Source organism: Amycolatopsis sp. WAC 01376 (genome assembly GCF_003947415.1).
GTDB lineage: Bacteria > Actinomycetota > Actinomycetes > Mycobacteriales > Pseudonocardiaceae > Amycolatopsis.
The window spans coordinates 337764-393768 of the sequence record NZ_QHKL01000002.1 but is presented as its reverse complement, the minus strand read 5'-3'; the positions used below and the strand labels follow the sequence as shown (position 1 = coordinate 393768).

Sequence of the window (56005 nt, the reverse complement as noted above, 5' to 3'; positions counted from 1 at the left end):
CGCGAGGATCTCGGCTCCGACGACGAGCTTCAGGGTGACCTCGAACGCGGCCATGACCTTCGGGAACACCGGGGCCTGCGCGTTGCCCTGGGCGATGGAAACGCCCCATTCGCCGGTGACGAAGTTGCCGAGCCAAGTGAAGTACCGGGGCACGATGCTCTGGTCCAGCCCGAGCTGCGAGGCCATCTGGGCGATGGCTTCCTTGCTCATGGCCGGGTTGCTCTTCATCTCGGCGAGCGGGTCGCCGGTGCCGGCGACCATGATGAAACACAGGAAAGTCCCGACCAACAGGACGGGAATCGATATCGCCAGACGGCGAAGAATGTAGATCACCAGGTTCAACGAACTGCTCCTCATCCGGGCCTGGTCGCCGAAGTGCTGGACCGCTGCCCGGTTGTCCACCGTAGTGGCGGTAACCCTACGGTCAACAGCTACTTCCGGCGGGTACGGGGGCCCGGCTTGTGGCCGGGCCCCCGCACCACCAGGATCGCGTAAGCGAGTGGTGAAAAAGCGGGGCGCAAGCCCTACTTCTTCTGCTCCCACTCACCGGCGTTCCACAGGACACCGTTGTACGACTGCATGTAAGTGCGGTCGATGCCCTTGAACGCCCACATGGACGGGGTCTGGAACAGCGGCAGCGTCGCGTACTCGTCCGCGATCGCCTGGTCGGCCTTCTGGTAGCTCTCCAGCTGCACCTTCTCGTCGGTGGCCTTCACGGCCGCCTCGAAGGAGGAGTCGATCGTCGGGTTCGACAGGCCCTGGTAGTTCTGGCTGCTGTCGTCGACACGGGTGATGTAGATCGACTTCTGCTCGGCCTTGAACGGAGCGGCGGACCAGCCGAAGAGCGCGGCGTCGTAGTCGCTGGCCGCGAGACGGCCACCCTTCAGGAAGTTCGCGTCCTGGTCGTCCGTGATCTCGATACCGGCGGCCTTGGCCTGCGAGATGATGATCTCGACGGTCTGCTGACGGCGGGCGTTCTGGTTGTGCGAGATCTTGAACGACGCGCGCTGGCCGTCCTTGGCGAAGATACCGTCGCCACCCTTGACCCAGCCGGCGTCGGACAGCGTCTTGGCCGCGGCCTCGGCGCCGAGACCGGCCTTGCTGCTGTACAGGTCCTTGAAGCCCTGCTCGCCCGGCATGAACACGATGCTGTTCAGCGGGGTCGCGTCGGCCTGGACCTCCTTGAGGAGCTTGTCGGTGATCTCCTGGCGGTTGACGACCTCGAAGAACGCCTTGCGCAGGTTCTTGTCCTTGAACATGCGCTTGTAGTTGAGGTCGATGTGCTCGAAGGTCAGCTGCGAGGCCGAACCGTAGGTGACGCCCTGGGCCGAAAGACCCTTCAGGGTGCCGGCGGCGGTGGCGTCGGGCTGGGTCGAAGCGGCGATGTCGATCTCACCGTTCTGCAGCGCGGTCGCCATGGCCTTGGTGTCCTCCATCGCCTTCACGACGATCTTGGAGGGGCCACCCTTGCCACCGATCCAGTTCGGGTTCTTCTCGAGCGTGACGGCCTTCTGGTTGGCGTCGAACGCGGTGATCTTGTACGGACCCGAAGCCGGCATGTTCTCGGCCTTGAAGCCCTTGAAGCCGTTGGTCCAGAAGTCACCGGCCTTCGCCAGCTGGGCCGCGTCGCTGGTCGGCGTCAGCTTGGTGATGTCGGCGACGCCCGAGTTCTTCTCGACGATGTGCGCGGGCATGATCGCGGTCGAGTTGAACAGGCCCTTGTAGTCCAGGTACGGCTCGGTGTACTTGGTCTCGAAGGTCAGGTCGTCCTTGCAGACCGCCGAGTTGATCAGCTGGTAGCCGGTCGTCGAAGCGGCGAGGAAGGCCTGCTTGCCGTCCGAGGTCTTGGCGGCACCGGAGTGCGCCAGCCACGCCAGGTACATGTCGTCGCAGTCGAACGCCTCGTTGTCCGACCACTTCACGTTCGGCTTGATCTTGTAGACGACGGTCTGCGGCTCCTTGGAAGTGACCTCCCAGGAGTCGAACACGTCGTTGTTCAGCAGCACCTTGTTGTTGCCGTCGAGCACATCGGCACCGGCGAGCACGGAGGTCAGGATGTAGGTGTTGTACGACGTGTTGGTGTCAGGCGTGTCGTTGTTGTAGCCCGAGTACCCGTCGTCGATGCCCACCGTGACGGTGCCTTCGTACCCCGGGGTGTCCGCGAGCTTGAAGTTTTCGCCGTTCTGCGCCTTGCCGACCGCCATGCTCTTGATGTCGGTCGACGACCCGTTCTGGTCGGAACTGCCGCTGTCGCCACCGCTGCATGCGCTCAGCACAAGCGCGGAGGCCGCGACCAGCGACCAGGCGGAGACTGCCTTGGACTTCCTCATGAAGTGTGCCCTCCTAGCACTGGGTTCCTGAGATCGGAACAGGACCCCACACCGCTCCGGTGAGATGGCCCGGAGCCTATGACACGCCAAGCAACACTCATTTGGCGCACTGCGGGTGCACGCTAGAAAGGAAATGCACGAACAGTCACCAGTTACGGGGGGATCGTGACCAAAGGGTAACTTGCGGCTGACTTCGAGAAATACAGTGGTTACCTTGAGGAATCAGTCCGCCACTCGAACGTGCCGGGAAAGGTCACCCTCCAGGGTCGGACTCGGACTCGAAACGGCTACTTCGGACCCCTCGTCCAGTTCACCGCGGACCCGAAAGGGCCCACCATAGGAGGACCTGCGGTTACCCCGGAAATACCGGAGCCGATGGCGAGGGTATCGGCCAGCTGGAACAACGGAATGGCAACATTCCGACGCCACAATTCCGGTTCGAGGGCCGAAAGCGCGTCGGCGACCGGGGTGGCGCCGGTCAGCGCGGCGTCGATCGACGGCTGCAGGGCCGGGTCGCAGAAGCCCAGCGGGTTGCCGGGGACGACGGCCTTGGTCTTGTCGGTGAGCTGATCGGGACGGCAGCCGAAGGTGGACGCCAGCGCCGAAGCGACGTCCGCACCCCCCTTGACCTGGCCGATCACCGCGATGTCGATGCCGACGTTGCCCGCGCCTTCCGGCGTCGTCTGCTGGATCCCGTTGAGCACCGGCATGGCCAGCAGCGTCGAGAACAGCTCCCTCGGCTGCGGCGCGATCGCGTTGACCTCGATCCCCGCGGCCACCAGTTGCGCCGTCAGCTCCTTGGCGATCGTCGCGTACGGCTCTTGTTTGGCGGGCGAGGCGACGACCAGCGAAAGGTTCTTCCCGTTCTTGCGCCAGGTTCCGGCTTCCTTGGTGTATCCGGCGGATTTGAGCAGTTCCTCGCCCTTGGCCGGATCGGCCGCCGACGGCGGTCCCGGTGCCGGGATCGTCGGCTGGAAGCCGGGGGCCGAGGGGACGCGGACCTGGGCGTCGGCGCGGAGCTTGTCCGACGGGCCGCCGTCGGTCGCCTCGGTGATCAGCTTGCCGCGGTCGATCAGCGCGGTGACGCCTTCGCGCACCTTCGGATCCGACAGCGTCGAACTCACCGGCCGCAGGAGGATCTGCGCGACCGTGGGGCGGGCGACCGTGTGCAGCTGGACGGCGGAGCCGAGTTCGCCGAGGCGTTTGAGGCCGGTGCCGTCGGTCCTGGTCATCGCGAACTGGTCGTTGCCGCTGCGCAGGGCGGCCAGTGTGCCGTCCTGATCGGCCGCACGGAGCACGATCCGGTCGAGTGCGGAGGGTTTCTCCCAATAGCGCTCGTTGCGCTCCAGAGTGACCTCTCCGCGCGCGGTGTCGAGGCCCTTGATCGAGTACGGCCCGGCGACGGCGGGGAACGTCGTCGCCAGCGCGCCCTGCCACCCGTTCGGGGCGTCCTTGAGCAGATGGGCGGGCAGGAGGTTGTTGAAGAGCGTCTGCCAGCCCGGGTACGGCTTGGCGAAGCTGACCTCGACCCGCTTGCCGCCTTCACGCGACTGGATGTCCGAGATCAGCCGGTAGCCCGCGGCACCGATGACGCCCGGCTGGTCGCGCATGGCCTCGCGGAGGTACGCGAAGTCCTCGGCGGCGATCGGCGCGCTGTCGGACCAGGAGGCGTCCGGGCGGATCGTGTACGCGACCGTGAACGGCTGCTGCGACACGACCTCGGCGGACTTCATGAGGTTCTTGTCCAGCTCGAAACTGCCGTCGTCCTTGGGGCGGAACACCGACGGGAGCAGCAGTTGCGAGAGCGCCGACGTCACCTGGGACGCGTCGGCGAGGTTGTGCGGGTTGTAGCCGCCGAGGACGTCGTCCACACCCACGACGACCTGCGAAGGCGTCTTCGTGGTCGAGGTGCTCACCGGGGAGGCCGAGGAGCTGACCACCGGCGGCGGTGGGGTGTTGCTGCAGGCGGCGAGGAGCACGGCCGCGCACGCCAGCATGGGTGCCGCTGTGTTCACTACCCGCACGCCTGGATCCTCCTGGTTTGTCCCTCGCCCCGTCGCCATAGAGCTATCACGCCGGGCATGGCCTCGGCAGCGAGATTCCCATATCGGCCCGGCCGTCGCCCGACCGGCCGCCGCCTCCTCCGGTGGACGTCCGGGAGGCCCCGAAGGTTCCTGTCCGGGCCGAAGCATTTCGACGGCGCCGGATCGCGTTCCTCCGGCAATGGGTTCCGCAAACCCGGAACATTCCGGAACGCCTCGCCGGAATGTTCACCACCGGACGATTGATGACCGAAACGATCGCGAACTCGAGTCCTATCCGGACGCATTCGGGTTCTTTTGTTTCGCGCCGGTCCGGATCCGCGTTCTCGGCCGGGTTCACGGCACCGGTGCACCGGCCCGTTCCGGTGATGTGAACACCGTCCGAAAAGGAGCTCGGCTTTCCGGCGAAATTGTCGGGAAAGGACCTTTCTTTAACCGGGAACGCCCGACCGAATACGGTGCGTGACCGCGTTCGGAGCCGAAAAAGCCGGAGGGCGCCTACTCACGGTGAGTGAGCAGACGCCCTCCGGCGCAGACGTGGAACCCAAGGCGGCAGAACTCGGCAGCGGCTGTCCACAAAGGACATGCGTGGGCCGAAGGCTCCCTTGACCGCGTCCGATGCGGCTCGCCCCTGCCGGATACGAGTCCTTGGCCTCTGGTCAGCCGCGGTTCTTGTTGCGGTTGCGCTCCTTGGCGCGCTGGTTGACGTCCAGCGTGACCTTGCGGATCCGGACGACGTCGGGGGCGACCTCGACGCACTCGTCGACGGAGCAGAACTCCAGCGCCTCTTCCAGGCCCATCTTGCGCGGGCGGGCCAGCGTCTCCATCACGTCGGCGGAGGACTGACGCATGTTGGTCAGCTTCTTCTCCTTGGTGATGTTGATGTCGAGGTCCTCGGCGCGCGGGTTCTCGCCGACGACCATGCCCTCGTACACCTCGGCGCCCGGCTCCACGAAGAAGGTGCCGCGGTCGGCGAGCTGGATCATCGCGTACGCGGTGATGGGGCCCGAGCGGTCGGCGACCAGCGAACCGGAGTGACGGGTGCGGATCTCGCCCGCCCACGGGAAGTACCCCTCGAACACGTGGTTCGCGATACCGGTGCCGCGGGTCTCGGTGAGGAAGTCGGTGCGGAAGCCGATCAGGCCTCGTGCCGGGAGGACGTAGTCGAGCTTGATGCGGCCGGAGCCGTGTCCGCCCATGTGCTCCATGCGCCCCTTGCGGGCGGCCAGCAGCTGCGTGATGCCGCCGAGGTGCTCCTCCGGGGAGTCGATCGACAGGCGCTCGAACGGCTCGTGCAGCTTGCCGTCGATCATCTTGGTGACCACCTGCGGCTTGCCGACGGTCAGCTCGAAGCCCTCGCGGCGCATCTGCTCGACGAGGATCGCCAGCGCCAGCTCGCCACGGCCCTGGACCTCCCAGGTGTCGGGGCGCTCGGTCGGCAGCACCTTGATGCTGACGTTACCGATCAGCTCCTGGTCCAGCCGGGCCTTGACCAGGCGCGCGGTGACCTTGTCGCCGCCACTGCGGCCTGCCAGCGGCGAGGTGTTGACACCGATGGTCATCGAGATGGCGGGCTCGTCGACGGCGATCCGGGGCAGCGCCTCGGGGTTCTCGACGTCGGCCAGGGTGTCGCCGATGGTGATCTCGGGGATGCCGGCGATGGCGACCAGTTCGCCCGCGCTGGCCTCGGTCGCCGGGACACGGGTGAGCGCCTCGGTGACCAGCAGTTCGGAGATGCGGACGTTCTGGATGGTGCCGTCCTCGCGCATCCAGGCCACGGTCTGGCCCTTGCGCAGGTTGCCGGAGTGGATGCGGATCAGCGCGATCCGGCCGAGGAAGTTCGAAGCGTCGAGGTTGGTGACCAGTGCGCGCAGCGGGCCTTCGCGGTCGGCGAAGGGCGGCGGCACGTGGCGCATCAGGGTCTCGAACAGCGGGTCGAGGTTCTCGCTCCCGGGCACCGCGCCGTCGGCGGGCTGCTCGAGGCTCGCCTTGCCCGCACGGGCGGAGGCGAAGACGACCGGGAGGTCGAGGATCGCGTCGAGGTCGGCGTCCTCGATGTCACCGGCCAGGTCGAGCAGGAGGTCGTGGGTCTCCTCGACGACCTCGGAGATCCGGGCGTCGGGGCGGTCGGTCTTGTTGACCACCAGGATCACCGGCAGACCGGCCTCGAGGGTCTTGCGCAGCACGAACCGGGTCTGCGGCAGCGGCCCCTCGCTGGCGTCCACCAGCAGGACGACGCCGTCGACCATGGCGAGCCCGCGTTCGACCTCGCCACCGAAGTCCGCGTGGCCGGGGGTGTCGATGACGTTGATCGTCACCGGGCCGTTCTCGGTCTCGCGGTGGATGGAGGTGTTCTTCGCGAGGATCGTGATGCCCTTTTCGCGTTCGAGCTCCCCGGAGTCCATCACGCGATCGACGAGTTCGGCGCGTTCCTCGAAGGCCCCGGACTGCCGGAGCATCGCGTCGACGAGGGTCGTCTTGCCGTGGTCGACGTGTGCGACGATGGCGACGTTGCGCAGGTCGGGCCGGGTCTTGCCGGACGAGCGGCCGGCATCGACTGCGGTGGCGCTGGCTGCGGGCACGCGAAGGCTCCAAAGGTTTCAAGTTCGGGTGTGGTGCCCGCGCCGCCCCGAGTGCTCACGAGTGGCTCGATCGAGTTGCTCATTGACGCGATCGGGTAACGTCGGCCGGCTTTGGCCATACGCGGACCACACCAGGGTACCTGTAGCCGAACTGTGAGCACCCCCACGCCCCAAGATCGGTTAGCCTCACCTAACGTGGGCGTGTCGCCGACGCCGTCCGACGAGGAGTGCGAGTGGGCAAGAAGCTACCCGACGATCCGCACAAACTCGTGCGCAAGTGGATGAAGTCCGGCAAGGTCAAGAAGAAATGCTGCAGGTCGAAGTCGCGGTGCGGCAAATGCCCCGTCCTCGCCTTGAAAAAGGCGAAGACGAAGATCGCGAAAGCGGCTTAGCGGATCGTCCTCAGTGCACCACCGCCTCGTTGATCGCCCGCAGTTCCGGAGCGGTGCGGGTCGGCGAGAACTCGATCACCTCGTAGGCGGCCATGTGCTTGATCGAGAAGGGGTCGGTCGCGAGGAGCGCGTCCAGCTTTCCCCTGGCCATGGGCCTGGTGATGATGACGCCGCCGATGCGCGGGTTGCGCCTGCCGGAGGCGAGGAAATTGCCGTGCTCGTACTGTTTGGTCAGCCACTCGGCGTGATCCGGGAGCACGTAGTCGATTTCTTCGATAGGGGCGGTGTAGGTCAGCAACACGACGAACATGAGAAGACGGTAGACCCGGATCCCCAATGTGACGGGCGTACTGCGCCGGCCGATATGAAGTGTTGACGCTACGTACCCGTAATGAGTGACTCTTCCCTTCTTTTCACTCCGCATGTAGTCCTTTGGACGACCGCTTGCGCGGAGTGGGTAGGATCGTCGGCATGCGCACGCAGAACGCCCAGTGGTGGCCGCCCTCCGGCGGCCCCGAAGTCCTGCGCTGAACCAGACGAGCGCACCACCAGGCCGCCCCACCGGGCGGCCTTTTTCGTGCCCGGACCCTGGGGCGGCCCGAATCCGAGAGGAAGAAGGCAGATGATCAGGTTGTCCGGGATCACCCCGTCCGGCCACGTCCACGTCGGGAACCACCTGGGGGCCATTCGGCGCTGGGCGGACGAGGGCGGGCCGGACGACCGGGACTTCGTCTCCGACCTGCACGCGATGACTAACTCGCACAATCCGGCGAAACTACGTTCGATGGCCTCCGAGCAGCTGGCCGTGCTGATCGCGGCCGGGATCGAGCCGGACCGCGTGTTCGTCCAGTCCGACATAGCCCGCGAGCTGGGCGCCCTCAACTGGGTCCTCGAATGCACCTGCAACTACGGCGAGGCCGCCAGGATGATCCAGTTCAAGGAGAAGTCGAAGGGACAGGCCGGGGTCCGGCTGTCCCTGCTGACGTATCCGGTGCTGATGGCGGCGGACATCCTGCTGCAGGGCGCGGACGAGGTCCCGGTCGGCGAAGACCAGCGGCAGCACGTCGAGCTGGCGCGAACACTGGCGAAGCGGTTCAACTCCACCTACGGCGACGTGTTCACCATGCCGAAGGCGGTGCTGCCGCCCGCCGGGGCGCGGGTCATGGACCTCGCCGAGCCGACGCGGAAGATGTCGAAGTCGACGCGGGAGGAGGCCGGGGTGATCTTCGTGCTCGACGAGGCCGACCACGTCAGGCGGAAGGTCAAACGCGCGAAGACCGATGGCGGGTCGAAACCGGCCTACGCGCCGGAAACCCGGCCGGGGATGGCGAACCTGCTGGACATCCTCGCGGCGTGCGTCAAGGAGAAACCCGAGGTCCTCGCGGACCGGTTCGACTCCTACGGCCAAGTCAAGGAGGCCGTCGCCGAGGCGCTCATCGAGGAGCTGCGGCCGGTCCGGGAACGCGCGCTGGCGCTGCTGGCCGACCCCGGCGAACTGGAGCGGGTGCGCAAGGCGGGCGCCGTCCGGGCCGCGGAACGGGGTGAGCACCGGTTGCAGTCCGCGCTGCGGCTCATCGGCGCCGGCTGAAGGTCCGTGTCGCGGCGCTGCGATGGCCGCTCCCCAAATGTCATGAAAGGGTCGTTCAGGACATATTTCGTCCTGAACGACCCTTTCATGACACACACGGTCAGCACCCCCGAAGCAGGGCGGCCAGGGCGGGCAACAGGATCCGGTCGGCTGGCAGCCAGTCGAGACCGGAAAGCTCCGCCGAGGACACCCACCGGACGTCTTTGTGCTCCACCGCCCGCGGCTCGTCCTCCGCCGAGACCAGCGAAGCGGCGTAGATCCGCAGCAGCTTCCCGTTCGGGAGCGGAACGTCGTCGCCGACCCGGCCCGCGACCGTCACGGCGACGTCGAGCTCCTCCAGGCATTCCCGCGCCAAGGCGGCTTCGTCGCTTTCGCCGTCCTCGACCCGTCCGCCCGGCAGTTCCCATTGCCCGGCGTGGTCGGCGGGCCAAGCCCGCTGCTGCGCCAGCACCTGTCCGTTCCGCACGATGGCGGCACCCACGATCACCACACTGCACACCCTAATGAGGCCGTGCCGCCTGCCAGACGATCTGGAACCGCGCCCCGCCGTCGGGTGATTCGCCGACGCGCACCCGGCCCCCACGCCGCCGGATGGCCTCCGCGACCATCGCCAGCCCGAGCCCGGTGCCGCCGGAGGACCGCGCCCGCGAATCGGAGACGCGGTAGAACCGGTCGAAGACCCGCTCCCGATGTTCCGGCTCGATACCCGGCCCGTCGTCGTCGACCACCACCCGCACGGTGGACCGCGCCGCGAGCACCGACACCACGATCTGCCCGCGCGCGTAGCGGCAGGCGTTGCGAAGCAGGTTGCTCAGCACCAGTTCGACCTCGGCGTGCGTCGCCAGCGCCCAAGCGCTCCCGACCGTGCCGCTCACCCGGATTTCGGGCGCGTCGGCGGGCATCCGCGCGACCGCCGCGCGCACCTCGCTCACCAGCTCGACCGGTTCCGCGGGCGGGACCTCCCCCGCGTCCGACCTCGCCAGCGCCAGCAGCCCGTCGAGCAGCGCGGAAAGCCGTTCGGCCTCTTCGAGGACGTCGGAGAGTGTCTCCTGGGCGAGTTCGGGATCGGGATTGGTGACGGCGACCTCGGCCTGCACGCGGATCGACGCGACCGGCGAACGGAGCTCGTGCGCGGCGTCGCCGGTGAACCGCCGCAACCGTTCGGCGCCCTCCTCCTGCCTGGCCAGCAGGGCGTTGAACTCCTCGGCGAGCGCGCGGAGTTCGTCGTGCGAATCCGGGAGCGGCAGCCGCGCGCCCGGCGGGAGTGCCCGCACCGAGCCGCGCATCCTGGCCACCGGCCGCAGCGCGAACCGCACCAGCAGCCACGTCGCGATCCCGGCGCCCACCGCGCCGACGGACGCGACCACGAACAGCCACAGCCCGCCGGAGTGCAGCTCGGTCGCGAAGCCGACCAGACCCGCGCCCGCGACGACGAGCCGTTGCTGTCCGTCGGGCGCGGTGACCACGGTGCCCGCCCAGCGCCAGCTGTGCTCGCCGCCGGTCGTGACCGGTTCGCCCGCCTTCAGCGCGCGGACCTCCGAGGGGCCGAGGTTCGCGGGCGGCAGGCCGTCCACCGGCCCGCCCCCGGTGTCGAGGACCCGGACGGTGACCGCCGATCCCGATGGCGTCCGCCCCGCGGCGACGTCGGCCTTCGCGGTGTTCAGCTGGGTGCTCAGTTCCTCGTCGACCGAGCCGATGAGCAGCGGTTGGAGGTTGTCCCCGGCGACCGCGGCAAGCCCGAGCAGGAAGCCGAGCGTGACGGCGGCCGCGAGGAGGGTGATCCGGACCTGGAGCGAACGGCGGCGCCACCAAGACGGCGAGCCGATCACCCCTGTCCCGCCGGGGCGATCACTTCGTCGAGCTGCGCGTCCGAAGCCAGGTAGCCGTGCCCGCGCACGGTCCGGACCAGCGCGCCCGCGCCGACCGCGTCGAGTTTGCGGCGCACGTAACCGACGTAGACCTCGACGACGTTGCGGGTCGCGGCCTGTTCGTCACCCCAGACGGCGCGCAGCAGCTCGTCCTTCGTGACCACCGTCCCCGCCCGGCCCGCCAGCACCTCCAGCAGCGCGAACTCGCGCGGGCTGAACGCCACTTCGATGCCGTCGTAGCGGACCTGCCGCAGGCTCCGGTCGACTTCGAGGGCGCCGATCCGCAGCGGCCCGCGGATCGCGTCCGGCGTCGCCCGCCGCAGCACCGCGCGCACCTGCGCGACCAGGACGACGAAGGAGAACGGCTTCACGAGGTAGCCGTCGGCGCCGAGGTCGAGGCCGTCCGCCTGGTCGACCTCGCCGTCCTTCGCGGAGATCATCAGCACCGGGGTGGTGACGCCGAGCCCCCGCAGCCGTTCGAGCACGCGGTAGCCGGAAAGACCGGGGAGCATGATGTCGAGCAGGACGACGTCGAAGGAGCCCGTCTGCGCCAGGCGCAGGCCGCTGGGCCCGTCGGCCGCGGTGACCACGTCCATGTCCTCGGCGCGCAGTCCCCGCTGCAACGCCTTGCGCACGCCGGGCTCGTCGTCGACCACCAGTACTCGAGGTTTCACGTCCCTCATCATTCACGCTTTCACCAGCTCACGCGCGAGCTCTCAGCGCCATCTCAGCTCCGGCGGCGGAGTCTGAGTGGTATCTCAGCGTTTCCGGGGAAGCGTTGTCGCCAAGACCCGAGCACACTGGGGTTCGGGGAAACAGGGAGAGACAGCATGGATCCGAAGAGGAAGGCCATCACCGCGGCGGTGGTGGGCACGGCGCTCGGCGTCGGCGGGCTCGCCGTCGTCGCGATGCCGGCCACCGCGGGCGACGCGCCCGTCTTGCCGCAGATCAGTGCCGAAGAGCTGGTGCAGTCGACGCTGAACGCGAAGCCGTTGGCGTTCGACGGGAAGGTCAAGGTCAACAACGACCTCGGCCTGCCGCAGGTCGGCAGCACGCTGCCCGGCGCGTCGGCGCTCAGCATCGACTCGGCGCAGGTGTCGACGGACGGCGCGGGCAAGAGCAAGGTGTCGCTCACCGAGGGCTCGAGCCAGCAGACCATCGTCAAGAACGGTGAGGCCGTCTGGGAGTACAACTCCAAGGACAACTCCGCCACCAAGATCACCATCCCGGCCGACCTGTCCAAGGAGCACCAGAACAAGGTCGACGGCAAGGCCGTCGACCCGGCGACGGTCGCCTCGGAACTGCTCGGCAAGGTGCGCGAGAGCAGCACGATCGCCGTCGACGGGACGTCGTCCGTGGCGAACCGTTCGGCGTACGAGCTGGTGCTGACCCCGAAGCCGACCGAGCGGACGCTCCTGCGTGAGATCCGCGTCGCGATCGACGAGCAGACCCGGATGCCGCTGCGCCTGACGGTGCTGGCCAACGGCACCTCCTCGCCCGCGTTCGAGGCTTCGTTCAGCGAGATCAACTTCGCGAACCAGCCCGCGTCGAACTTCGAGTTCACCCCGCCGAAGGGTGCGAAGGTGACCGAGAAGGCGGCCGAGGTCGACCCGAAGAACCGTGAGCTCGCCGAGCAGGCGAAGTCCGAGGTCAAGGTCGTCGGCGACGGCTGGGACACCGCGATCACCGGCAAGATCCCGGCCGACGCGCTGGCGAAGGCCGGCGACGCGAAGGACGAGCAAGGCCGTCAGGTCGACCCGAAGGCGCTGCTTTCGCGGTTCGCCAAGCCGGTCAGCGGTGCCTGGGGCAGCGGCTGGCTGCTGACCACCAAGGTCGGCAGCGGCGTGCTGACCGAGGACGGCCGCTACGCCGTCGGCGCGGTGCCGGAGCAGGTCCTCTTCGAGGCCTTGGCCGCGAAGTGACCACCACGTTCGAAGCCGGGACGGACGCCTCTCAGGAGGCGTCCGCTCCGGCGGTACCCATGGCGGCCCGCACCAGGGGCCTGCGCAAGGTCTACGGCCGCACGGTGGCCGTGGACCACGTCGATCTCGACGTTCCCGAAGGCGCCGTGCTGGGGATGCTCGGCCCCAACGGATCTGGCAAGACGACGACCATCCGGATGCTGCTCGGTCTCGTGCGGCCCACCGAGGGCGAGGTCGAACTGTTCGGCAAGCGGATGCCCGACGAGGCGGCGCACGCGCTGCCCGACGTCGGCGCGCTGGTCGAAGGTCCGGGCTTCCACCCTTTTCTTTCCGGCCGGGAGAACCTGCTGCGCGTGGCCGCGGCGGAACCGAGGCTGGCTTCGGCCGGGATCCCCGGCGCGGTCGACGCGGCGCTTGAGCGCGTCGGGCTGACCGACGCCGCGACCCGGCGCTACAAGGGGTATTCGCTGGGGATGAAGCAGCGGATGGGGCTGGCGAGCGCGCTGCTCGTGCCGAGGCGGATGGTCGTCCTCGACGAGCCGACCAACGGCCTCGACCCGGCGGGCACCAGGGAGATCCGCCGGATCATCGGCGAACTGCACGCCGACGGCGTCACCGTGCTGGTGTCGTCGCATCTGCTGGCCGAGGTCGAAGCGACCTGCACGCACGTCGCGGTGCTCCAGTCGGGGAACGTGATCGCCCAGGGCGAGCTCGCGGAACTGCTGGAGTCGGGGAACGCGGCGCTGCTGGTGCGGACGCCCGACGCCGAACTCGCGGTGGAAACGTTGCGCGAGAACAGGATCGGCGCCCGGCTCACACCGGACGGCGTCCGTGTCGATCTCACCGCGACCGAAGCTCCCGACGTGCTGCGACACCTGGTGACGGCCGGGGTGGCCGTGCACGAGGCGGCGAGGGCGCGCACCGGGCTCGAGGACCTGTTCGCCAGGCTGACCCAGCCGGAGTCCACTGTAGACGGTGAGGGGGAATCGTGACCAACGCTCTTGCCGCGGCACCCGTGGCGCGGACCGGCCACGACAGCGTCGGCCTGCTCCGGCTGTACCGTGCCGAACTCCGCTGGATCTTCCGGCGCCCGCGCACGCTGGCCGTGCTGGGCCTGCTCGCGTTGATCCCGGTGATCATCGGGCTCGCGCTGACCCTCGTCGACGCTTCGGAAACGAGCGGCGGGCAGGACGGCGCGCTGCTGGCCTCCGCGGTCAACAACGGTTTCATCCTGCCGGTCGCGGCACTGACCATGACGCTGGGGCTGCTGCTCCCCCTCGCTTCGGCGATGGCCGGGGCGGACGCGATCGCCGCCGCGGCGGCCCACGGGACGCTGCGCGGCTGGCTGATCGCGCCGGTCGGCCGGGGCAGGCTGCTCGCGATCAAGGCGTTCGGCGTCGCGACGGTTTCGACGATCGCCGTACTGGCCATGACGTTCACCGGTTTCGTCACCGGACTGATCCTCAGTGGCGCCGACTCGATGTTCACCCTCACCGGCTCGACACTGAGCGTGTGGGACGCGCTGGGCCGCATCCTGCTCGTGGCCGCATGGGTGATCCTGCAACTGTGGGCTGTCGGCGCGGTCGCGCTCGCGATCTCGGCGTTCACCGAACATCCGATGCTGGTCGTCGCCTCGGTGCTGGCCGGGACGATCGTGTTCACCATCCTCGGGTTCCTGGACGCGGTCTCGTGGCTGCATCCGTTCCTGCTCAACGAGAACTGGGCACAGGCACCGGCTTCGGTGCTGATGGACCCGGTGGACACCGCGATGCTCGGCGAAGGCGCGCTGCGCGCCGCCTGCTACATCGCCATCGGGCTCTCGATCGCCTACGCGCGCCTGACCACGCGGGACGGCTGACCTCGCCCCCTCGCATTTAGTCCTCTGAATGCGGTAGTTCGGGTACCCAACTACCGCATTCAGAGGACGAAACGCGTTACTTGCGTGGGCGAAGCATCGCATTCAGAGGACTAATTGCGAAGTTGGGCGACGCCGTCCGGGTCCAGGAGGAGCCGGACACGGTCGCCGGGGCGCAGGTCGGCCGTGACCGGCGCGACGGCGTCCACAGTGGACAGATCGCCACCGGGCGCGACCACGAGCCGTACGTGCTCCCGCCGGTGCACCACGGCGGTGACCTCGCCCTCGACGCCGTCCGGGGAGACCCGCAGCCCGTGCGGCCGCAGGCCCAGCCGCACCGCGCCGTCCTCGACATCGGGCAGCGTGACGTCCCCGAGCAGCGTCCGGACCGTCCCGCCCGTCGCCTCGCCGTCGACGAACGTGGTCACGCCGAGGAACCGCGCCACATCCTCGTCCACCGGCTGCCGCCAGACGCGGCGCACCGCGCCTTCCTGCCGGATCTCGCCGTCGTCGAGCACGGCGACGCGGTCGGCGAGCGTGAACGCCTCTTCCTGGTCGTGCGTGACCAGCAGCGCGGTGATCTTGCTGCGCCGCAGCAGGGCCGCGAGGTCGATCGCCAGCTGTTCCCGCAGTCCGGCGTCCAACCCGGACAGTGGTTCGTCCAGCAGCAGCAACCGCGGCTCCGGCGCCAGCGCGCGGGCCAAGGCCACCCGTTGCGCCTGCCCGCCGGAAAGCTCGGTGACCCTCCGTCGTTCGTAACCGCGGAGCCCGACCAGATCGAGCAGCGCACAGACGCGTTCCGCGTGCTCCGCGCGCGGGACGTCGTGCATCCGCAGGCCGAACGCGATGTTCGCGGCGACGTCCTTGTGCGGGAACAGCTGCCCGTCCTGGAACACCAGCCCGAACTCGCGCCGGTGCACCGGGACACCGGCGAGGTCCTCGCCGTCCCACCGCACGGTCCCCGACGTCAGCGGTTCCAGCCCGGTGATCGCGCGCAACAGGGTCGATTTCCCCGAACCGGACGGGCCGAGCAGCGCCAGCACCTCGCCGTCGGCGATGTCCTGCCGGGCGTCCTTCACCGCGGCGAACGATCCATAGTGGACGGTCAGATCCCGTACCGACAGCGACACTAGAACTCCCCTACCGAATTCTGCCCGCGGACCGCGCCGAACCGGTCGATCAGCACCACCGCCACCACGGTCACGATCATGAGCAGCGCGCAGGCCGCGTAGGCCATCTGGTTGTTCAGCTCCCCCGGCCGCGAGATCAGCGTCGCGACGGCGACCGGCAGCGTCGGCGCGTCCGGCCTGGCAAGGAAGCTCGTCGCGCCGAACTCGCCGAGCGCGACCACGTAACCGAAACCGGCCGCCGCGACCAGCGAACGCGCGGTCAGCGGGAGATCGATCTCCCGCCACACCCGGCCGGGACTGGCGCCGAGCGTGGACGCGGCCTGTCGCAGCCGGACGTCGACCGAGCGCAGCACCGGCAGCACCATCCGCACGATCAGCGGGATGATCACCAAGGCCTGTGCGAGCGGCACCAGCAGCGGCGACGTCCGCAGATCGCCCGGCAACGCGTCGAGCGTGACGAGGTACCCGAAACCGACGGTCACCGCGGACACGCCCAGCGGCAGCATCAGCGCGGCGTCCATCGTCTCGCCCATACCCCGCGCCAGCCTGCCCGGCGTGCGCCGCAACGCCACCAGCACGACCGAGGCCAGCACGCCGACGATCATCGCGAGCGTCGTCGCGTCGAACGCCGTCCGCAGCGACATCGACGCCGCGTCCCAGCCCGAAACCTGAAGCGCACCCCGCGAGCCCTGTCCGGCGAGCGCTTCGTACCCGGCGAGGCTGAAACCGTCCGAAGTGGACACGGATTCGACGAGCAGCGCCACGATCGGCGTCATCAGGAGCGCGATCACCGCGAGGCCCGCGGAGACCGCCCACCACTCGCCGCCCCTGGGCCGCCGCGCGGTCTCGCTCCGCGAACGCAGCCGCGCCGCGTTCTCCCGGCGCCGCCTCGCCAGCGCGCCGACGACGAGCGCCGCGACGACGGCGGCGAACTGCATCGGCGACAGCGCCGCCGCGCCGGAGAGGTCGAGCAGCTCGACCGTGCGCAGGTAGATCTCGGTCTCCAGGGTGCGGTACTTCGCCCCGCCGAGAATGAGCACGACCCCGAAGCTGGTGGCACAGAACAGGAACACCACCGCCGCCGCCGACGCGATGGCAGGCGCGAGCGCGGGCAGCGTCACCGAGCGGAAGGCACGCCACGGCGACGCGCCGAGTGCCCGCGCCGCGTCCACGGTGCGCGGGTCGAGGTGACTCCACAGCCCGGAAACCGTGCGCGCGACGACGGCGACGTTGAAGAAGGCGTTGGCCAGCACCAGCGGCAGCAGCCCGCCGTCGGGCCAGAGCGCGCGGAACGCCAGGCCGACCACGACGGTCGGCAGCACGAACGGCACCAGCACGAGCGTCCGCACCAGCGACACCCCCGGCAGCCGCACCCGCGCGAGCAGGAACGCCACCGGCAGACCGGCGAGCACCGCGACGATCGTCGAAACCCCCGCGCTCGCCACGGTGAACCCCGCGAGCTTCCAGGTCAGCGGGTCGCCGATGGCCGTGCCGACCCCGCCGGAACCGAAGCCCCGGCCGACGATCGCCGCGACCGGCCAGGCGAAGAACACCACGAGGAAACCGAGCGGCAGCACGGCGAGTGCGGCCAGCCCGGCGCCACGAAACGTCAGCCCGGCACTCAGCCTTCGAGTAGCGTGCGCCACTGCGCGATCCACTGCTCGCGCCCGGCCTGGATCTTGGCCGGTTCGAGCGTCTTCGGCTGCTGCGGCAGCGGCGCGGCCTGCGCCCAGCCCTGCGGGAGCTCGACGCCCTGACGGGCCGGGTACACGTACATGTTGCCCGCCACGGTCACCTGGAACTGCTGGGACAGCAGGAAGTCCACGACCTTGCGGGCCTTCTCGACCTGTTTGCCGCCCGCCAGCACACCCGCGTACTCGACCTGGCGGTAGCAGGTGTCCAGCAGCGCCTTCGTCCGCGGCTTGCCGTCATCGCCGATCTCGGCGGCGGGCGACGAGGCGTAGGAGACGACGATCGGCCGCGGGCCCTTGCCGGAGGAACCCGAGAATTCCTTGGTGTATGCCTCTTCCCAGCCGCTGACCGTCTTGAGCCCGTTGGCCTTCAGCTGCGTCCAGTACGCCTGCCAGCCCTGCTCGCCGAACTGGGCGACGGTGCCGAGCAGGAACGCCAGCCCCGGCGACGACGTCGCGGGACTCTCGGCGACCATCAGATCCTTGTACTTGGCGTCGGCCAGATCCGCGAACGACTTCGGCTCCGGGATCCCCTTGTCCACGAAATACCGGGTGTCGATGTTGACGCAGACGTCGCCGAGGTCGACCGCGGAAAGGCGGTGCCCCGGGTCGACGGAGTAACGCTGCGGGCCGCGATCGGCCTCCGGGCTGGTGTACTGCTCGAAAACGCCCTCGGTGAGCGCGCGGGAGGCGAACGTCGAGTCGATGCCGTACGCGACGTCGCCGATCGGGTTCGCCTTGGTCAGCACCAGTTTGTTGGTCAGCGCACCCGCGTCACCCTGCTTGAGCACGGAGATCTTGATCCCGGACTGCCGCTCGAACGCGTCGAGGACCTCCTGCGGGGCGAGCCACGAGTCGTGTGTCACGAGCGTGACCGTCGCCGGCGCCTGCGGGTCGTTCCCCGTGTTCCCGGAGAGCGAGCAGCCCGCGACGAGGGCGGCCACCGTGCCAGCCGCAACGACCGTGCGGAGGGCGCGTTTCATCTAGCCTCCTGCGATTTTCAAGGGGGGACCCGTGGCAAAAGTGCAGCGTAGCCGACGGCGTACCACCATGGAGTCATGGCGGAAATCTTGAACGACCAGCAAGCAGGCGAAGCCGTGACCAAGCTCTCCGGCTGGACCCGTGACGGCGTCACGATCGAGCGGACGGCGAAGCTCCCGAGCTTCCCGAAAGCCATCGAAGCCGTGGACAAGGTGGCCGAACTGGCGGAGGCGGCCGACCACCATCCCGACATCGACATCCGCTGGCGGACGGTGACGTTCCGGCTCAGCACACACTCCGCCGGAGGACTGACGGAGAAGGACTTCACGCTTGCGTCGCAGATCGACGAGGTACTCGGCGGCATGTGACGTCCGCGACGATCGCGCCACGAACCCGCTTCTCGGACGTCCAGCAAGTACGACCGACGAGAAAAGGACGAGTGATGACACAGGCGATCGTGGTGGGGTTCTCCGCATTCGGCGCGATGGTGGCTGCCGCTGCCGGAGTGCTCTGGTACACGGCGCGCGATCGGCATCACCAGCACGACCAGTGATCTTGCTCACACCGGCGTTCCGCAGGTAACGCGGAGCCTGATCAACGCGCTGTTCACGGCGGACCTGTCGCTTCTCTCCCCCGGGGGAACCGCCGTGAACAACGCCTCGATCACCGCCGCCCAGCGCGCCTGGGTGACCGCCTTCGCCGCGGCCATCACGCTGCTGACGATCGTCGTGCTCGGCCTCCTCGGCTAACCGGCCGAGTATGCCTCGCGGGCGGCGACAAGCTCCGGAAGGTGCTTCGCCGCCCACTCCCGGCATGCCTCCATCGGCTCGAACAACGTCCGGCCGAGCGAGGTGAGCTCGTATTCCACGCGCGGTGGCGTCTCGTCGTACGCCGTGCGTGTGATCATGCCGTCGCGCTCCAGCGCCCGGAGGGTCTCCGTGAGCACCTTCGACGTGACGCCCCTCAGCGGCACCCGCAGTTCGGAGAACCGGCGCGGCCCTTCCTCCAGGCACTGCACGACCAGGCCCGCCCATTTGTCGCCGATCCGGAACGGGGTCAGGTTCGACGGGCAACCCGGGGCGAACATGTCGGGACTCAACGGCTTCACCGGTCCGAAGTTACCCTCGCGGATGCCTCACAGGCCCGTGCTCGGCCAGTAGCCTCCGGGTGACCTCGGCCAGCCGTTTCGCCGCCGCGGGTTCGAAACCGGGTCCGGTCGGCGCGATCCGCCGTCCTTCGACGAACGCGCTGAGCGGCTCCGCGGGCGGGTCGTCGATCCTGGCGATGATCGGCACGATGCCCTCCTCGACCGGTTTGCCGTACCTCTTCAAGGCTTCGACGTGGGCGGCGGTCGCCGCGTCGTAGTCACCGGAAAAGCTCGTCGCGACACCGCCGGGATTGAGCAGTACGTAAGAGATCCCGCTCCCGGCGTGCTCGGCGGCGAAGGCGACACCGAGCAGGTCGTTGGCCCGTCCTGCCTGTAGTTGCGCGCCGACCCCCTGATAACCCCGCGTCAGCGAAACGTCGTGCCAGCGGATCTCGGGTTTGGCCGTTCCCGGGCCGGACACGTTGACGATGACCGGCCGCTCGGCCCTGCCCAAGGCCGCGGCGAGACCATGGCCGAGCAGGTGACGGCTCAGGTACTCCAACGCGAAAGTGCTCTCGATACCTTCGGCCGTCTCGACTCTGGCCGAGCGGAAGTGGCGGGCGCACAACACCAGCGCGTCCACGACGGGGAAGCGCTCGGCGATCAGTCCGACGACCTCCCGGTTGCGCGCGACGAGGCCGAGATCCGCCTGGATGAACGTCGCGCGGCCGGCTTCGGCGAACACCGCGCCTTTGGCCGGATCACGGCCGAGGACGACGACGTTGTCACCGCGGCCGAGGTACTCCATCGCGAGGGCTTTGCCCATTCCGTCGGTGCCGCCGGAGATCACGATCGTCTTCACCGGTCACCCCTTCCCGGCAGCCGCGTGGCGGCGGCGAGCAGGACGAGCAGGGTGCCTGCCACGAACCAGTACACCCCGTGCAGGCCCGCGACCGGACCGGTCGCGGTGCCGAGGAGCAACGCGACCACGGCGACCCCGATCGAACCGCCGAGCTGGTTGAGCATGTAGAGCACCGAACTTCCCTGCGGTACCAGTGGCCCCGGCAGCGTCCGGTACACCGCCCCCATCGCGGGCGGGCCCACGAAACCGAGTCCGGCGCCGAGGGCGAGCCCGGCGAGAGCGATGACCACGTCACCCGTCCCGGTGCCGGCCCTCGTGAAGAAGACAGCACTGAAGGTGGCCACGAGACCACCTGCCAGCGCGAGGTTGCGTGAACCGATCCGGTCACTGAGGCGTCCCGCCAGCGGGGCGGCGACCGCGGCTCCGACGCCCAGCGGCGCGACGAGCAGTCCGGCCGCGAGCGCGCCGTGTCCCTTGACCTGCTGGAAGTACAGCGGAAGGACGATCAGGCTCGCGAACATCGCCAGCCCGGTCAGCGCCATGACGGTGACGCTCGCGGCGAACCCGCCACGGGCGAACAGCCGGATGTCGACCAGCGGTGCCTCACCGCGCACCGCGTGAATCACGTAACCGATCAGCAACGCGGCACCCGCCACCAGCGGGACGAGCACCGGAGAAGAGCCGAAGTCCGCTCCGTCGGCCGCCTGGGAAAGCACCAGGAGCAGTCCCGCGAAACCCGGCCCGAGCAGGGCGACGCCGAGGACGTCGAGCCGTGTCCGTCGCTCGACAGGCGGATCCGCGGGCATGACGCGCACCGCGAGCAGCACCGCCAGCGCGCCGAGGGGCACACAGAGCAGGAACATCCACCGCCAGCCGAGACCCTGCAGCACCACGCCGCCGAGTACCGGGCCGAGCACGGGACCGAGCGAGAGCACGGCGGCCATCAGTCCCATCACGCGGCCGGCGCGCCGCGGCCCGGCGGCGCGGGCGAGCAGGGTGAGCACGAGTGGATCGAGGATGCCCGCGCCGATCCCCTGCAGTACACGGAAGGCGATCAGGCTTTCGATATCCCATGCCAGCCCGCACCCCAGCGAGCCGGCGAGGAACACGCCGAGCCCGGCAAGCCACATCCGCTTGCCGCCGAAGGCCTCTCCCGCCCAGCCGGTCACGGGGATGGTGACGGTGACCGCGAGCAGGAAGCCGGTCGAAACCCAACCCACGGTGCCCAGCGAGGCTTCGAAGTCCTCGGCGAGGTCGCGGATCCCGACCGCGACCATGGTGCTGTTCAGGATGCCGAGTGCGCCGCCGAGCAGGATCACGCCGATCAGCGACCGCAGCGAGGAGCCCAGCCGATCGTCCCGGATGGTCGTCATGTTCTTCCCTTCGAATCAGACTCATCAGTCTGGTTTTTCAGACCAGCGAGTTCGAGACTAGCAGGTCTGCTTCGACAGACTGACGAGTCTGGTTGTCCGGCCGTCCGGGTACGCTGACAGCATGAGTGGGACTGGTACGGCCCGAGGCCGGATCGACAAGCGGCAAGCGATCCTCGACGCGGCTTTCACCGTGTTCGCGCGAGAGGGATACGCGCAGGCGGGCGTGGACGTGATCGCGGCCGAAGCCGGCGTCGCCAAAGCCACCGTGTACAGCCACTACGGCGACAAGGAGAACCTCTTCCGCGAGACCGTCTCCGCGTCGGCGGATCAGGCACTGGCTGAGAACCTGGCCGTGGTCGAGCGGCTCACCGGCGCGGGCGACGATCTCCGGGCCACCCTGGAAACGGTCGGCCTGAAACTGCTCAAGTGCTACTGCGCCGACCGCTCATGGGCGCTGCGACGGTTGCTCGCGGCCGAGGCCGGTCAGTTCCCCGACCTGCTCGACGTCGTCGACACCCGCGCGGCGGACCGCGTCGCCGAGGCGCTGGCCGACCGGCTCGCCCGCCTCACCGTCTCCGGGCACGTTCACACCGCGGACCCGCTCCTGGCCGCGGACCAGTTCTTCGCGCTGCTGTCCGGTCCGGCCGACAAGCGGGCGAGGCTCGGCACGCGCAGTACTCCCGACACCGAACTTCGCGCCATCGCCGCGGCCGGCGTCGATACCTTCCTGAAAGCCTTCGGCGCCAAAGGTTGAGGGAACGTTACGGAAAAAGGGGACGAACGGAGGTTGCCCCGGCGGCTCCGTCACTCTTAGCTACTCGAACGAGTTTCTCCGAGAAGTGAGGGGTGTTCCATGGCAGGTCTGCGCAGACGTGAGGTGCTCGCGGGCGCGGTGGCACTGGCGGGCGCGGCGACGATCGGGCTCAACCCCGGCGCCGCCGCCGCGGCCACGCAGCAACGACCGGGCGCGCAGTTCCCGCCGTCGCTGGAGTTCGGCGACTACCCCGTGGTCGCGCGGGTCCGTTCGCGGCGGGCGCTGGAGCACCTGCGGGTGCTCAGCGACAGGATCGGCCCCCGCATCGCCGGTACCGAAGGCGAACTGCGGGCCAAGGAGTACATCGCGAAGGTGCTGCGCGAGCTGCGCTACCAGGTCACGCTGCAGCCGTTCCCGATCGCCGACAAGTTCCTGGGTGCCCTGTCGATCGGACGCGACAGCTGGCAGACCGGCTCCTCGCCGCAGGGCGCGCAGGACATCACCCGCGAGGCCGTCGTCGTCGACGCCGGTGACGGCAGCACCCTCCCCGAAGATCTGACCGGCAAGATCGTGCTGATCGCCGCCGTGACGAACAAGGCCGACGCGTACCTGACGGCCGCGCAGCGCGGAGCGGACGCCGTGCTGCTCGGCCGGATCGGCGCCGACCCGGCACGCAAGCTGTCCGCGTTCTCGCCGACGCTCGCCACCCCGGTCACGATCCCGGTGCTCGGCCTGGCCCAGGTGCAGGTGGAGCGCCTGCGCGAACGGCTCGCCAAGGGTTCGGTCACGGTGAAGGCGACGGCCACCCACCACAAGAACCTGACGTCGTACAACGTCATCGCCGAACGGCCCGCCACGTTCCCCGGCAAGGACGACGGCGTCGTCATGGTGACGGCGCACTACGACAGCGTCCCCGGCTCCCCCGGCGCCAACGACGACGGCAGCGGCACCGTGCTGTGCCTCGAACTCGCCCGCGTCCTGCGCCACCTGCCGACGAACAAGACGCTGCGGTTCGCGCTGTGGGGTTCGGAGGAGTACGGGCTGATCGGTTCGCGGCACTACGTCAAGAACCTGTCCGACGCGGAGGCTCAGCGGATCACCGGCTGTTTCCAGAACGACATGGTCGCCACCAGCTGGGACCCGGCGATCACCTACTGGCTGCTCTCGGTCGACGGTGCCGACAACGCCACGACCGCGGCCGTCAACGCCGCCGCCAAACGGCTCGGCTACGACCCGCGCGTCAAGGGCCCGGTCGCGCGCGGTTCGAGCGACCACGTGCCGTTCTTCGAGCGCGGGATCGCTTCCGGCAACTTCAGCTGGCGCGGCGAATCCGGCCCGGCGTTGCTGGAACCGACGTACCACACGCCGGAAGACACCATCAAGGACAACGTTTCCCTCGAGCGGCTTCAGGTTTCGCTGGAGCTGATCGGCTCGGCGGCGTACAGCCTGCTGCGGAAGTAAGTCACGCCGCGTGTCCCCGATGCCTTGCCGGGGACACGCGGCCCGCCCTCACCGTGTGTAGTCCACCGGCCCCAAGGCGATCGGGCCCGGATTGTTCACGACCCAGACGACGGCGAGCTCCTTCAAGCGATCGAGGTGACCGTCCGCGCCGCGGCCCGACCTGACCTGCTTCGCGATCTCCTTGGCTTCTTGGAGTTCTTCTTCGCCGAGAGGCTCGCCCCGCGCCACGAAACCCGGGAACGCGTCGGCCATCGCACGATAATCACGGTCCCAGTTCGCTCCGCCGTTCCGGAACATTTCGTCGAAGATCCGGCCGGTGACGCGGATGGCCTCGCACTGCACTGTCGCCCCCGCGCCGGCCGACGGCACGAGAAGCTCCCAAAGCGCTTTGTGCCGCTCCGGCCAGGGTCCGTCGGGCACGACGATCGGCGATACCCCGTCGTGCGTCGACCGCCGGGCGACCGGCTCGACCCCGAAGATCCGGTACAGCTCACTGAGCGCGGCGTCGGTCTCTTCGAGGAAATCGGGGTTGAAGTTCTCCCGGTGGAACTCGAAACCACTACCGATCCGCTCGACCTTCCGACGCATCCCGGCCGTGATGCTCGCACCGTGTTCGAGCAGCAGCTTCGCGATCTCGACACACTCGGGGATATCGGCGTTTTGCGTACTGATCAGGCCTCGCGCCAACAACGTGTTGCCGCGCCTGTCGAGCACCTCGGTCGATGCCCCGTGCTCGATCAGCACGCGCGCCGCCCCGGCATTCAATCCGTCCACAGCGGTCTGAAGCGGCGTTTGCCCGGAGCGGTCGGCCGCCTCGATGTCCGCGCCGAGAGAGAGCAGCAAAGGAATCTGCGCGATCGGCTTCGGAGCAGCGCGTGAAGCCCGCGCGTGAAGCGGTGTCCTGCCGTAGCTGTCCGGGGTGTCGACGGCGAGGCCCTGCCCGGCCAGCCAGACGATGAGCTCGTCCGGGCACTCCGGGAAGCCGATGGCGGTCCCTTTGGCATAGCCACCCCGCGCGTCGATCTCGCATTTGCCGAAGACGGCTTTGAGCTCCTCCACCGGGGCCGAGGTCAACCTCTCCGCGAAGTCTTTGGGAAGGGTCTTGCGCTTTCGTGCCACCGTGCTCTCCTCAGCCGAAATCCGGGCGCAGTTGTTCGCGCATCGGTGTCCTCGATACGCGCATCTAGACCTCGTCGCCCTTCGCGCGCTGCAGTTCGAGGTACTTCTGCATGACTTCGGAGACCACCGGGCCCTCGTCCGCGGGCGAGATGTCGGCGTCGTCGATGTGGAACCGCCGCAACAGTTCGAGTGCGGCGTCACTGACGAGCAGGTCGACAACGGTTTCGAGCACGAAGTCCTCACCGCCCTCCTCCGTGCCGGTGGGGATGAGCCGCTCCCAGTCACGAGGAAGGCCGAGGTGGCTGTAGAACATGTCGAACTGTTCGTCGGTAGTCACCACTACCTCGCCGAGCTCATAGCCGGTGAGTGGCGAGGCCCGGAGCGCGTCGGCGAGCCTGCCGGTGACGATCCAGTACCCGCTCGTCGTGACGATGTCGTCGCCGAGCCAACCGGCGAACTGATAGTGAAGCGGGCCGACGAGTGGTTCGTCCCCACGCCGCGGGTCATAGTCGATGCCTGGGCCCAAGCCGCCGGCGACCTCGGGTTCGAAATAGTGATACCCGAAACGACCTTCCGAAGTACTCATGCCCAGCGCTCGAGTTCGGCGTCGATACGCGGATCCGTGCGGACCCACACCTCGCCGTCGGCGGCTCCCGGCGGAGCGTCCACGCGCTCGAGCCCGAGCGTCCGGACCAACGTCAGAAGCTCGTCCCGCTCCTCGCCCACGTCCTCGAGGGAGTAGCTGTCGAACAGGACGTAATGCACGTCCCAGCGGTCGTTGTACCCGGAGTCGGCCCAGATCTCGCAGAAGCCTTCCACCAGCTCCCGGTCGAACGGCACGACCTGCTCCGGCTCGCGCGCCGTGGCGAAACCCCTCGCGATGTCTTCGGAACCCCACCAAGCCACGGCTTCGGCGACCGCGGCCGGGGTGAAGTCCTCCAGCGCGAGAAAGCCCTCCAGAAGCCAGCCGACCCCGGTGTCCTCGACGCCCAGGTCTTCTTCATGCAAACGGGACACCAGCCCGTCCGCCATGGCGCAGGGACCGGAGAAGGTGAAGACGCCGGTGGCGGCCACGAGGGTGCCGCCGTCAGGATGCGAGGCATTGAGCGTCGTATCCGCTTCCGGCACGTTCCTCACCAGGCCGAGAAGGTCTGCCGGTACGCCGTCGTAGAGCGCTGCCTGCGCCTGCGGGTCTTCGAAGAAGTTGAGGTCGCCGGTGTGGTCGAACGTCACCACGAGACCGCGGCCCTCGGCGGTGAACCAGGCGTTGACCGTGTCGCCGCCGCCGTTGCCGAAGCCGAAGTGCGTGACCCCGTCGACCGTCGACGGCTCGTGCCCGTCGATGCGGGTCAGGACGTCCAGCCGGCGGCGCAGCTCGCGGGGGTGGGTCCGCCGGAGCATCGACTCGTCGAACAGGGAGCGAAGCCGGGCACGCTCGAAGGCGGCGACGTCGGGCCACCAGAGACCGTGGTGGTCGAGGGCGCTGAAACCGCCACGGGCGAAGTTGGCCACCTGGGTCCGGTAGTCACCGCGGTTGGTGACGAGGCGGTATTCGATCCGCGAGTCCTGCGTCCCCTTGGCCCGGCAGATGGTGCCGGCGTCGAACATGAGCGACAGCGCCTCTTCGCTCTCCTCGTCCTCGACGCGGAACGACGCGTTGTCGTCGGCACGGTGCCGGTCGACGAACTCCTGGAACGCGTCGGGCGCGGACTGAGTATCTCCCGGAGCCCACTTCTGCTCGTTGTCCTTGGCGTCGCGGAAGGTCAATGGTCGCATCGTCATCCTTGCTTTCTGGCCTCGTCGGCGGCTTCGGAGCACATCAGGAAGCTCACCGTGCGCACCGCGTCGTCGGCGAGGTCCGGGAAGGCGCGGCGAACCGCACGCTGGACCTTCTCCTCGATTCGCCGCCAGTCACGCTGATTCACGCCGTCCTCACTCCTTCGGCGGTCGCGGTGGATCCGCATCCCGGCGCACGCCTGTTCCGCGGTGGCGATCACCCGCAGCACCTCGGGAAGCAGGCCGGGATCGACGGCGCCCGGATCCCGGACCGCCTTCCCGCCGTACGGGTAGCGGCCCGTGTACTTGAGGAGCGCCTCGTCGAGCGGGGCCGGCCGGGCGGGAACACGGTTCGCGTCGTACTCGTGGACGAGCGACCAATCGGACCACGTGCTCGCGGAGCGCAACGCCTCGAAGAGCTGCCCGCGTCCGAGCAGCTCGACGTCCGCGCCCTGGGCGACGAGCCGGCGTTCGTCCCAGCGGATGCCCCGGAACAGCGACTCGACGTCGGCGGGAGCGCCGAAGAGGATCGGGTCCAGCAACGCGACCGCCGCGCGTTCGTCGAGCGGCCCCCGGATCCCGGCCGCCACGCACAGCGGCAGGATCGCGCTCCACAGCAGCAGATACCGGGTCAGGTCGCCCCGGATCACCTCGAGGTGGGCCTCCGAGATCGGGAAGGCGAACCTGCGAGGATCATGGTTGGCGTTGGCTCCGGCATCGAGTTCGAGCCTGAGCTCGCCGTCCGCGCGGATCACTCGCGGCATCCAGGGGCTCGCGTGGGCGAAGTGGACCTCGGTCATGACGACCATCCGCGAGCGACCTGGCCGAGGACGTCGACGATGCCGCGGGAAACGACCTCCAGCTGACTGCGGCTGCCGATGATCGGCCGAGGGTAGGGCGGATTCGGATCGGGCTCGCCCCGGAAGCGGCGGATGGCCAGCGCCATCGTGTGCAGCATCTCGGGCCGCCCCTGCTGCTCGCCGTCCACTAGTACCACCAGACCGCACTCCTGGGAGTTGAGCCCCCGCCCGAGCTGGACCGCCAGGCTGCACACGGCCGGTCCCGCGGCGACCTCCACGGTGAACGACCGATGGCGCGCGTCCGGGACCCTCGATCCTCGCGAGACCTCGGCGCCTGCCGCGCGATACGCCTGGATGAACTCGCTCACGGGGAGCGCGGCGTACGCGCCACTCGCGGTGAGCAAGGAGTCTTCCTCGTAGGTATCCGTCGCCTCGGCCGCCCAGTCACGCTTGGCGTCACACCAGCGGTACCAGTTCTCCGCGAAGTCCGTGCGCGCCAGGGCATGGGCGAGCGGTGAGGGGGCGGGGCTCGTCATGCGGTTCATCCTCGGTCCGTGGCGGCGTGCTCGAATGGCCGCATGAAGAAGACGAAACGCGGGCCTCTGCGGTTCCTCGTGATCGCACGCACGGCACCCGGCCACCACCCGCACCCCATGGAGGTGGCGCTGCACCCGGCCGGCGCCGCTTCCCGCGTCTCGATCTCGGTGGGCCCGCATCCCGTGAACGCGGGTGGGCAGGTCGCCCTCTCGCAGGTGCTCGACGAGTCCCGGACCGGGCTCAGTCCGAACTGGACAGAGGAGTTCGACGAGGCGGACCTGCACTGGGTGGTGCCGTACCTGGTCCGTCTCCAGGCCGGGGAGGACACGACGGACGAGATCGTGGCGGCCTACACGGCGCGGCACGGCAAGCCGCCCGCGACGATGTCCCAGGAACGCTACGGCGTCTGATCAGACGTTGAAGCGGATTCACGACGTCGCCGTCGGCTCAGGCCGTAGTCCTGGCCGGGAGCGGCCGAGTGGGCTCATCGAGGGCCGAGCGCTCCGACGAGCAGGTCACCGACCAACCTCAAGTCCTCGATCTCCACGTCTCGCCCCTCCGGCACAGCTCTGATCTTTCGCAGCGATTGAGCTTCAAAGCGATCGAACCATTGTCGAGTGTGAAGAAGTGCGTCGGCGCGTAGCTGCGATTCAGCGGATTCAAGTTGATCTCGCGATGCCGGCCCGCAGGTTCGGTCAAGCGTGATTCGCACGATGTCCAGGAGATCCGTTCCCTCTTTGGCGGCGCCACGATTCATTATCGACTGCAGTTTCATCGCGATAAGGGGACCCGGCTCGGCAACTCGCACCGTAAGGGGCGGGAGCTCTTCCGCGCTGAGCAAGAGCGCAGACGCAGTAGACGCCGCCCACGCATGAGCTTGGACATGTAGGCGGTCGGTCGGGTCGTCCGGAAGATCATCGATGTCGGCGTCAGTAACCTCGAGTACGTCAACCTGCACCTCACCCCACGGGGTGCGAACCAAGGCGCCGGCCGGCCCGCTCGGCGTCGCACCGGCCGCCACCAGGAGTTGAAGCTGTGAGTCCTCGTTCACGGCTCGACGATCAACCGTGTCGAGGTCGGTTGTCACCCGGTACGGCGTCGTCAGCCGGCACATGACGGCGAGGCCGCCCACAAGCACGACCGCACGTCCCGTCTGCTCGGCCACCACGGGTATCGCGCTGACGATCTGGGTCATCGACCTTCCGGTGAGAACCACGACCTCAGGCTCACCAGACACGAGTCCCGACCTTCTTCTCAGGTGTCCAGCCGTCGATGATCTCTCTACCGCGTCCCGGATCCTGCGCGAGGTCGAGCGCGACAAAAAGAGGATCCGCCAGCGGCCACTCCTCGTTCGTCCATTCCGTGGCATCGACACGACGAGCGCACACCAGCGACACGGGAGCGACGCGAACTCGGCCGGCGCGTGAGGAAGACGCCGTGGCCGGCCCCAGCAGTTGGACGGCGCGCCGCAACGTACTTTGGTCTGGAACATAGAAGTCGGGCGGGTGACCAGCACGGATCGAAACGGGTGCCCCGTAGACCGCCGCCGCGTTCGTGTCGGTCAACGCCCATCCGACGGTCGATTCCACGTCTTCTACCCCCAGCCGGAGTGCGGCATTGTCCCGCCCTCCACGCGGCATCGGAACGCTCGCCACGTCACGGCTCACGGTCTTCCAGTTCTCGGCGAGTTCCCAGAACAAGCCGGGAACCGCAGGCCTGTTGTCCTCATCGACGAGTCCTGCGGTCCGCAAAGCCGCAAAGGCTTCGGAAATCGAACTCGGCGCGCGCGACAACATCTTCGCCGCTGCTCGGACCCCGACTTTCTCAGCCGGATCGAGCAGTAACAGAGTGGCGAGTTCGATACCGACCTGACCAGTTATGCCCTGCCGCTCGCCATCCGGCTTCAGCAACGAAGGGATATCCGAGTCGATGAACAAGCCTTGGCCCGTCAGCCTCAGATGTCCCCGCAGGTCCAGCCAGCTGCAGCCCGCTTGATTCAGCCTGTCCCGCGCGTCCGAGGTGATCCTGTCCGCCACAACCACAAACGGCACATCGCGATGCGCGCTCGTCGACCATCGGCGAAGTTGGCCCGGCACGCTGTCCGCGGTGATCAACGCAGCCGACTTGATCTGAAAAGCGATCTTCCGGTCATCCGGCAACATGACGGTCACGTCGCCGCCTTGATCCACCCCTGTCACGAGACCAAGCGACTCAGTCGCGCCAACGATGGCATCCACGACGGCGCGCTCTCGCTCGAGAGGTCCCATGAACACATCATGCCCACTGTTCGATGTTCGGTCAATACCGAACACCGAACACCACTCGATGGCCCCGGAGGCGCCTTAGCTACTCACACGAAGTGATCAGACGTTGAAGCGACTTCCGGGCGAGTCCAGTCCGCAAGGCGCTGGGCCGCTTCCTCGTAGACAACGGTCCCGGTCGCTGCCGCGATCACCAGCTCGTACGCGTCGTCCTCCGGCGCTTCCAGGTCGACACCGTTGAGGCCGTAAAAAACGAACACCGCCATCCAACCCAGCCGCTTGTTGCCGTCGACGAGCGGGTGATTGCGGACGAGCGATTCCAACAGAACCGCCGCTTTTTCATGCAGACCCGGATAAGCGTCCTGCCCCGTCAGCGACGACCGTGGCCGATGCGCCGCCGCGTCGAGCAAGCCCACGTCCCGAACCCGGGAAACGCCAAGGTCGGTCGCGAGAGTGAGCAGGTCGTCCAGGGTCAGGTACTCGATCTTCACTGCGCCAGGCGATCGAGCAACGACGCGTAGCGCGCCCGCCCGTCGCGCGACAGGGCACGCACTCGATCGTCACGGACAGACCGGGCCGCGGCGTCGGTGATCGCCCGCACGATCGCTTCGTGCTTGCTCACCCCGTTGACCTCGGCGAGCAAGGCCAAGGCGCGCTCCTGCTCGTCGTTCAGCCTCAACGTCATCGCCATGAGCCCATGATACCACTTCGGTATCATGATCAAATTCTGCTTTAGGCGCTGGAGTGGAATTCCACGCCTGCTGCAGCGATGCGACGCACGAAGTCGTTGGCCCAGATGACTGCCTCTTCGACTGACGGCATCACATCCAGACCCTCTGCCGCTTCGGCGTAGAGCGTGTCCCACCGTTCACCCGCGACGATGCCCGGCGGCCATACCTGCTGCCGTCGGTAGTCGAAGAGCCGTACGCACGTCTCGGCGACCTGTTCGAGGTCGAGACTCTCACGCTTCTCGAGAAGTTGGAGATCGGCGAGATCGCGCGCACGTTCGTTGCCCTCACTGGAAACAGCGTGCAGCTTCTGAGCTATCTGGTGGTCTGTGCGCATCACCGGCACCGGCTTGGGAGCTTCGAGGCCGACTTCAGTGAAGAGCTCGGCCAAGTCCTCGGCGAGGTGGAACTCGGGCTCGTCGGCATCGCCGATCTCGTTGTGACCGAGCTCGAACTTCACTGTGCACCACGCTCTGCCTCGATAGTCGAGCTTCACCTCGAAGGGCTGCATGACGTACGCCGTCGGAACGGCCGGAGGACGGGGTGGGGCTTTCTCGATCAATCTGCCGGTGAAACCGGCCCAGCCCTCCGCTAGAGACTCCTCGAAGTCACTGCGGAATCGGCCGAGCGTCTGAACCCGCGCGGCGTCAAAATCCTGGGTGAACCTTGTATCGCGCCCGTAGCGCAACGCCATCGCACTGCCGCCTTTGACCGCCCCTCCGGGCAGCATCTGGCCGACGACGACCAGTGCCATGCTGATCCTGCGACGCTGCGCCAAGCCGTCGCCGCCTTCGAGATTGCGGACGCGCTGCTCCAGGGAGCGCACACTCGTCGGCACGCCGGAATACCTCACGGCCGAATCCCTTTCTTCAGACCCCGCCACTCGGCGGTCGTCAGCAGCCCTTCTGCTCGCGCTTGCTCGGCGGCAGCCAGAAGACGTTCGGCCTCGATACGTCCACGACACTCAAGGAGGGCATCAGCAACGGTTTGGGACTCAAGCCCCTCGTAGTACGTCGTCCGCACGTCGCCTCTCACCTGGGTCAGCTCGACGAACGCCGGCAGCTTCGAGCGCGCACGCCGATGAACAGCCACCTTGATCCGCCGGGGGTTCACCTCAGCGAGCCCGAACAGTGCCAATACCGACTCGCCATGGAGATACGCACCCTTGCCGACACGGAGGAGCGCCTCTGCGAATTGGTCGTATCTCGTGGGAGGAACGTCCGGCACGCGGTACAGCCCGTATGCGACGTTCTCCAAGCCACCCCGGGCAGCCAGCTTCGGGAGCTCAACGGCAGGAACGCCTGCCTCGACTGCGTCGTTCGTAGTCACATACCCGTAGTGATCGAGCGCTATCTCGCGAACGATGTCCCGGTACTTGACCTCGGAAGCCATGTCACAACTCTACCGAAACCGGTAGAGTTGTGACAAATGGCGCCTCGACTAGACGTTGAAGCGGAACTCCACCACGTCGCCGTCGGCCATGACGTAGTCCTTGCCCTCCATGCGCACCTTGCCCGCGGACCGGGCGGCGGCCATGGAGCCGTGCTCCATCAGATCGGCGAAGGACACGACCTCGGCCTTGATGAAGCCGCGCTCGAAGTCGGTGTGGATGACGCCCGCCGCCTGCGGGGCGGTCGCGCCCTGCGGGATCGTCCAGGCGCGGGACTCCTTGGGGCCGGCGGTGAGATAGGTCTGCAGGCCGAGGGTGTGGAAACCGGCGCGGGCCAGCGAGTACAGGCCAGGCTCGTGCTGGCCGACGGACTCCAGCAGCTCGCGCACGGACTCCTCGTCGTCCAGCTCCAGCAGCTCGAATTCGACCTTCGCATCGAGGAACACTGCGTCCGCGGGGGCGACCATCTTGGCCAGCTCTTCGCGACGGGACTCGTCGGTGAGGATGCCTTCGTCGGCGTTGAAGACGTAGAGGAACGGCTTCGTGGTGAGCAGGCTCAGCTCGCGCAGCGCCTCGAAGTCGACCTCTTTCTGCGCCTGGAACAGGGTCCGGCCGCCGTCGAGGATCTCCTTGGCCTTGACCGCGTTGTCGAGGGCGGGCTTGGCTTCCTTCTTGGTCCGCGCCTCCTTCTCCAGCCGGTGTAGCGCCTTGTCCAGGGTCTGCAGGTCGGCGAGGATGAGCTCGGTGTTGATCGTCTCGATGTCGCTCGCCGGGTCGATCCGGTCGTCGACGTGGATCACGTCCGGGTCGTCGAACACCCGCACGACCTGGCAGATCGCGTTCGCCTCGCGGATGTTCGCGAGGAACTTGTTGCCGAGGCCGGCGCCCTCGGAGGCACCCTTCACGATGCCCGCGATGTCCACAAAGGACACGACGGCGGGCACGGTCCGCTCGGAGCCGAAGACCTCGGCGAGCTGATCCAGCCGCGGATCCGGCAGCGGGACGACACCGACGTTGGGCTCGATCGTCGCGAACGGGTAGTTCGCGGCGAGCACGTCGTTGCGGGTCAGCGCGTTGAACAGGGTGGACTTGCCGACGTTGGGCAGGCCGACGATGCCGAGGGTGAGACTCACGGGCCAGAAGTCTACGTGCCGTCCGCCGCCCCATCCGCCGAGGCCTTGATCGCCGTGTCGGATTTCCGCCAGCCGCGCCCTCGACCTGGTGGCACGATCGAGGTCATGACCGAGCAGACCTTGGCCGAACGGGCCGTGTGGCGCGACACCGAACGGTGTTACCGCGCCGTCGCCGCCCGTGATTCCCGGTTCGACGGCCAGTTCATCATGGCCGTGGCCACCACCGGGATCTACTGCCGTCCGTCCTGTCCCGCGTCGACGCCGAAGCAGCAGAACGTCCGTTTCTACCCGACGTCGGCGGCGGCACAGGCCAACGGCTTCCGCGCCTGCCGCCGCTGCCTCCCCGACGCCGTCCCCGGCTCCCCCGACTGGGACATCCGGGCCGACCTCGCCGCGCGGGCGATGCGGCTCATCTCGGACGGGGCCGTCGAACGCGACGGCGTCCCGGGGCTCGCACGGCGGCTCGGCTATTCCGAACGCCAGCTCGGGCGCGTCCTCACCGCGGAACTCGGTGCCGGGCCGCTGGCGCTGGCCAGGGCGCATCGGGCGCACTCGGCGCGCCTGTTGATCGAGATGTCCGGCCTCCCGCTGACCGACGTCGCGTTCGCGGCGGGTTTCTCCAGCGTCCGCCAGTTCAACGAGACGATCCGGGAGGTGTTCGCGACAACGCCTTCGCAGCTTCGCGCGGCGAGCCTGCGTCGCGGGCGTCGCAAAGCCGAAGAGTTGCCGACCGGGACCCGGCTGAGCCTGCGGCTGCCGTTCCGGAAACCGTTCGACGCGGCCGGGGTGCTGGACTTCCTGGCCGACCGGGCCGTCCCCGGCGTCGAGCACGTGACGCGCGACGAGTCCGGGGTGACCGGCTACGGGCGCACGCTGCGGCTCGCGCACGGCTCGGGTGTCGTATGGCTGACTGCGAAGGACGACCACGTCCGCAGCGACCTGCGGCTCACCGACCTGCGCGACCTGAGCAGCGCGGTGGCCAGGGTGCGGCGGCTGCTCGACCTCGACGCCGACCCGGAGGCGGTCGCGCGGGTCCTGGGGGCGGACCCGGCACTCGCGCCACTGGTCGAGGCGATCCCCGGCATCCGGGTGCCTGGCACCGTCGACGGCGACGAACTCGTGCTGCGCGCGCTGCTGTCCCCCGCCGAGGCGGCGTCGCTCGCCGACGCCTTCGGCGAACGCCTGCCCAGCTGCGACGAGTCGCTGGAAGGGTTGACCACGCTGTTCCCGACGGCGGCCCAGGTCGCCGAACACGGTCCGGAACGGGTGGCCGCCGTGGCCAGCGCGCTGGCGGACGGGGTTTCGGTCCACGTCGGCCGCGATCCCGCGGAATTGCGCGCGGAACTGCTGGCGATCCCGGGAATCGGGAATCAGACCGCGGACTACGTCCTGATGCGCGTACTGGGCGCGCCGGACGTCCTGCTGACCGGCGATCCGGCGGTGCGCCGAGGCGCGGCCGCACTGGGGATCGCCGACGACGAAACGACGCTGGCCGAACGCGGACGGGCTTGGCAGCCCTGGTCCTCGTACGCCGGCATGTACCTGTGGCGCGCCGAAAAGGGAGAATGATGAGCATCGCGTATTGGTCCACGATGGACACGAAGATCGGCCCGTTCACCGCCGTGGTGGCGGGTGACGGGGCCGTGCTCGCCTCGGGCTGGACAAGCGACGTCGCCGAACTGACGCCGCTGATCTCGCCGTCGCTGACCCCCGGCGAGGTGAAGGAGCGGCGCGACCTCGGACCGGTGAGCACCGCGATCCGCCGGTACCACGACGGTGACCTGGACGCGGTCGCCGACATCGAGGTGCGGCAACGGTCCGGCGCTTTCCGGGAGCACGCTTGGGAAATCCTGCGGAAGGTGCCTGCCGGCGAGCCGGTGAGCTACGCGGAATACGCGGCGCTGGCGGGGAATCCGGCCGCGGTGCGGGCGGCCGCGTCGGCATGTGCGAAGAACGCGGCGGCGTTGTTCGTGCCGTGCCACCGGGTGGTGCGGACCGGCGGCGGCGTGGGGAACTTCCGGTGGGGTGTCCCGGCGAAGCAGTGGCTGCTGACGCACGAAGCGGTCTGATTCCGCCCCCTCCGAATGCTATGAACGGACCGTTCCTTGCAAATTTTGCAAGGAACGGTCCGTTCATAGCGCGCGAGGAGCGGGTCAGGCGGCGTGGATCTCCACCGAAGAGCCCGTACGCGACTTCCGGATCCGCAGCCGCGTCGGGATCCGCTGCCGCAGTTCCTCCACGTGCGACACCAGCCCGACCACGCGACCGCCGGCGCGAAGCTCGTCGAGGATGTTCATGACGATGTCGAGTGTCTCGGCGTCCAGCGTGCCGAAGCCCTCGTCGATGAACAGCGTGTCCAGCAGCGCTCCGCCGGTTTCGGCGGCGACGACGTCGGCGAGGCCCAGTGCCAGTGAGAGTGACGCGAGGAACGACTCGCCGCCGGAGAGTGTCTTCGCGGGCCGGACGGTGCCGGAGTAGTCGTCGAGCACGTCGAGGCCGAGCCCGCCGCGGGTACCCCGGGCACCGGCGGCGTCGGAGTGCACGAAGGAGTAGCGGCCCTGGCTCATCGTCCGCAGGCGAGCGGTCGCCGCGACCGCGACCTCCTCCAGCCGCGCGGCCAGGACGTACGAGCGCAGCGACATCTTGCGCGCGTTCTGCCCGCGCCCGTTGACCACTTCGGCCAGCGCCTTCAGTTCGCGATACCGCTCTTCGACCGGCGCCAGTTCCGCCATGAAGGACGTCATCCGCTCGGCCAGCCCGGTCAGGTCCGTGTGCCGGGTCTTGGCCGCCCGCAGTGCCGCGAAGGCCTGCTCGGCCTCGGCTCGCGTGCCCTGCGCCGCATCCGCCGAAGCGGCGACGTCGATCTCGTCCTCCGGCGAGATGCCGAACAACTCGGGCTGCGCGAGTTCCTCGCGGGCGGCCCGTTCCATCACGTTGGCGTCGGTGAGGCTGTTCTCCAGTTTCGTGATCTGCTCGTCCGGCCGCGACGCGGCACGCATTTCGTCGAGATCCGCGAAACCCTTGGCCCGCAACGCTTCCTTGACCAGTTTCGCCTGCTCGTCGCGGCGTTCGCGGGCGCCGGCGACGGCGAGCCGTGCTTCGGCCAGCGCGTCGAGACGGGTCGCGAAGCCGAGCAGGTGCCGACGCTTCGCCCCGACGTCGGCGAACTCGCCGCGTGCGGAGTCCAACCGTTCTTCGCGTTCGGCCAGCCGTTCGACGAGGCCTCGGGCCTCGGTCTCGACCTCGACGGCGGTCCCCTCGGCGGCGCGGCGACGTTCGGTCAGCTGCTCGATCTTCCGTTCCAGCGCACCGACCTGGGCCTCGAGAGCGGGCTTCCGGCGAGCCGCCTCGGACAGCGTGGCGACCAGATCGCGTGCCTCGCCGAGCTCGGCCCGCAGTGTCTCGGCCGTGTGCTCGCCCAGCCTCTTGATCAGGACCGCCAGGCCGTTTTCGGCTTCCTGCAACGCGGCTTTCGCCTTCTCGCGCCGCACGTGCGCCTGCTGCTCCGCGACTTCGGCGCGGCGTTCGTCCTCGGGATCGACCAGACCGCCGGTGTGCGTCGCCGGCGACGGATGCTCGGTCGCCCCGCAGACCGGGCAGTCCTCGCCGTCGTGCAGACCGGCGGCGAGTTCGGCCGCCATCCCTTCGAGACGCCGCTCCCGCAGGTCCAGCCGGTGCTGACGGGCATTCTGATGACCGTCCACGGCTTCACCGACCACTTCGCGCGCCTGCGTGACGGCCTGCCGCGCCCGGGGCACTTCGTCGGCGTCGCGCACCAGCGCGGTCAGTTCGTCGGCACGGGTGCGAGCACCGTCGAGCTTCGCGTTGGCCTCGGCGGCAGCGGCCTCTTCGACCCGCAAGGCCGCGAGCTTCTCCGGCACGGTGCCCAATTCGGCGGCGAAGTCTTCGGCCTGCTTCCGCGCCTTCTCCGCGGCGGCGTCCAGCTGCGCCAGACGAGCCAGATCCCGTTGCTGCTGCTCGCTTTCCGCCACGAGTTCGGCGAGAGCACCCGCCTCTTCACGCAGACTGCCGGCACGAGCGCGAAGTTCGGCGGCGGAACTGTCCGCGGCGTCGGGCACTTCCTGGGCACGGAGAGCTTCCGCGGACTCGGCCTCCGCGAGCTGATCCAGCCTGCGTTCGAGGAGATCGGCGTCGGCGGCCACCGCGGCCGCCCGATGTGCCGCCTCGACCTCTTCCGCCCACTCCGCGCGCTGCCCCGCCTGCTCGGCGATCGCCGAAAGGCGTGTGTACGCGGTGCGCACGCGGCGGATGCGTTCGGCGGCCGACCGGTTCTCCTGCCAGACGATCTCGGCCGTTTTCGCCGCCGCGCGGGCTTTCGCGTCCCGCTCCTGTGCCTCGGCGACCCGCTCGGCCGACTCGGTGAGCACCGCGTCGACCCACTCGGCCTGGCCCTCTTCCGGCGCTTCCTCCTGTGCGACCTGCGCGAACCGCGCGACCCACTCCCGCAACGACTGCTGCCGTGCCGCCAACTCGCGGCCACGTTCGGCACGCAGATTCGCGAACCAGTTTTCGACGTCGGAGAACCGCTCGGTGCCGAAGAGCCGCTCCAGCAACTCCTCGCGTTCGGCCGTGTTCGCCCGCAGGAACCGCGCGAATTCGCCCTGCGGCAGCAAGACCACCTGGAAGAACTGCTCGTGCGTCATGCCGATGAGCCGTTCGACCGTGCGCGCGACCTCGTCGATGCGGGTGATGCCTTCGGCGACGTGTCCGGCCGGCACCGTGCCGACCCAGCTCAGCACCGCTTTCGCCTGCTGGAGGGTCATTCCCTCGCCGCGGCGTTTGGGCCGCTGGTACTCGGGGTTGCGCGCGATCCGCATCCGCTGGCCCTGCACGGTCAGTTCGAGGACGACCTCGGTGACCTGGTCGGGCTCGGCGAGATCGCAGCGCAGCCGTTTGACCTCGCCACGAGCGCCGGGAACCGTGCCGAACAACGCGAACGCGATGGCGTCGAGCAGGGTCGTCTTCCCCGCGCCGGTGTCACCGTGCAGCAGGAACAACCCGTCGGCGCCGAGCACGTCGAAGTCCACCACCTCGCGGCCCGCGTACGGCCCGAAAGCGGCGACCTCCAACCGGTGCAGCCTCATACTTCGCGCTCCCTGCCCGCAGCGCCCAGCGCCGCCAGCACCAGCCGCTCCTCACTGTCCGACGGCGCGGATCCGCGGCAGTCCTCGAGGAAACTACGCGTGATCTCGACGTCGGACCGCCCGCGGACGGCTTCGGCGTACTTCAGCGCGGCCCCGTCATGGCCGCCCTCCGGCTGCCAGTCCATGTGCACGGCGTACGGGAACCGCTCACGCAGTTGGCGCATGGCGTCGATCGGGCGGACCCGGTCGGTCACGGTGAAGGAGAGGAAGTGGTCGGTGAGGCCGTCGTGCTCCGGATCCGACAGGAGGTCCGCCAGCTCGCCGCGCAGCATCGCGAGATGGCGCGGCACCGGCAGTTCATGCCGCCGGACCTCGGCGAGCCCGTCGGCGTCGAGATCCACCAGCCAGACGGATTTCCGTTGGCGTGTCTCGGAAAACGAGTACGCCAGCGGACTGCCCGAATAGCGCAGGTGCTCGGCGAGGGTCTGCGGACCGTGTAGGTGGCCGAGCGCGACGTAATCGACGCCGTCGAACACCGAACCCGGCACCTGTTCGACGCCGCCGACCGCGATGGTCCGCTCGGATTCGGTCGGCTCGCCGCCGGTGACGAAGGCGTGCGCGAGCACCACCGACCGCGTCCCGGACGGCCGGGTGGCGAGATCCTCCCGGACCCGCCGCATCGCCTCGGTGAGCACACCGGTGTGGCCGCGGGCCTCGGGCACGCCGAGGGCGTGGCGCGCGGGCTCCGGTTCGAGGTACGGGATCCCGTAGAGCGCGACCTCACCGTGTTCGTCGGGCAGCAGCACCGGTTCGGCGAGACCGTCGATCGTGGCGCGCAGGTACAGACCGCCCGCCGCGGCGAATTCGGCGAACGCGCCCAGGCGCGGCGCGGAGTCGTGATTGCCGGGGGTCATCACCAGTTTCGCCCCGGCCTGCCGGATCCTGCCCAGCGCGGTCGTGGCCACCCGGACGGCCTCCGCCGAGGGCACCGCGCGGTCGTAGATGTCCCCGGACACGAGCACGACGTCGACCGACTCGGCGATCACGAGATCGGCGACGTGGCCGAGCACGGCTTCCTGTTCGGCGAGCAGATCGGCGCCGTGGAAGGTGCGGCCGATATGCCAGTCGGACGTGTGCAGGAGCTTCACGCAGCCCAAGGTAGGGCCGCGCACCGGCCGGAGAGGGGAGGCGCGCCCTTGGCGGCACCGCGCTTTCCGACACGCCGGGGACGGCGCAGGTCAGATACGGAGCGCGACCGCGCCGCTGCGTTTTTGTCGGTGGGTTCCGCCATGATGTCCCCGACTCGGATCCGGAGGGGAGGTACCGGTGGCGACGGTGATCACCACCGCGGCCGTCGTGCTCGCGTTGCTGCTGCTCGTGGCCGCCGCGCTGCTGTGGCGGCTGTACAACGACGGCATGCGGCGGGCGGACGCGGCGGCGAAACTGGTCGCCGCCGAACGGTCGAAGGCGGATCAGCAGCAGCTCGCGCTGCGGCGGTACGAGGTGGCGTTCGCCTCGATCAGCGGCCGCGGCGAACTGGGCGAACAGGTGCTCCTGGAGACCGCACGCGCGCTCGGGCTCCGCGAGGAACTGCACTTCACCCTGCAAACGGATCTGGCGGGCGGCGGCGCCGCGAAACCGGACATGGTGCTGCGGGTCGGCGGCGGCCGGACCGTACCGGTCGACGCGAAGGCGAGCATGGCTTGCTGGGCCGAGGCCGTCGAAACGAACGACCCCGAGGAACGGCTGGACGCGCTGCGCGTCCACGTCCGGCAGCTCCGGTCGCGGGCGGCCGAGCTGGCGGGCAAGGGCTACCAGCGCTGGGCCGACGCGATCTACGGGACGATCATGTTCGTCCCGTCCGACGCGGCCGTGGTGGCCGCGCTGGACACCGACCCGGAACTGCTGCGCTGGATGCTGGACCGGCGGGTCTTCGTCTGCGGGCCGACCGGATTCGCCGTACTGGCTTCCGCCGCGCTGTTCGCCGCGACCGAACGGGCACTGGTCGAGGACGTCGAACAGGTCCGGGCGGGCGCCGCGGCCGCGCACCGGGCCGCGGGCAACGCGGTCGACGCGCTGAACCTGTCGAGCACCCACCTGCAGCGCTTCATCTCGGCCCGGCGGCGGGAGCTGGAGGCGCTCGAGAGCTTCCGGAGCACGGTCTCCCCGCTGACGGACGCCGCTGGCAGCCCGGCGGCGGTCCCGCTGATCAGGAAGGCGGACGAACTCCCGGCCTCGTGAGTGCCCAGGACGGCGGCGCGTGAAGTTGGGCGCCGGCTCGCTCGGGGTTCGCTGTGCCGGGGGCTGAAGGGGACTTTCCCCGCATGCGATGCGGGGAAAACGCCCTTCGCCGCGTGCGACGAGATGAAGGACCCCTTCAGCCCAGGCGTCGGTCGATATGCGCCACCATCGCCGGCGGCGCGTGAAGGCCCCCTTCCCTCGGCTCAGCCGAGGAAACTCGACCTTCACACCGTCCCCAGTACCTGAAGGACCCCTTCATGTACTTCCGGCAGCCGGCGCGCCCGTACCGCACGGCCGAGCACAGCCTTCCCCACCTGCGACTTCCGGAATCGGAGGCTCCATTTCGCCCGGCCTGACAACCTTGTCGGCCACTTACTCGTAGTACCTCCCGTAAACACCCGGACAGCCCGTCCGGGTGGTCCGGAATGACCACTACCAGGCGATAGACACACCGCCTGTTGGCGGTATGCCCGCAGCTTGGATATACGGTGGGGCCTGTGACCGCGATTCGCGATCGCCAGAGCGATCCTGATGCCGACGACGTTCCCGTTGCCTGGGACGAGCGTCCGCTCGTCGGCGCCAGGCGCGGGCTGCCCTGGTGGGCTGCCGTCCTGGTCGGCTTCGGGCTCGCCATCCTTGGCGCCTTCGTCGACATGATGCTGCAGAAGGACCTGGGCCTGCTGTTCAAAGCCTGCTACGCGCTCGGCGCGGTGGCCGCCGTGGTGGCCGTCCAGCGCCGCGGGTTGTTCGGCCCGATGGTGCAGCCGCCCCTGGTCCTCGCCGTGACCGTCCCGGGAGTGATCCTCCTGACCTCGGACGGCAGCAAGGGCACGGACCTGCTCTCGAGAGCCTTCGACGTCGGAACGCCGCTGATCAACGGCTTCCCGACGATGGCCATCACCACCGGCGTCACCTTGGCGATCGGTGTCTTCCGGATCTACCGGGAACGCGATCCCGACGCCCCGGTGAAGGTGAAGCCGGGTACCAAACCGGACCGTCGCGACGAGGCCAAGCCCGCTGTCCGTCCCGCGGCCGCCGCGCCGGGTCGTGGCCGCCCCGCGTCCCGGACCGGGCAGACCCCGCCCCCGCCGTCCCGCCGTGGCGCTCCGCGAGACGGTGCCCCGCGAGAGGGTGCGCCGCCCCGCCGCCGTCCTGTCGACGACGAGCGACGCCCCCGCCGCGACGCCGAACCCGGCGCCCGCAAACCGCCGCCCCCGGGACGTCAGCCTCGGCGGCCGAGGCCGCCTGAAGAGGGCGAACCCCGCCGCCGTGACCCGCGTGGCGAAAGCGCTCCCGGTGCCCCGCGCCGCCGTCCGCCGCGCGCGGACGACCCGCGCCGCGGAGGGCAGCCGCCGCGCCGCCGCCCCTGGGACGACGAGCGGTGAAGCAAGGGACCTTTGCTATCGCCTGAGCCCTGACCAGCGAAAAGGGCCGCCCGAGGAACTCCTCGGGCGGCCCTTTTTCGTAGCGGGCGTCAGGCCTTGGCGGCCTTGCGCAGCTCGTGCGGCAGCGCGAACGCGATCTTCTCGTTGGCCGTGGTGACCTCGTCGACGTTGCCCCAGCCGCGCTCGGCCAGCCACGCCAGCAGGTCCATGACCAGCACCTCCGGCACCGAAGCACCGCTGGTGACGCCAACGGTCTCGACTCCTTCGAGCCACGCTTCGTCGACTTCGTGCGCGAAGTCGACCAGGTGCGACGCGCGCGCCCCCGCCTTCAGCGCGACCTCGACCAGCCGCTTCGAGTTGGACGAGTTCGTCGAGCCGACCACCAGCACCAGGTCGCACTCGGCGGCCATGGCCTTGACCGCGACCTGACGGTTCGTGGTGGCGTAGCAGATGTCGTCACTGGGCGGGTCGGCCAAGCCGGGGAACTTGTCCCTCAGCTGATCGACGCGCTCCATGGTCTCGTCCACCGAAAGGGTGGTCTGCGACAGCCAGATGACCTTCGACGGATCACGGACCTCGACCTTGTCGACGTCCTCGTCGGTGTCGACGAGCTGCACCTTGTCGGGAGCCTCGCCGGCGGTGCCTTCGACCTCTTCGTGGCCTTCGTGGCCGATCAGCAGGATGTCGTAGTCGTCCTTCGCGAACCGGTTGACTTCCTTGTGCACCTTCGTCACCAGCGGGCAGGTCGCGTCGATGGTCCGCAGGTTGCGCTCGGCCGCCTCGGCGTGCACCGCGGGCGAGACGCCGTGCGCGGAGAACACCACCAACGCGCCTTCCGGCACCTCGGAGGTCTCGTCGACGAAGATCACGCCGCGTTCGCGCAGGGTGTCCACGACGTGCCGGTTGTGCACGATCTCCTTGCGCACGTACACCGGTGCGCCGTAGAGCTCGAGTGCCTTCTCGACGGCGATGACCGCGCGGTCGACCCCCGCGCAGTAACCGCGGGGCTTGGCGAGCAGGACACGTTTGCCACCTGCCGGCACACCGGACTCGGTGATCGTCGGACTGCCGGCTGGCGTGATTCCGGGACTCGCAGAACTCATGCCCCCAGGGTACGGGCTGCCCTGGGGGCTCCTCGCACTCACGTTCAGGTGACCAGGGAACCCCTCGAAAGGATGTGCGTGGAGTCACGTCGGGTGAGCCGACCCACCCGTTCGGTTGGGCAGGATGGCTCGAATACGGCAGGCTGGACACATGAAGCCTCTCCCGCTCCCCCTCCGGGTCGCCGCGGGCCTCGCCGTCACCACCGCCGAGCGGGTTCGCGAACTCCCCAAGCAGCTCACCGGACTCCCCGTCACGGTGGTCAGCCAGGTGCTCCAGTTCTCCATGCGCGTGCAGCAGCACGTCACCGAACTCGCGATCAAGGGCGACGACGCGTTGTCCGTCCTCCGCCCGGTCGAGGACACCCCCAGCTGGGCCACCTTCGACGAGGATCTCCCGCCCGACGTCGGCGAACGCCGCTACGAACGCGACTCGTGCCTCATCCCGCTGCGGGAAGACACCGAAAATCCCGAGGTTCCCCAACCGCGCGCCGAGAGCAACGGCCACCTCCCCGACCTCGAAGCGCTCACGGAGGATCCGTGGGCCGAGGAGGAGCGCGCGCTCGCCGAGGAGCACGCCGACGGCGAGTTCGACAGTTCCGCGGCACTCGTCGACGCGAATCCCGCCGGGCTGGACGACTACGACACGCTCACCCTGCCGCAGTTGCGCGCCCGCCTGCGCCGGTTCGACCTCGCGCAGCTGGAGGAACTCCTGACCTACGAACGCGCGAACGCCGACAGGCCGTCGTTCGTCGGCATGCTCGCGCGCCGTATCGGGAACGTGAAGAAGGCCGAGAGCGACGGCGACAGCGCGGAAGGCCAGTGAGCGCCGAGCCCGCCGCCGCTCAGGCCGGTCCGTCCACCACCGCCGAGAACCCGTGGCCGGTCCGCACGGTCGCCCGCAAGGTCGGCGAGTGGATCAACCGGCTCGGCGCGGTCTGGGTCGAGGGCCAGGTCACGCAGATCTCGGCCCGCCAGGGCACCAACACCGCGTTCCTGACGCTGCGCGACCCGTCGGCGGACGTCTCGATGTCGGTGACCTGCCCGATGGGCCTGCTGCGCACGATCGAACCGCCGTTGCGCGAGGGCGCGAGCGTCGTGGTGCACGCGAAGCCGACGTTCTTCATGAACCGCGGTTCGCTGAGCCTGCGCGCCAACGAGATCCGCGCGGTCGGCATCGGCGAGCTGCTCGCGCGGATCGAGCGGCTGCGGCGGCTGCTGGCCGCCGAAGGCCTGTTCGCGCCGGAGCGCAAACGCAAGATCCCGTTCCTGCCCAAGGGAATCGGCCTGATCACCGGCCGCGCGTCCGCCGCCGAACGTGACGTGCTGGTGAACGCGCAGTCCCGCTGGCCGCATGTCGCGTTCAAGGTGATCAACACCGCCGTGCAGGGTTCGCTCGCGGTCCCGCAGATCCTCCAGGCACTGTCCAAACTGGACCGTGACCCGGACATCGACGTCATCGTCATCGCGCGGGGCGGCGGCAGCGTGGAAGACCTGCTGCCGTTCTCCGACGAGGCGCTGTGCCGCGCCGTGTCCGCCGCCGGGACCCCGGTGGTCAGTGCCATCGGGCACGAACCCGACACCCCGCTGCTCGACCACGTCGCCGATCTCCGCTGCTCGACGCCGACCGACGCCAGCAAGCGGATCGTGCCCGACGTCCGCGAGGAGACCCAGCGCGTCCACCAGATGCGCGATCGCGGCCGTCGCGCCCTGCACGGCTGGGTGGACACCCAGGTCAGGCTGCTGACCCAGATGCGAAGCCGTCCCGTGCTCGCCGATCCGCTCGGCCCGATCCAGCGGCGCTCGGACGACGTCGAGATCCACCGCGAACGCGGCCGCCGCGCGATGCTCACCCTGCTCGCCAAGGACCAGGCCGAAATCGCCAGCGCCCGCGCGCGGCTGACCGCGCTCGGCCCGGCGGCGACCCTCGAACGCGGCTACGCCGTGGTGCAGTACACCGACGAGCAAGGCAACCTCCAGGTACTCCGGTCCGTCTCCGAAGTCGCGGACGGCGCGAAACTGCGCGTCCGCGTGGTCGACGGCGCGCTCGGCGCCGTCGTCTCGGGCGTGCCGGAGGAGGAGCGTTGACGGCGAGTTTCCTGCCTTTGACCATCGACGCCGCGAAGCGCGCGGACGCGCCAGAGGTACTACGCAACGCGTGGCTGACCGACCGTGCCGCCGCCGAGTGCTGGACGGTGCTGCTCGCAGGCTGCGAGTTCTCCACGAAACGTGGCCTCGACGCCCAGCTGCGCAAACTCTCCGAAGCGACGGCCGAGCACGTCGGCACCCGATGGTGGTTCGCGGACGGCACCATGCATCGCAAACGGGTGGCGCGGGCTCAGGAGAACCTCGTCTCGGCGATCGCGGAGGGTGACGGCCAGGAGTTCGCTCTCGCCTTCGTGGGTTACGACAACGCCATGGCCGGCGCGGTAGTGTGCGCGGGTATCGGCAAGCACCGACGTCCGGTAGAAGGAAGCACAGCGTGAGCGAGACCGCCGAACTCGGCTACGAACAGGCCCGCGACAGGCTGGTGGAGGTCGTCCGCGAGCTCGAAGCGGGCGGGTTGTCCCTGGAACAGTCGCTCGCCCTGTGGGAGAAGGGCGAGCAGCTGGCGAAAGTCTGCGAGCACCACCTCGAGGGCGCGCGTGAGCGGATCGAGGCGGCGCTGTCCTCCGTCGAGGACGAGACCGGCAACGGTCAGTGACGTTCACCATGCTCCTGCGCCACCGAACCGCCGTGGGTATCTGAGAGACTGTGACCCCGCCGAGTTCCTGACCCGGGAGGCCTCATGCCCACCCCCACCTCGTCCGCCAGCTCTTCTCGACGCCCTGAAGCGCCCGACCGCAACCTCGCGATGGAACTGGTCCGAGTGACCGAAGCCGCCGCGATGGCCGCGGGCCGCTGGGTGGGGCGCGGGGACAAGATCGGCGGGGACGGTGCCGCCGTGGACGCGATGCGCCAGCTGGTCTCGACCGTGTCGATGCGCGGTGTCGTCGTCATCGGCGAGGGCGAGAAGGACGAAGCCCCGATGCTGTTCAACGGGGAAGAGGTCGGCAACGGCGACGGGCCCGACTGCGACGTCGCGGTCGACCCGGTCGACGGCACGACCCTGATGGCCAAGGGCATGCCGAACGCGCTGGCCGTGCTCGCGGTCGCCGAACGCGGCGCGATGTTCGACCCGTCCGCGGTGTTCTACATGGAGAAGCTCGCCGTCGGCCCCGACGCCGCGGGCAAGGTCGACCTGGCCGCCCCGGTCGCGGAGAACATCCGCCGGGTCGCGAAGGCCAAGAACTCCAGCGTCTCCGACGTCACCGTGTGCATCCTCGACCGGCCGCGCCACGAAAAGCTGATCCAAGAGGTCCGCGAGGCGGGCGCCCGGATCCGGTTCATCTCCGACGGCGACGTCGCCGGCGCGATCGCCGCGGCCCGGCCGAGCACCGGCGTCGACATGCTGCTCGGCATCGGCGGCACCCCCGAAGGCATCATCGCGGCCTGCGCGATGAAGTGCCTCGGCGGCGAACTGCAGGGCCGCCTGTGGCCGAAGGACGACGCGGAGCGCGAGAAGGCGCTGGCCGCGGGCCACGACCTCGACCGTGTGCTCGGCAACGACGACCTCGTCCGCGGCGACAACGTGTTCTTCTGCGCCACCGGCGTCACCGACGGCGACCTGCTGCGCGGCGTGCACTACCGCGCGGGCGGCGCGACCACCCAGTCGATCGTGATGCGCTCGAAGTCCGGCACGGTCCGGATGATCGACGGCTACCACCGGCTGACCAAGCTGCGTTCGTACTCCTCCGTCAACTTCGACGGTCACCTCGACGACTTTCTCGACGAGGACGTCGTTCCCCCGCTCCCCTAAGGAGAATCCGTGCTGAAGCGCGTGCTCGTGGTCCTGCTGGCGGCGATGGTCCTCACGCCGGTCGGACAGGCCACGGGCGCGGGCGACCTCGTCGGCGGCAGAGAGGCCGACGAGCCGTATCCGTTCATCGCTTCCCTGCATTCGGCCTCCGGCAAGATCTTCTGCGCCGGGGCGTTGATCGCGGCGGACTGGCTGGTGACGGCCGGGCACTGCGTCGAGGGCAAGAACCCGGCGAACCTGAGCGCGCGGATCGGCAGCAACGACAACACCCAGGGCGGCGAAATCGCGAAGCCCGCCGAGATCGTCGTGAACCCGTCCTACAACCCCGCGCCCGAGCACGCCGGCGGCGATCTCGCCCTGGTGCGGCTGGCCGCCCCGGTGAAGACGGCGCCGATCACGATCGGGGCCGTCGTGGCGCCGGGGACGCCGACGCGGCTGCTCGGCTGGGGGCAGACGTGCCCGGCTTCGGGTTGCGGCAAAGGACCGGCGAAACTGCAGCAGCTGGACACGAAGATCGTCGAAGGGGTGCGCTGCACCGCGAAGTTCGACGGCGCCGTCGAGCTGTGCACCGACAACCCCGGCGGGAATTCGGGCTCGTGCTACGGGGATTCCGGCGGGCCGGAGATCGCCAAGGTCGACGAAAAGTGGGTCCTGCTGGGCACGATCAGCCGTCCGGGGAACGCCGACCCGGTGTGCGCGACCTCGCCGTCGATCGCGACTTCGGTGGTGGCCTACGCGCAGTGGATCGCGGAGAAGATCGCTCCGCCTACGCCTGCTCCGCCTGCCTGAAGTGCAATGAAAGGCTCTTTCCTTGCAAAATTTGCAAGGAAAGAGCCTTTCCTAGCGCGCGCTACTCCGCGTTACTGGAGTGCCCAGGGAACAGATGCGCGTCCGGGTCCAGCATGACCGCGATGTTGTTCACCGCCGTCGCCGCTTCCCCGAACCCGGTCGCGATCAGTTTCACCTTCCCCGGATACGCCGCGACGTCGCCCGCGGCGTAGACGCGCTCCCGCGGGGTCGCCATGGTCGAGTCGACGGCGATCGCGCGGTGGTCGATCTGGAGTCCCCAGCTTTCGATCGGCCCGAGGTCCGCGGTGAAACCGAGCGCGGCGACGACCGTGTCGGCGCGCAGCACCTCGGGCTCCGAACCCTTGACCTGGACCTCGACCTCCGCAAGCGCTCCGTCGCGGTCGAGGAACCGGGTGACCTCGGCGTCGGTGATGATCCGCACGCCGAGTTCCCGTGCCTGCCGCACGATCGACTCGGCCGCGCGGAATTTCGCGCGCCGGTGCACGAGGGTGACGTTCGCGGCGACCGGGTGCAGCGCGAGTACCCAGTCGAACGCCGAGTCCCCGCCGCCGACGACGACCACGTGCTGTCCTTCGTGCGCCTTCAACGAGGGCACGAAATGGACCATGCCGCGCCCGAGCCAGCCGTCACCGGCGGGCAGCGGCCGCGGGGTGAACTCGCCGATCCCGGCGGTGATCAGCACCGCGCCGGCGCGCAGGAGCTGCCCGCCGTCGAGTGCGGTGGTGACGCCGCCTTCGACGCTTTCTAGTTTTTCGGCCTTGCGTCCGAGCAGATACGCGGGTTTGAACGGCGCCGCCTGTTCGAGCAGGCCCTGCACCAGATCGCGGCCACGGACCTCGGCGAACCCGCCGACGTCGTAGATCATCTTTTCGGGATACATCGCGGTGACCTGGCCACCGGCCTCCGGCAGTGAATCCACGACGGCCGTCGAAAGGCCGCGGAATCCCGCGTAGTAGGCGGCGAACAGACCCGTCGGACCGGCCCCGATGATGACGAGGTCGTACGACGTTTCCCCAGCGGACTCGCTCATTCGGCACTCTCCCGGCCGGTGGTGGGCGGCGTGATCGAGAACACATTCGATCCTAGCCCTCGCGTGCCGAAAGACACGGAGCGCGCCGGAGGTCCCTGCGCGAAACTTGAGGCATGGCTGAACAGGAATACCGGATCGAACACGACACCATGGGCGAGGTGCGCGTCCCCGTCGACGCCCTCTACCGCGCGCAGACGCAGCGCGCCGTCGAGAACTTCCCGATCTCCGGCCGGGGCCTGGAACGCGCCCAGATCCGCGCGCTCGGCCTGCTCAAGGCCGCGGCGGCGCGGGTCAACGCGCGGCTCGGCGTGCTGGACGCCGAGGTCGCCGAGGCCATCGCGAAGGCCGCCGCCGAGGTCGCCGAGGGCAAGCACGACGCGCACTTCCCGATCGACGTGTTCCAGACGGGTTCCGGGACCTCGTCGAACATGAACGCCAACGAGGTCATCGCGACGCTCGCGTCGAAGGCGCTGGGCCGCGACGTGCACCCGAACGACCACGTCAACGCTTCGCAGTCCTCCAACGACACCTTCCCGACGACGATCCACGTCGCCGCGACGGAAGCAGTGCTCTCGGACGTGATCCCTGCTCTGGAGTATCTGGCCGGCGCCATCGAGACGCGGGCGGCCGAATGGGCGGACATCGTGAAGTCCGGCCGTACGCATCTGATGGACGCCGTCCCGATCACCTTCGGCCAGGAGGCGGGCGCGTGGGCGTCGCAGGTCCGGTTCGGGGTCGAGCGGCTGAAGTCGGGTCTGCCGCGGCTCGGTGAACTGCCGATCGGCGGGACCGCGGTCGGTTCCGGGCTGAACGCGCCCGAGGGTTTCGGCGGGGCCGTCTCACAGGAACTGGCTTCGGTGACCGGTCTTCCGCTTACCGAGGCACGCGACCACTTCGAGGCGCAGGCGACGCAGGACAGCGTCGTCGAGACGTCCGGGCATCTGCGCACGGTCGCGGTGTCGCTGAACAAGATCGCGAACGACCTGCGCTGGCTGGGTTCCGGTCCGCGCACCGGGCTCGCCGAACTCGCGCTGCCGGATCTCCAGCCGGGTTCGTCGATCATGCCGGGCAAGGTGAACCCGGTGATCCCGGAGGCGACGCTGCAGGTGGTCGCCCAGGTGATCGGGAACGACGCGGCGGTGGCCTTCGCGGGCGCGGCAGGCAACTTCCAGCTCAACGTGAACCTGCCGGTGATCGCACGCAACGTGCTCGAATCGGCGCGGCTGCTCGCGGCGGTCTCGCGTCTGCTGGCGGACAAGGTGTTCGCGGGCGTGACGGTGAACGCCGACCGCGCGCGCGAGTACGCCGAGGGTTCGCCGTCGATCGTGACGCCGCTGAACTCCTACATCGGCTACGAAGAGGCCGCGGCCATCGCGAAGCAGGCCCTCAAGGAGCTGAAGACGATCCGCGAGGTCGTGATCGAACGCGGTCACGTCGCGAACGGCAAGCTCACCGAAGCCCAGCTGGACGAAGCCCTCGACGTCCTCCGCATGGCGCGCGGAGGCCGCTAAGCACCGAGAGCGACCACAGCCGCGTGGAGCGGTGAGGCGAGCGAAGCCGCCAGCCCACCCGAAGGCGGTGTCTCGGTGAACAGGTGCAGCCACGTCAGCACCGGGCCGAGCAGGATCGCGTGCACGAGAGCCGGATCGGGCCGTCGCGAGAGTTCCCCTCTCGCGACGGCCCGATCCAGCATCTGGACCAGATATCCGCGTTCGCGGCCGAGGAACACCTCACCGAACCGCGCTTCCAGCACCGGATCCGCCCGGACGTCGGCGAGCAGCGAAGGCAGCGCCTGCCGCAGTTCTGCACCGTCCAAAGAGGACTGGATCACTTCGAGGACCGCCGCCACGTCGCCCCGCAGCGAACCGGTGTCCGACGGCGGTTCGAGCTCGACGGGATGGATCACCGCGGCGAACACGAGTTCCGCCTTCGACCGCCATCGCCGGTACACCGCCGCCTTGCCGACCCCCGCCCGCGCCGCGACCGCGTCGATCGTGCAGCGCTGGTAACCGGTTTCGGTCAGCAGCGCCCGCACGGCCTCGCGGACCGCGTCGTCGATGCCCTCTTCCCTCGGCCTGCCTCTCGCCATGCACCCCAGTTTACGAGACTGGCAGTTCCGTATATCGTCCGGGTATGACCTGGACCAGAACCTCCCGCGAAATCCTGCCCTGCCCGCCGTCCGCGCTCTGGGCGCCACTGGCCGATTTCGCCCGGTGGCCCGAGTGGGATCCCGACCTCGTCAGCGTCGAACTGCACGGTCCAGCCAAGGTGGGCTCGACCGGTTTCCTCGTACCGAACGGCTTCCGCGGCCGCGTGCACTCACGGGTCGCCGAGCCCTTCACGATCACGGCCCTGACCGAGCACCGCGAGATCGCCTTCCGCCAGCCCATTCCGCTCGGCGCCATGGATCTCGTGCTGAGCCTGACCGAGGTCGACGGCGGGACGGAGTTCGTCCAGAAGGTCACCGTCGGCGGGCCGCTGCGCGCGGTCATGGTCGCGATCATCGGCGGCGACGTCGTGAAGCACTTCGACGTCAAATGCGCCAGGCTCATCGAGCTTGCGGCGGCGCAGGCCGATCACGACGCCTGAAGACACCAGCGCGACCCCGATCACTTGGGAGAAGCGGAAATCCTGCATGCCGAGCAAGAGCGAGACGGCGAGCCCGGAGACCGGCATCAGCCCCACCAGCACCCCGGCCCGGTCCGCGCCCAGCATCGAAACCGCCGAGTACCAAAGAAGAAACGCGATCGCCGTGACGACGACCGTCAGATAGCCGAGCGCGATCAGTTCACGCCCGTCCGGCCACGCCCAGGCGCCGGACGGGTCGGCGATCGTGCCGACCACGGCGCCGCCGATCCCCGCGGCGAAACACCCCCAGGTAGCGGTCGCCAACGGCCCGAGCCTTTCGAGCACGCCGACGGCCAGCAGCGTGAACAGCGCTTCGCACACCATCGCCAGCGCCGCGAGCACCAGTCCTTGCCAGCGCGCCGCGCCCCCGCCGGACAGCACGGCGATCCCGAGCCCGGCGAGCACCGCCCCGGTCACCGGCGCCCACGACGGCCGTTTCCCCTTGGCCAGCGGTCCGGCGAGCGCGAGCACGAGCGGCGTGCCGCCGAGGAACGCCGCCACCAGGCCCGGCTCGGCGTAGCGCTGCGCGTACAGCAGGCACGCCTGGAACCCGATCATCCCGGTCGCCGCGAGGGCGATCAGCGACGGCACGTCGCGCGCCCCCGGCAACGGCAGCGGACGCCCGCTCAGCCGCGCCCACGCCAGCAGGAGCATTCCCGCCAGCGCGTACCGCAGCGCCTGTCCGGTGATCACCGGGTAGCCGTCGAGCATTCCCGTCACCGGCACGGACGCGCCGACGATCAGCACCCCCAGTACGCCGATCGTCACGCCTCTTCGTTCGTTGTCCATCCCCTGACGATGCCCGCCCTTTGGCCCGAACCGAAGAGCCAAATCACCCTGGCTTGGCAGGTCCATAAGTTGGCCGGGTGCAGGCTGGGCGAAAGTCCGTGAGGGCCTCCTTCCCTACCCTGACGGTAGGGAAGGAGGCCCTCACGGACTCGCGGTCGCCACGTTCACCTTCACCCCTTCCCCAGTTCCGTGACCAGCCTGGGTCTGTCAGGACCAGGCACACACCCCTCCCGATCCGGGATACTCGACGACATGACCGAGACGGCCGAACTGGGCGATTTCCTCAAGGCACGCAGGGCCGCGCTGGACCCGGCGGATCTCGGCCTGCCGACGGGGTTCAACCAGCGGCGGGTCGCCGGGCTGCGGCGTGAGGAGCTGGCGCAGCTGGCCGGGATCAGCGTCGACTACTACACGCGGCTGGAGCAGGGGCGGGCGCGCAACGTGTCCGATTCCGTCCTCGAATCGCTGAGCCGGGCGTTGCGGCTGCACCGCGACGAGGAGACCTACCTGCGCAACCTGGCCGCCCCGAAACGCAAACGCGTCGCGCGGCCGAAGGCGCGGCGGATCCGGCCGGAACTCCAGCTGATGCTGAACGCGATCCAGTCCCCGGCGCTCATGTTCGACCGCTACGGAGACGTGCTGGCCTGGAATTCGCTCGGGACCGCGCTTTCGTTCGACTTCGCCGCGCTCCCGGCGGGCGAGCGCAACATCCCGAAGATGTTCTTCCTCGACGAACGCGCCCGCGAGCTGCACCCGGAGTGGGGAACCGTGGCGAAGGAGATCGTGGCGAACCTGCGCTCCGAGGCCGGGAAGTATCCGGACGATCCGTACTTCGCCCAGCTGGTCGGCGAACTCTCCCTCGGCAGCGAGGCGTTCCGGAAGCTGTGGGCGACGCAAACCGTGCGCGAGAAGGCGCACGCGTGGAAGGTCGTGATCAACCCGATCGTGGGTGAACTCCGGCTGCGCTACGAGACGCTGCGGCTGCCCGACGATCCGGGCCAGGCCCTGGTGATCTACACCGCCGAGCCCGGCTCCGACAGCGAACGCGCGCTCCGCCTGCTCGCCAGCTGGGTCGCCGATCCCGCGCATACCTGAGCCCGCTCGCCGCGAAACTGTCGGTGCCCGGGGTCATGATGGACCCATGTTGCTCACGGCGGTGGTTGCCGCGTCGGCCGAACTGGCCGCCACGAGGTCCAGGAAGGCGAAGATCGCCACCCTGGCCGCGGTACTGCGTGCCGCGGGGGAGCTGGAACTGCCCGCGGTCATCGCGTTCCTCACCGGGCAGCCGACGCAGGGCCGCATCGGCGCCGGCTGGCGGACGCTGGCCGAGCTGAAGACGGCCCCGGCGGCCGAGCCGTCGTTGACCGTGGCCGAGGTCGACACGGCGCTCGGCACGGTGGGGGCGGCGTCGGGTTCGGGGTCGGTGAAGCTGCGCGCGGAGACGTTGCGGACGTTGTTCGCCAAGATGACCAAGGACGAGCAGGACTTCCTGATCCGGCTGCTCACCGGCGAGCTGCGGCAGGGCGCGCTCGAAGGGATCATGGTGGACGCCATCGCGGCGGCGGCCGAGATCCCGGCCGAGGACGTCCGGCGGGCGTTCATGCTGTCCGGGCAGCTGCCGGTGACGGGCCTGGCGGCCATGGCAGGCGGCCAGGAGCGGCTGGCGGAGTTCAAACTGGCCTTGGGCAGGCCGATCCGGCCGATGCTGGCTTCCCCGGCGGAGTCTCTGGACGAGGCGATCACCGAACACGCCGAGGCGATCGTCGAGTACAAAATGGACGGTGCGCGGATCCAGGTCCACCGCGACGGCGACGAGGTGCACATCTACACGCGGACGCTGCGGGAGATCACCGGCAGCGTCGGCGAGCTGGTGGATCTCGTGCGCTCCCTGCCCTGCACGTCGGTGGTGCTCGACGGCGAGACGCTGGCCCTGACCGACGACGGCAGGCCGAGGCCGTTCCAGGAGACGATGAGCCGGTTCGGCAGCAGCCGCGAGGAGCAGGTCAAGGCGCTGCTGTTGCGGCCGTACTTCTTCGACTGCCTGCACCTCGACGGCGTCGATCTGCTGGACGCGCCCCTGTCCGAACGGAACGTCGCCCTGCGTCAGGTCGCGGGCGAGCACGTCATCCCCGGCGAGATCGCGCCCGCCTCGGCCGAGAGCGTGCTCGACGCGGCGATGGCCGCCGGGCACGAGGGCGTGATGGTCAAGGACCTCGCGTCGCCGTACGCGGCGGGCCGCCGCGGGCGCGCTTGGCTCAAGGTGAAACCGGTGCACACGATCGACCTCGTCGTGCTCGCCGCGGAATGGGGGCACGGCAGGCGCACCGGCACGCTGTCGAACCTGCATCTCGGCGCCCGCGACCCCGACGGCGGGCCGCCGATCATGGTCGGCAAGACGTTCAAGGGCATGACCGACGAGCTGCTGGCCTGGCAGACGAAGACGTTCCAGGAGATCGAGACCCACCGCACGGACTGGGTGGTGCACGTCCGGCCGGAGCTCGTCGTCGAAATCGAACTCGACGGGGCCCAGGTGAGCACGCGGTATCCGGGCGGGCTGGCGCTGCGCTTCGCGCGCGTCGTGCGCTACCGGCCGGACAAGGAGGCCGCCGACGCCGACACCATCGACACCGTCCGCGGCCTCCTCAAGCCCTAAACCCCCGCAATTCGTCCTCTGAACGCGGTCCTTGCGCGTGCAACTACCGCATTCAGAGGACTAAACGCGTCAGTAGCAGCGGTCCGAAGAGATCCGGTAGGTGTAGTTGTTCGAGAGGTTGGAGGTCACCTCGAACCGGATCTTGTGATACACCGGCGGCTCCCCGAGCACGCCGTGTTTGACGGTGCGCTCCTTGCCCGGCGCGATGGCCCCGCTCCAGAGCCCCTTGTCGAAGACGTCGTCGATGATCTGGACGAGCATTCCCCGGTAGTCGTGGTTGTGCACGGTGATGTCGATGCTCTGCCCCGCGCTCACCTCGACGACCTTCGTCTTCCCGCCCATCAGCGGTCCGCCCTCGCAGACCTTCGACGCCGCCGAAGCGGATGGTGCCATCAGGAGGGTGCCGGCCAGCGCGACCGGGACGACGGCGAACAGCTTCTTCTTCATCGGTTCCCCACAACGGTCTTGACGACATTGGACTGGACGGCCAGGTCGAGGCCGAATTTCATGTTCCCGCCGCAATAGGCCTTCTCGCCGTTCTTGAAATGCACCGTCAGATCCCCGGCGCATTCGAAGACCTTGACGTCCCAGGTGCGCGTGCCCGGTTTCAGGCAGATCGCGTCCTTCCCGGCCCGGCGCATCCAGCCGTGATAGCCGGATTCGCAGGTAATGATCGGATCACTGCCCGAAGCGGGCGCCGGAGCCGCCTGTGCGGCGGTGGCCGGCAGGAGCGCCACGGTGAG

Annotated in this window: 54 protein-coding genes and 2 pseudogenes (2 of these 56 only partly in view); 23 read left to right on the top strand and 33 right to left on the bottom strand. The window is 69.1% G+C overall.

Features of this window, described 5'->3' with window-relative positions:
- The 4 genes from DMH03_RS11145 to typA all read right to left on the bottom strand — a co-directional run.
- A protein-coding gene (locus DMH03_RS11145) for an ABC transporter permease (RefSeq protein WP_125792879.1) crosses the window boundary here: on the bottom strand, positions 1–342 show its start. It extends 675 nt beyond the left edge of the window; 342 of the gene's 1017 nt are visible here — the first part of the coding sequence; the start codon lies at positions 340–342; its stop codon lies off the left edge, out of view.
- Between the two features lie 182 nt (positions 343–524).
- The gene (locus tag DMH03_RS11140) at positions 525–2330 is read right to left on the bottom strand and encodes an ABC transporter family substrate-binding protein (RefSeq protein ID WP_125791938.1); all 1806 of its coding nucleotides are present in this window, start codon (positions 2328–2330) and stop codon (positions 525–527) included.
- Between the two features lie 287 nt (positions 2331–2617).
- Entirely contained in the window at positions 2618–4327 is a 1710-nt protein-coding gene (locus DMH03_RS11135; RefSeq protein WP_199748892.1) for an ABC transporter family substrate-binding protein, read from the bottom strand.
- A gap of 704 nt (positions 4328–5031) precedes the next feature.
- A complete protein-coding gene (gene typA, locus DMH03_RS11130; protein WP_125791936.1) occupies positions 5032–6954 on the bottom strand; it encodes a translational GTPase TypA in 1923 nt (640 codons plus the stop codon).
- 233 nt (positions 6955–7187) lie between these two features.
- Here typA and DMH03_RS42295 point away from each other — a divergent pair, with 233 nt between their 5' ends.
- Positions 7188–7346 carry a hypothetical protein gene (locus DMH03_RS42295; protein ID WP_007028942.1) on the top strand — a complete coding sequence of 53 codons (159 nt, stop codon included), beginning with the start codon at positions 7188–7190 and terminating at the stop codon, positions 7344–7346.
- Positions 7347–7356: 10 nt separating this feature from the next.
- Here DMH03_RS42295 and DMH03_RS11125 read toward each other — a convergent pair whose 3' ends face one another.
- Positions 7357–7656, bottom strand: coding sequence for a YciI family protein (locus tag DMH03_RS11125; protein ID WP_125791935.1), 300 nt, complete (start codon positions 7654–7656; stop codon positions 7357–7359).
- A gap of 312 nt (positions 7657–7968) precedes the next feature.
- On the opposite strand from DMH03_RS11125, the gene trpS reads away from it, so the two are divergent.
- The gene (trpS, locus tag DMH03_RS11120) at positions 7969–8934 is read left to right on the top strand and encodes a tryptophan--tRNA ligase (RefSeq protein WP_125791934.1); all 966 of its coding nucleotides are present in this window, start codon (positions 7969–7971) and stop codon (positions 8932–8934) included.
- Between the two features lie 100 nt (positions 8935–9034).
- Here the strand turns inward: trpS and DMH03_RS11115 are convergent, their stop codons facing one another.
- Genes DMH03_RS11115 through DMH03_RS11105 form a run of 3 tightly spaced genes read right to left on the bottom strand, consistent with a single transcriptional unit; the run spans position 9035 to position 11488 of the window.
- Entirely contained in the window at positions 9035–9424 is a 390-nt protein-coding gene (locus tag DMH03_RS11115) for a (deoxy)nucleoside triphosphate pyrophosphohydrolase (RefSeq protein ID WP_125791933.1), read from the bottom strand.
- Between the two features lie 10 nt (positions 9425–9434).
- A complete protein-coding gene (locus tag DMH03_RS11110; protein WP_125791932.1) occupies positions 9435–10763 on the bottom strand; it encodes an ATP-binding protein in 1329 nt (442 codons plus the stop codon).
- Positions 10760–11488, bottom strand: a complete 729-nt coding sequence (locus DMH03_RS11105; protein WP_125791931.1) for a response regulator transcription factor — start codon at positions 11486–11488, stop codon at positions 10760–10762. Before DMH03_RS11105 ends, DMH03_RS11110 begins: the two co-directional genes overlap by 4 nt.
- A gap of 144 nt (positions 11489–11632) precedes the next feature.
- On the opposite strand from DMH03_RS11105, the gene DMH03_RS11100 reads away from it, so the two are divergent.
- Genes DMH03_RS11100 through DMH03_RS11090 form a run of 3 tightly spaced genes read left to right on the top strand, consistent with a single transcriptional unit; the run spans position 11633 to position 14582 of the window.
- Positions 11633–12724, top strand: coding sequence for an outer membrane lipoprotein carrier protein LolA (locus DMH03_RS11100; RefSeq protein WP_125791930.1), 1092 nt, complete (start codon positions 11633–11635; stop codon positions 12722–12724).
- The gene (locus tag DMH03_RS11095) at positions 12721–13716 is read left to right on the top strand and encodes an ABC transporter ATP-binding protein (RefSeq protein ID WP_125791929.1); all 996 of its coding nucleotides are present in this window, start codon (positions 12721–12723) and stop codon (positions 13714–13716) included. The genes DMH03_RS11100 and DMH03_RS11095 overlap by 4 nt, the downstream gene beginning before the upstream one ends.
- Positions 13713–14582: an ABC transporter permease subunit gene (locus DMH03_RS11090; RefSeq protein ID WP_125791928.1), complete on the top strand. Its 870-nt coding sequence runs from the start codon at positions 13713–13715 to the stop codon at positions 14580–14582. Before DMH03_RS11095 ends, DMH03_RS11090 begins: the two co-directional genes overlap by 4 nt.
- A gap of 110 nt (positions 14583–14692) precedes the next feature.
- Here the strand turns inward: DMH03_RS11090 and DMH03_RS11085 are convergent, their stop codons facing one another.
- From DMH03_RS11085 to DMH03_RS11075, 3 genes are read right to left on the bottom strand one after another with little or no spacing between them, the layout of a single operon-like run.
- Complete coding sequence (locus DMH03_RS11085; protein ID WP_125791927.1) at positions 14693–15709, bottom strand: ABC transporter ATP-binding protein; 1017 nt, start codon at positions 15707–15709, stop codon at positions 14693–14695.
- Positions 15709–17286 (bottom strand): iron ABC transporter permease, encoded by a 1578-nt coding sequence (locus DMH03_RS11080; RefSeq protein WP_125792878.1) that lies wholly within the window; start codon positions 17284–17286, stop codon positions 15709–15711. The genes DMH03_RS11085 and DMH03_RS11080 overlap by 1 nt, the downstream gene beginning before the upstream one ends.
- 44 nt (positions 17287–17330) lie before the next feature.
- Positions 17331–18383, bottom strand: a complete 1053-nt coding sequence (locus DMH03_RS11075; RefSeq protein ID WP_125791926.1) for a thiamine ABC transporter substrate binding subunit — start codon at positions 18381–18383, stop codon at positions 17331–17333.
- Positions 18384–18458: 75 nt separating this feature from the next.
- On the opposite strand from DMH03_RS11075, the gene DMH03_RS11070 reads away from it, so the two are divergent.
- The gene (locus DMH03_RS11070; RefSeq protein ID WP_125791925.1) at positions 18459–18749 is read left to right on the top strand and encodes a 4a-hydroxytetrahydrobiopterin dehydratase; all 291 of its coding nucleotides are present in this window, start codon (positions 18459–18461) and stop codon (positions 18747–18749) included.
- A gap of 377 nt (positions 18750–19126) precedes the next feature.
- Here the strand turns inward: DMH03_RS11070 and DMH03_RS11065 are convergent, their stop codons facing one another.
- From DMH03_RS11065 to DMH03_RS11055, 3 genes are read right to left on the bottom strand one after another with little or no spacing between them, the layout of a single operon-like run.
- Positions 19127–19468: a helix-turn-helix domain-containing protein gene (locus DMH03_RS11065; RefSeq protein WP_125792877.1), complete on the bottom strand. Its 342-nt coding sequence runs from the start codon at positions 19466–19468 to the stop codon at positions 19127–19129.
- Between the two features lie 31 nt (positions 19469–19499).
- Complete coding sequence (locus DMH03_RS11060; RefSeq protein WP_125791924.1) at positions 19500–20330, bottom strand: SDR family NAD(P)-dependent oxidoreductase; 831 nt, start codon at positions 20328–20330, stop codon at positions 19500–19502.
- Positions 20327–21703, bottom strand: a complete 1377-nt coding sequence (locus DMH03_RS11055; RefSeq protein WP_125791923.1) for a DHA2 family efflux MFS transporter permease subunit — start codon at positions 21701–21703, stop codon at positions 20327–20329. Before DMH03_RS11055 ends, DMH03_RS11060 begins: the two co-directional genes overlap by 4 nt.
- Before the next feature lie 121 nt (positions 21704–21824).
- On the opposite strand from DMH03_RS11055, the gene DMH03_RS11050 reads away from it, so the two are divergent.
- Together DMH03_RS11050 and DMH03_RS11045 are read left to right on the top strand one after the other, a co-directional pair.
- Complete coding sequence (locus DMH03_RS11050) at positions 21825–22457, top strand: TetR/AcrR family transcriptional regulator (RefSeq protein WP_125791922.1); 633 nt, start codon at positions 21825–21827, stop codon at positions 22455–22457.
- Positions 22458–22556: 99 nt separating this feature from the next.
- Positions 22557–23918, top strand: coding sequence for a M20/M25/M40 family metallo-hydrolase (locus tag DMH03_RS11045; RefSeq protein ID WP_125791921.1), 1362 nt, complete (start codon positions 22557–22559; stop codon positions 23916–23918).
- Between the two features lie 48 nt (positions 23919–23966).
- Here DMH03_RS11045 and DMH03_RS11040 read toward each other — a convergent pair whose 3' ends face one another.
- The 4 genes and pseudogenes from DMH03_RS11040 to DMH03_RS11020 all read right to left on the bottom strand — a co-directional run bounded on the left by DMH03_RS11040 (position 23967) and on the right by DMH03_RS11020 (position 28149).
- Positions 23967–25037 (bottom strand): ankyrin repeat domain-containing protein, encoded by a 1071-nt coding sequence (locus DMH03_RS11040; protein WP_125791920.1) that lies wholly within the window; start codon positions 25035–25037, stop codon positions 23967–23969.
- 64 nt (positions 25038–25101) lie between these two features.
- The gene (locus tag DMH03_RS11035) at positions 25102–25623 is read right to left on the bottom strand and encodes a hypothetical protein (protein WP_125791919.1); all 522 of its coding nucleotides are present in this window, start codon (positions 25621–25623) and stop codon (positions 25102–25104) included.
- Positions 25620–27577: pseudogene (locus DMH03_RS42530) on the bottom strand (DUF6357 family protein). The gene DMH03_RS11035 and the pseudogene DMH03_RS42530 overlap by 4 nt, the downstream one beginning before the upstream one ends.
- Before the next feature lie 32 nt (positions 27578–27609).
- Positions 27610–28149, bottom strand: coding sequence for a hypothetical protein (locus DMH03_RS11020; RefSeq protein ID WP_125791916.1), 540 nt, complete (start codon positions 28147–28149; stop codon positions 27610–27612).
- Between the two features lie 42 nt (positions 28150–28191).
- Between DMH03_RS11020 and DMH03_RS11015 the strand changes: the two genes are divergently transcribed.
- Positions 28192–28560 (top strand): hypothetical protein, encoded by a 369-nt coding sequence (locus DMH03_RS11015; RefSeq protein WP_125791915.1) that lies wholly within the window; start codon positions 28192–28194, stop codon positions 28558–28560.
- Between the two features lie 74 nt (positions 28561–28634).
- On the opposite strand, the gene DMH03_RS11010 is transcribed toward DMH03_RS11015, so the two are convergent.
- The 7 genes from DMH03_RS11010 to ychF all read right to left on the bottom strand — a co-directional run bounded on the left by DMH03_RS11010 (position 28635) and on the right by ychF (position 33662).
- Positions 28635–29345 (bottom strand): prevent-host-death protein, encoded by a 711-nt coding sequence (locus DMH03_RS11010; protein ID WP_125791914.1) that lies wholly within the window; start codon positions 29343–29345, stop codon positions 28635–28637.
- A gap of 31 nt (positions 29346–29376) precedes the next feature.
- Positions 29377–30417: a transcriptional regulator gene (locus DMH03_RS11005; RefSeq protein WP_125791913.1), complete on the bottom strand. Its 1041-nt coding sequence runs from the start codon at positions 30415–30417 to the stop codon at positions 29377–29379.
- 83 nt (positions 30418–30500) lie between these two features.
- Positions 30501–30902, bottom strand: a complete 402-nt coding sequence (locus DMH03_RS11000) for a type II toxin-antitoxin system death-on-curing family toxin (RefSeq protein ID WP_125791912.1) — start codon at positions 30900–30902, stop codon at positions 30501–30503.
- Positions 30899–31102 carry a ribbon-helix-helix protein, CopG family gene (locus tag DMH03_RS10995; protein ID WP_125791911.1) on the bottom strand — a complete coding sequence of 68 codons (204 nt, stop codon included), beginning with the start codon at positions 31100–31102 and terminating at the stop codon, positions 30899–30901. Before DMH03_RS10995 ends, DMH03_RS11000 begins: the two co-directional genes overlap by 4 nt.
- Before the next feature lie 41 nt (positions 31103–31143).
- Positions 31144–31977, bottom strand: coding sequence for a nucleotidyl transferase AbiEii/AbiGii toxin family protein (locus DMH03_RS10990; protein WP_199748827.1), 834 nt, complete (start codon positions 31975–31977; stop codon positions 31144–31146).
- Positions 31978–31988: 11 nt separating this feature from the next.
- Complete coding sequence (locus DMH03_RS10985; protein ID WP_125791910.1) at positions 31989–32531, bottom strand: type IV toxin-antitoxin system AbiEi family antitoxin domain-containing protein; 543 nt, start codon at positions 32529–32531, stop codon at positions 31989–31991.
- Between the two features lie 48 nt (positions 32532–32579).
- Positions 32580–33662, bottom strand: coding sequence for a redox-regulated ATPase YchF (ychF, locus tag DMH03_RS10980; protein WP_125791909.1), 1083 nt, complete (start codon positions 33660–33662; stop codon positions 32580–32582).
- A 105-nt stretch (positions 33663–33767) separates the two neighbouring features.
- Between ychF and DMH03_RS10975 the strand changes: the two genes are divergently transcribed.
- Together DMH03_RS10975 and DMH03_RS10970 are read left to right on the top strand one after the other, a co-directional pair.
- Positions 33768–35231: a DNA-3-methyladenine glycosylase 2 family protein gene (locus DMH03_RS10975; RefSeq protein ID WP_125791908.1), complete on the top strand. Its 1464-nt coding sequence runs from the start codon at positions 33768–33770 to the stop codon at positions 35229–35231.
- Positions 35231–35731 carry a methylated-DNA--[protein]-cysteine S-methyltransferase gene (locus DMH03_RS10970; RefSeq protein ID WP_125791907.1) on the top strand — a complete coding sequence of 167 codons (501 nt, stop codon included), beginning with the start codon at positions 35231–35233 and terminating at the stop codon, positions 35729–35731. The genes DMH03_RS10975 and DMH03_RS10970 overlap by 1 nt, the downstream gene beginning before the upstream one ends.
- A gap of 84 nt (positions 35732–35815) precedes the next feature.
- Here the strand turns inward: DMH03_RS10970 and DMH03_RS10965 are convergent, their stop codons facing one another.
- Entirely contained in the window at positions 35816–38767 is a 2952-nt protein-coding gene (locus DMH03_RS10965) for an AAA family ATPase (protein WP_125791906.1), read from the bottom strand.
- Positions 38764–39915 (bottom strand): exonuclease SbcCD subunit D, encoded by a 1152-nt coding sequence (locus tag DMH03_RS10960; RefSeq protein ID WP_199748826.1) that lies wholly within the window; start codon positions 39913–39915, stop codon positions 38764–38766. Before DMH03_RS10960 ends, DMH03_RS10965 begins: the two co-directional genes overlap by 4 nt.
- Before the next feature lie 178 nt (positions 39916–40093).
- On the opposite strand from DMH03_RS10960, the gene rmuC reads away from it, so the two are divergent.
- Positions 40094–41008 (top strand): DNA recombination protein RmuC, encoded by a 915-nt coding sequence (gene rmuC / locus DMH03_RS10955; RefSeq protein WP_125791905.1) that lies wholly within the window; start codon positions 40094–40096, stop codon positions 41006–41008.
- A 497-nt stretch (positions 41009–41505) separates the two neighbouring features.
- Positions 41506–42393, top strand: a complete 888-nt coding sequence (locus DMH03_RS10950; RefSeq protein ID WP_125791904.1) for a DUF6542 domain-containing protein — start codon at positions 41506–41508, stop codon at positions 42391–42393.
- 89 nt (positions 42394–42482) lie between these two features.
- Here the strand turns inward: DMH03_RS10950 and DMH03_RS10945 are convergent, their stop codons facing one another.
- Positions 42483–43496, bottom strand: coding sequence for a 4-hydroxy-3-methylbut-2-enyl diphosphate reductase (locus tag DMH03_RS10945; protein WP_199748824.1), 1014 nt, complete (start codon positions 43494–43496; stop codon positions 42483–42485).
- 151 nt (positions 43497–43647) lie between these two features.
- On the opposite strand from DMH03_RS10945, the gene DMH03_RS10940 reads away from it, so the two are divergent.
- The 6 genes from DMH03_RS10940 to DMH03_RS10915 all read left to right on the top strand — a co-directional run bounded on the left by DMH03_RS10940 (position 43648) and on the right by DMH03_RS10915 (position 48141).
- Positions 43648–44319: a lipid droplet-associated protein gene (locus DMH03_RS10940; protein ID WP_125791903.1), complete on the top strand. Its 672-nt coding sequence runs from the start codon at positions 43648–43650 to the stop codon at positions 44317–44319.
- Positions 44316–45581: an exodeoxyribonuclease VII large subunit gene (gene xseA / locus DMH03_RS10935; RefSeq protein WP_125791902.1), complete on the top strand. Its 1266-nt coding sequence runs from the start codon at positions 44316–44318 to the stop codon at positions 45579–45581. Before DMH03_RS10940 ends, xseA begins: the two co-directional genes overlap by 4 nt.
- Entirely contained in the window at positions 45578–45979 is a 402-nt protein-coding gene (locus tag DMH03_RS10930; RefSeq protein WP_125791901.1) for a hypothetical protein, read from the top strand. Before xseA ends, DMH03_RS10930 begins: the two co-directional genes overlap by 4 nt.
- On the top strand, positions 45976–46197 hold the full coding sequence (locus tag DMH03_RS10925) for an exodeoxyribonuclease VII small subunit (protein WP_125674025.1): 222 nt from the start codon (positions 45976–45978) through the stop codon (positions 46195–46197). Before DMH03_RS10930 ends, DMH03_RS10925 begins: the two co-directional genes overlap by 4 nt.
- An 84-nt stretch (positions 46198–46281) precedes the next feature.
- Positions 46282–47352 (top strand): class II fructose-bisphosphatase, encoded by a 1071-nt coding sequence (gene glpX, locus DMH03_RS10920; RefSeq protein ID WP_199748822.1) that lies wholly within the window; start codon positions 46282–46284, stop codon positions 47350–47352.
- 9 nt (positions 47353–47361) lie between these two features.
- Positions 47362–48141 (top strand): trypsin-like serine protease, encoded by a 780-nt coding sequence (locus DMH03_RS10915; RefSeq protein WP_125791900.1) that lies wholly within the window; start codon positions 47362–47364, stop codon positions 48139–48141.
- 61 nt (positions 48142–48202) lie between these two features.
- Here DMH03_RS10915 and DMH03_RS10910 read toward each other — a convergent pair whose 3' ends face one another.
- Positions 48203–49192, bottom strand: a complete 990-nt coding sequence (locus DMH03_RS10910) for an NAD(P)/FAD-dependent oxidoreductase (RefSeq protein WP_125791899.1) — start codon at positions 49190–49192, stop codon at positions 48203–48205.
- A gap of 113 nt (positions 49193–49305) precedes the next feature.
- Here DMH03_RS10910 and DMH03_RS10905 point away from each other — a divergent pair, with 113 nt between their 5' ends.
- On the top strand, positions 49306–50703 hold the full coding sequence (locus DMH03_RS10905) for a class II fumarate hydratase (RefSeq protein WP_125791898.1): 1398 nt from the start codon (positions 49306–49308) through the stop codon (positions 50701–50703).
- Here DMH03_RS10905 and DMH03_RS10900 read toward each other — a convergent pair.
- On the bottom strand, positions 50700–51281 hold the full coding sequence (locus tag DMH03_RS10900) for a TetR/AcrR family transcriptional regulator (RefSeq protein WP_125791897.1): 582 nt from the start codon (positions 51279–51281) through the stop codon (positions 50700–50702). The two genes, DMH03_RS10905 and DMH03_RS10900, sit on opposite strands and share 4 nt — an antisense overlap.
- 44 nt (positions 51282–51325) lie before the next feature.
- On the opposite strand from DMH03_RS10900, the gene DMH03_RS43030 reads away from it, so the two are divergent.
- Positions 51326–51781: an SRPBCC family protein gene (locus tag DMH03_RS43030; RefSeq protein WP_370310818.1), complete on the top strand. Its 456-nt coding sequence runs from the start codon at positions 51326–51328 to the stop codon at positions 51779–51781.
- Here DMH03_RS43030 and DMH03_RS10895 read toward each other — a convergent pair.
- A pseudogene (locus tag DMH03_RS10895) lies at positions 51779–52609 on the bottom strand (DMT family transporter); the annotation flags it as partial. The gene DMH03_RS43030 and the pseudogene DMH03_RS10895 overlap by 3 nt on opposite strands.
- Positions 52610–52861: 252 nt before the next feature.
- Here DMH03_RS10895 and DMH03_RS10890 point away from each other — a divergent pair.
- Together DMH03_RS10890 and DMH03_RS10885 are read left to right on the top strand one after the other, a co-directional pair.
- A complete protein-coding gene (locus DMH03_RS10890; RefSeq protein WP_125791896.1) occupies positions 52862–53704 on the top strand; it encodes a helix-turn-helix transcriptional regulator in 843 nt (280 codons plus the stop codon).
- Between the two features lie 46 nt (positions 53705–53750).
- Entirely contained in the window at positions 53751–55262 is a 1512-nt protein-coding gene (locus DMH03_RS10885) for an ATP-dependent DNA ligase (protein WP_125791895.1), read from the top strand.
- 69 nt (positions 55263–55331) lie between these two features.
- Here DMH03_RS10885 and DMH03_RS10880 read toward each other — a convergent pair whose 3' ends face one another.
- Both DMH03_RS10880 and DMH03_RS10875 read right to left on the bottom strand, forming a co-directional pair.
- A complete protein-coding gene (locus tag DMH03_RS10880) occupies positions 55332–55709 on the bottom strand; it encodes a hypothetical protein (protein WP_125791894.1) in 378 nt (125 codons plus the stop codon).
- Positions 55706–56005: the 3' portion of a hypothetical protein gene (locus DMH03_RS10875; RefSeq protein ID WP_125789456.1), read on the bottom strand. 42 nt of this gene lie beyond the right edge of the window; 300 of the gene's 342 nt are visible here — the last part of the coding sequence; its start codon lies off the right edge, out of view — the gene reads right to left on this strand; the stop codon is at positions 55706–55708. Before DMH03_RS10875 ends, DMH03_RS10880 begins: the two co-directional genes overlap by 4 nt.

Excerpts from the sequence above, each read along its gene's own strand:
- DMH03_RS11035 (WP_125791919.1), bottom strand. The coding sequence starts at position 25,623 with ATGAGTACTTCGGAAGGTCGTTTCGGGTATCACTATTTCGAACCCGAG.
- DMH03_RS10940 (WP_125791903.1), top strand. The coding sequence starts at position 43,648 with ATGAAGCCTCTCCCGCTCCCCCTCCGGGTCGCCGCGGGCCTCGCCGTC.
- DMH03_RS11065 (WP_125792877.1), bottom strand. The coding sequence starts at position 19,468 with ATGTTCGCCCCGGGTTGCCCGTCGAACCTGACCCCGTTCCGGATCGGC.
- DMH03_RS11125 (WP_125791935.1), bottom strand. The coding sequence starts at position 7,656 with ATGTTCGTCGTGTTGCTGACCTACACCGCCCCTATCGAAGAAATCGAC.
- DMH03_RS11075 (WP_125791926.1), bottom strand. The coding sequence starts at position 18,383 with ATGAAACGCGCCCTCCGCACGGTCGTTGCGGCTGGCACGGTGGCCGCC.
- DMH03_RS10910 (WP_125791899.1), bottom strand. The coding sequence starts at position 49,192 with ATGAGCGAGTCCGCTGGGGAAACGTCGTACGACCTCGTCATCATCGGG.
- DMH03_RS10945 (WP_199748824.1), bottom strand. The coding sequence starts at position 43,496 with ATGAGTTCTGCGAGTCCCGGAATCACGCCAGCCGGCAGTCCGACGATC.
- DMH03_RS11005 (WP_125791913.1), bottom strand. The coding sequence starts at position 30,417 with ATGGGACCTCTCGAGCGAGAGCGCGCCGTCGTGGATGCCATCGTTGGC.
- DMH03_RS10905 (WP_125791898.1), top strand. The coding sequence starts at position 49,306 with ATGGCTGAACAGGAATACCGGATCGAACACGACACCATGGGCGAGGTG.
- DMH03_RS11045 (WP_125791921.1), top strand. The coding sequence starts at position 22,557 with ATGGCAGGTCTGCGCAGACGTGAGGTGCTCGCGGGCGCGGTGGCACTG.
- DMH03_RS11105 (WP_125791931.1), bottom strand. The coding sequence starts at position 11,488 with ATGATGAGGGACGTGAAACCTCGAGTACTGGTGGTCGACGACGAGCCC.
- DMH03_RS10885 (WP_125791895.1), top strand. The coding sequence starts at position 53,751 with ATGTTGCTCACGGCGGTGGTTGCCGCGTCGGCCGAACTGGCCGCCACG.
- trpS (WP_125791934.1), top strand. The coding sequence starts at position 7,969 with ATGATCAGGTTGTCCGGGATCACCCCGTCCGGCCACGTCCACGTCGGG.
- DMH03_RS11100 (WP_125791930.1), top strand. The coding sequence starts at position 11,633 with ATGGATCCGAAGAGGAAGGCCATCACCGCGGCGGTGGTGGGCACGGCG.
- DMH03_RS11140 (WP_125791938.1), bottom strand. The coding sequence starts at position 2,330 with ATGAGGAAGTCCAAGGCAGTCTCCGCCTGGTCGCTGGTCGCGGCCTCC.
- DMH03_RS10890 (WP_125791896.1), top strand. The coding sequence starts at position 52,862 with ATGACCGAGACGGCCGAACTGGGCGATTTCCTCAAGGCACGCAGGGCC.
- DMH03_RS10900 (WP_125791897.1), bottom strand. The coding sequence starts at position 51,281 with ATGGCGAGAGGCAGGCCGAGGGAAGAGGGCATCGACGACGCGGTCCGC.
- DMH03_RS11050 (WP_125791922.1), top strand. The coding sequence starts at position 21,825 with ATGAGTGGGACTGGTACGGCCCGAGGCCGGATCGACAAGCGGCAAGCG.
- glpX (WP_199748822.1), top strand. The coding sequence starts at position 46,282 with ATGCCCACCCCCACCTCGTCCGCCAGCTCTTCTCGACGCCCTGAAGCG.
- DMH03_RS11070 (WP_125791925.1), top strand. The coding sequence starts at position 18,459 with ATGGCGGAAATCTTGAACGACCAGCAAGCAGGCGAAGCCGTGACCAAG.
- DMH03_RS10880 (WP_125791894.1), bottom strand. The coding sequence starts at position 55,709 with ATGAAGAAGAAGCTGTTCGCCGTCGTCCCGGTCGCGCTGGCCGGCACC.
- DMH03_RS43030 (WP_370310818.1), top strand. The coding sequence starts at position 51,326 with ATGACCTGGACCAGAACCTCCCGCGAAATCCTGCCCTGCCCGCCGTCC.
- DMH03_RS10975 (WP_125791908.1), top strand. The coding sequence starts at position 33,768 with ATGACCGAGCAGACCTTGGCCGAACGGGCCGTGTGGCGCGACACCGAA.
- DMH03_RS11015 (WP_125791915.1), top strand. The coding sequence starts at position 28,192 with ATGAAGAAGACGAAACGCGGGCCTCTGCGGTTCCTCGTGATCGCACGC.
- DMH03_RS11055 (WP_125791923.1), bottom strand. The coding sequence starts at position 21,703 with ATGACGACCATCCGGGACGATCGGCTGGGCTCCTCGCTGCGGTCGCTG.
- DMH03_RS11135 (WP_199748892.1), bottom strand. The coding sequence starts at position 4,327 with ATGCTGGCGTGCGCGGCCGTGCTCCTCGCCGCCTGCAGCAACACCCCA.
- DMH03_RS10965 (WP_125791906.1), bottom strand. The coding sequence starts at position 38,767 with ATGAGGCTGCACCGGTTGGAGGTCGCCGCTTTCGGGCCGTACGCGGGC.
- DMH03_RS10985 (WP_125791910.1), bottom strand. The coding sequence starts at position 32,531 with ATGGCTTCCGAGGTCAAGTACCGGGACATCGTTCGCGAGATAGCGCTC.
- DMH03_RS11010 (WP_125791914.1), bottom strand. The coding sequence starts at position 29,345 with ATGACCCAGATCGTCAGCGCGATACCCGTGGTGGCCGAGCAGACGGGA.
- DMH03_RS11020 (WP_125791916.1), bottom strand. The coding sequence starts at position 28,149 with ATGACGAGCCCCGCCCCCTCACCGCTCGCCCATGCCCTGGCGCGCACG.
- DMH03_RS10995 (WP_125791911.1), bottom strand. The coding sequence starts at position 31,102 with ATGGCGATGACGTTGAGGCTGAACGACGAGCAGGAGCGCGCCTTGGCC.
- DMH03_RS10970 (WP_125791907.1), top strand. The coding sequence starts at position 35,231 with ATGAGCATCGCGTATTGGTCCACGATGGACACGAAGATCGGCCCGTTC.